The 55,344-nt window shown below is 71.7% G+C and carries 55 protein-coding genes (1 of these 55 cut by a window edge); 24 read left to right on the top strand and 31 right to left on the bottom strand.

The window, feature by feature from the left end; genetic code table 11:
• Window positions 1–82 precede the first annotated feature (82 nt).
• The 6 genes from ABGB17_RS12995 to ABGB17_RS12970 all read left to right on the top strand — a co-directional run bounded on the left by ABGB17_RS12995 (window position 83) and on the right by ABGB17_RS12970 (window position 3,677).
• A complete protein-coding gene (locus ABGB17_RS12995) occupies window positions 83–544 on the top strand; it encodes a hypothetical protein (protein ID WP_347628899.1) in 462 nt (153 codons plus the stop codon).
• 11 nt (window positions 545–555) lie between these two features.
• Window positions 556–840, top strand: coding sequence for a hypothetical protein (locus tag ABGB17_RS12990; protein WP_347628897.1), 285 nt, complete (start codon window positions 556–558; stop codon window positions 838–840).
• A 103-nt stretch (window positions 841–943) separates the two neighbouring features.
• Entirely contained in the window at window positions 944–1,321 is a 378-nt protein-coding gene (locus tag ABGB17_RS12985) for a VOC family protein (RefSeq protein WP_347628895.1), read from the top strand.
• Between the two features lie 160 nt (window positions 1,322–1,481).
• On the top strand, window positions 1,482–2,303 hold the full coding sequence (locus tag ABGB17_RS12980) for a metalloregulator ArsR/SmtB family transcription factor (protein WP_347628894.1): 822 nt from the start codon (window positions 1,482–1,484) through the stop codon (window positions 2,301–2,303).
• Window positions 2,304–2,365: 62 nt separating this feature from the next.
• Entirely contained in the window at window positions 2,366–2,815 is a 450-nt protein-coding gene (locus tag ABGB17_RS12975; protein WP_347628892.1) for a VOC family protein, read from the top strand.
• A 100-nt stretch (window positions 2,816–2,915) separates the two neighbouring features.
• Complete coding sequence (locus ABGB17_RS12970) at window positions 2,916–3,677, top strand: GNAT family N-acetyltransferase (RefSeq protein WP_347628890.1); 762 nt, start codon at window positions 2,916–2,918, stop codon at window positions 3,675–3,677.
• Window positions 3,678–3,758: 81 nt separating this feature from the next.
• Here the strand turns inward: ABGB17_RS12970 and ABGB17_RS12965 are convergent, their stop codons facing one another.
• On the bottom strand, window positions 3,759–3,971 hold the full coding sequence (locus ABGB17_RS12965; RefSeq protein WP_347628888.1) for a DUF397 domain-containing protein: 213 nt from the start codon (window positions 3,969–3,971) through the stop codon (window positions 3,759–3,761).
• Window positions 3,962–4,753, bottom strand: coding sequence for a helix-turn-helix transcriptional regulator (locus ABGB17_RS12960; RefSeq protein WP_347628886.1), 792 nt, complete (start codon window positions 4,751–4,753; stop codon window positions 3,962–3,964). Before ABGB17_RS12960 ends, ABGB17_RS12965 begins: the two co-directional genes overlap by 10 nt.
• A gap of 773 nt (window positions 4,754–5,526) precedes the next feature.
• On the opposite strand from ABGB17_RS12960, the gene ABGB17_RS12955 reads away from it, so the two are divergent.
• From ABGB17_RS12955 to ABGB17_RS12945, 3 genes are read left to right on the top strand one after another with little or no spacing between them, the layout of a single operon-like run.
• Complete coding sequence (locus ABGB17_RS12955) at window positions 5,527–5,985, top strand: ATP-binding protein (RefSeq protein ID WP_347629054.1); 459 nt, start codon at window positions 5,527–5,529, stop codon at window positions 5,983–5,985.
• Window positions 5,930–6,520 (top strand): hypothetical protein, encoded by a 591-nt coding sequence (locus ABGB17_RS12950; RefSeq protein ID WP_347628884.1) that lies wholly within the window; start codon window positions 5,930–5,932, stop codon window positions 6,518–6,520. Before ABGB17_RS12955 ends, ABGB17_RS12950 begins: the two co-directional genes overlap by 56 nt.
• Before the next feature lies 1 nt (window position 6,521).
• On the top strand, window positions 6,522–6,989 hold the full coding sequence (locus tag ABGB17_RS12945; RefSeq protein ID WP_347628882.1) for a hypothetical protein: 468 nt from the start codon (window positions 6,522–6,524) through the stop codon (window positions 6,987–6,989).
• Window positions 6,990–7,237: 248 nt separating this feature from the next.
• Here the strand turns inward: ABGB17_RS12945 and ABGB17_RS12940 are convergent, their stop codons facing one another.
• Window positions 7,238–8,059, bottom strand: coding sequence for a DUF4386 domain-containing protein (locus tag ABGB17_RS12940; protein WP_347628880.1), 822 nt, complete (start codon window positions 8,057–8,059; stop codon window positions 7,238–7,240).
• A gap of 131 nt (window positions 8,060–8,190) precedes the next feature.
• Entirely contained in the window at window positions 8,191–8,565 is a 375-nt protein-coding gene (locus ABGB17_RS12935; RefSeq protein WP_347628878.1) for a nitroreductase family deazaflavin-dependent oxidoreductase, read from the bottom strand.
• A gap of 165 nt (window positions 8,566–8,730) precedes the next feature.
• Here ABGB17_RS12935 and ABGB17_RS12930 point away from each other — a divergent pair, with 165 nt between their 5' ends.
• A complete protein-coding gene (locus tag ABGB17_RS12930; protein ID WP_347628876.1) occupies window positions 8,731–9,378 on the top strand; it encodes a TetR/AcrR family transcriptional regulator in 648 nt (215 codons plus the stop codon).
• A 60-nt stretch (window positions 9,379–9,438) separates the two neighbouring features.
• On the opposite strand, the gene ABGB17_RS12925 is transcribed toward ABGB17_RS12930, so the two are convergent.
• From ABGB17_RS12925 to ABGB17_RS12885, 9 genes are all read right to left on the bottom strand, one after another.
• Window positions 9,439–10,644: an FAD-dependent oxidoreductase gene (locus ABGB17_RS12925; protein ID WP_347628874.1), complete on the bottom strand. Its 1,206-nt coding sequence runs from the start codon at window positions 10,642–10,644 to the stop codon at window positions 9,439–9,441.
• 39 nt (window positions 10,645–10,683) lie between these two features.
• Window positions 10,684–13,032, bottom strand: a complete 2,349-nt coding sequence (locus tag ABGB17_RS12920) for an ATP-dependent Clp protease ATP-binding subunit (protein WP_347628873.1) — start codon at window positions 13,030–13,032, stop codon at window positions 10,684–10,686.
• A 22-nt stretch (window positions 13,033–13,054) separates the two neighbouring features.
• The gene (locus tag ABGB17_RS12915) at window positions 13,055–14,113 is read right to left on the bottom strand and encodes an SRPBCC domain-containing protein (protein WP_347628871.1); all 1,059 of its coding nucleotides are present in this window, start codon (window positions 14,111–14,113) and stop codon (window positions 13,055–13,057) included.
• A gap of 284 nt (window positions 14,114–14,397) precedes the next feature.
• Entirely contained in the window at window positions 14,398–15,042 is a 645-nt protein-coding gene (locus ABGB17_RS12910) for a DUF6073 family protein (protein WP_347628870.1), read from the bottom strand.
• Window positions 15,043–15,075: 33 nt separating this feature from the next.
• Window positions 15,076–16,413 carry a HEAT repeat domain-containing protein gene (locus ABGB17_RS12905; RefSeq protein WP_347628868.1) on the bottom strand — a complete coding sequence of 446 codons (1,338 nt, stop codon included), beginning with the start codon at window positions 16,411–16,413 and terminating at the stop codon, window positions 15,076–15,078.
• Between the two features lie 242 nt (window positions 16,414–16,655).
• The gene (locus tag ABGB17_RS12900; RefSeq protein WP_347628866.1) at window positions 16,656–17,519 is read right to left on the bottom strand and encodes an AraC family transcriptional regulator; all 864 of its coding nucleotides are present in this window, start codon (window positions 17,517–17,519) and stop codon (window positions 16,656–16,658) included.
• Entirely contained in the window at window positions 17,516–18,346 is an 831-nt protein-coding gene (locus ABGB17_RS12895) for an SRPBCC domain-containing protein (RefSeq protein WP_347628864.1), read from the bottom strand. Before ABGB17_RS12895 ends, ABGB17_RS12900 begins: the two co-directional genes overlap by 4 nt.
• Window positions 18,333–19,652 carry an SDR family NAD(P)-dependent oxidoreductase gene (locus tag ABGB17_RS12890; protein WP_347628862.1) on the bottom strand — a complete coding sequence of 440 codons (1,320 nt, stop codon included), beginning with the start codon at window positions 19,650–19,652 and terminating at the stop codon, window positions 18,333–18,335. Before ABGB17_RS12890 ends, ABGB17_RS12895 begins: the two co-directional genes overlap by 14 nt.
• 47 nt (window positions 19,653–19,699) lie before the next feature.
• Complete coding sequence (locus ABGB17_RS12885; RefSeq protein WP_347629052.1) at window positions 19,700–20,461, bottom strand: AfsR/SARP family transcriptional regulator; 762 nt, start codon at window positions 20,459–20,461, stop codon at window positions 19,700–19,702.
• A gap of 307 nt (window positions 20,462–20,768) precedes the next feature.
• Between ABGB17_RS12885 and ABGB17_RS12880 the strand changes: the two genes are divergently transcribed.
• Window positions 20,769–22,112, top strand: a complete 1,344-nt coding sequence (locus ABGB17_RS12880; protein ID WP_347628860.1) for an MFS transporter — start codon at window positions 20,769–20,771, stop codon at window positions 22,110–22,112.
• Window positions 22,113–22,118: 6 nt separating this feature from the next.
• Here the strand turns inward: ABGB17_RS12880 and ABGB17_RS12875 are convergent, their stop codons facing one another.
• The 4 genes from ABGB17_RS12875 to ABGB17_RS12860 are packed head-to-tail and all read right to left on the bottom strand — an operon-like array spanning window position 22,119 to window position 25,553.
• Window positions 22,119–22,967, bottom strand: a complete 849-nt coding sequence (locus ABGB17_RS12875) for an SAM-dependent methyltransferase (RefSeq protein WP_347628858.1) — start codon at window positions 22,965–22,967, stop codon at window positions 22,119–22,121.
• On the bottom strand, window positions 22,964–23,596 hold the full coding sequence (locus ABGB17_RS12870) for a hypothetical protein (protein WP_347628856.1): 633 nt from the start codon (window positions 23,594–23,596) through the stop codon (window positions 22,964–22,966). Before ABGB17_RS12870 ends, ABGB17_RS12875 begins: the two co-directional genes overlap by 4 nt.
• A complete protein-coding gene (locus ABGB17_RS12865) occupies window positions 23,593–24,357 on the bottom strand; it encodes a DUF6182 family protein (RefSeq protein WP_347628854.1) in 765 nt (254 codons plus the stop codon). Before ABGB17_RS12865 ends, ABGB17_RS12870 begins: the two co-directional genes overlap by 4 nt.
• Window positions 24,354–25,553, bottom strand: a complete 1,200-nt coding sequence (locus ABGB17_RS12860; protein ID WP_347628852.1) for a hypothetical protein — start codon at window positions 25,551–25,553, stop codon at window positions 24,354–24,356. Before ABGB17_RS12860 ends, ABGB17_RS12865 begins: the two co-directional genes overlap by 4 nt.
• A 536-nt stretch (window positions 25,554–26,089) precedes the next feature.
• Between ABGB17_RS12860 and ABGB17_RS12855 the strand changes: the two genes are divergently transcribed.
• Window positions 26,090–27,181: a sensor histidine kinase gene (locus ABGB17_RS12855; protein WP_347628850.1), complete on the top strand. Its 1,092-nt coding sequence runs from the start codon at window positions 26,090–26,092 to the stop codon at window positions 27,179–27,181.
• Window positions 27,182–27,246: 65 nt separating this feature from the next.
• Window positions 27,247–27,933, top strand: a complete 687-nt coding sequence (locus tag ABGB17_RS12850; protein WP_347628848.1) for a response regulator transcription factor — start codon at window positions 27,247–27,249, stop codon at window positions 27,931–27,933.
• A 5-nt stretch (window positions 27,934–27,938) separates the two neighbouring features.
• Here ABGB17_RS12850 and ABGB17_RS12845 read toward each other — a convergent pair whose 3' ends face one another.
• The 6 genes from ABGB17_RS12845 to ABGB17_RS12820 form a co-directional block, all read right to left on the bottom strand.
• Complete coding sequence (locus ABGB17_RS12845) at window positions 27,939–29,129, bottom strand: alpha/beta hydrolase (RefSeq protein ID WP_347628846.1); 1,191 nt, start codon at window positions 29,127–29,129, stop codon at window positions 27,939–27,941.
• A gap of 79 nt (window positions 29,130–29,208) precedes the next feature.
• On the bottom strand, window positions 29,209–30,639 hold the full coding sequence (locus tag ABGB17_RS12840) for a S41 family peptidase (protein WP_347628844.1): 1,431 nt from the start codon (window positions 30,637–30,639) through the stop codon (window positions 29,209–29,211).
• A complete protein-coding gene (locus ABGB17_RS12835) occupies window positions 30,636–31,688 on the bottom strand; it encodes an ABC transporter permease (RefSeq protein WP_347628842.1) in 1,053 nt (350 codons plus the stop codon). The genes ABGB17_RS12840 and ABGB17_RS12835 overlap by 4 nt, the downstream gene beginning before the upstream one ends.
• A complete protein-coding gene (locus ABGB17_RS12830) occupies window positions 31,688–32,569 on the bottom strand; it encodes an ABC transporter ATP-binding protein (RefSeq protein WP_347628840.1) in 882 nt (293 codons plus the stop codon). The genes ABGB17_RS12835 and ABGB17_RS12830 overlap by 1 nt, the downstream gene beginning before the upstream one ends.
• Before the next feature lie 218 nt (window positions 32,570–32,787).
• Window positions 32,788–33,681 (bottom strand): pyridoxal-phosphate dependent enzyme, encoded by an 894-nt coding sequence (locus ABGB17_RS12825; RefSeq protein WP_347628838.1) that lies wholly within the window; start codon window positions 33,679–33,681, stop codon window positions 32,788–32,790.
• 57 nt (window positions 33,682–33,738) lie between these two features.
• A complete protein-coding gene (locus tag ABGB17_RS12820; protein WP_347628836.1) occupies window positions 33,739–34,647 on the bottom strand; it encodes an aldo/keto reductase in 909 nt (302 codons plus the stop codon).
• A 311-nt stretch (window positions 34,648–34,958) separates the two neighbouring features.
• On the opposite strand from ABGB17_RS12820, the gene ABGB17_RS12815 reads away from it, so the two are divergent.
• The 3 genes from ABGB17_RS12815 to ABGB17_RS12805 all read left to right on the top strand — a co-directional run bounded on the left by ABGB17_RS12815 (window position 34,959) and on the right by ABGB17_RS12805 (window position 37,250).
• Complete coding sequence (locus ABGB17_RS12815; protein WP_347628835.1) at window positions 34,959–35,684, top strand: Sir2 family NAD-dependent protein deacetylase; 726 nt, start codon at window positions 34,959–34,961, stop codon at window positions 35,682–35,684.
• A 129-nt stretch (window positions 35,685–35,813) separates the two neighbouring features.
• Window positions 35,814–36,155, top strand: a complete 342-nt coding sequence (locus ABGB17_RS12810; RefSeq protein ID WP_347629050.1) for a WhiB family transcriptional regulator — start codon at window positions 35,814–35,816, stop codon at window positions 36,153–36,155.
• 48 nt (window positions 36,156–36,203) lie between these two features.
• The gene (locus tag ABGB17_RS12805; RefSeq protein ID WP_347628833.1) at window positions 36,204–37,250 is read left to right on the top strand and encodes an NAD-dependent epimerase/dehydratase family protein; all 1,047 of its coding nucleotides are present in this window, start codon (window positions 36,204–36,206) and stop codon (window positions 37,248–37,250) included.
• Between the two features lie 112 nt (window positions 37,251–37,362).
• On the opposite strand, the gene ABGB17_RS12800 is transcribed toward ABGB17_RS12805, so the two are convergent.
• On the bottom strand, window positions 37,363–37,668 hold the full coding sequence (locus tag ABGB17_RS12800) for a ubiquitin-like small modifier protein 1 (protein WP_347628831.1): 306 nt from the start codon (window positions 37,666–37,668) through the stop codon (window positions 37,363–37,365).
• A gap of 14 nt (window positions 37,669–37,682) precedes the next feature.
• Complete coding sequence (locus ABGB17_RS12795; protein ID WP_347628829.1) at window positions 37,683–38,771, bottom strand: exo-alpha-sialidase; 1,089 nt, start codon at window positions 38,769–38,771, stop codon at window positions 37,683–37,685.
• 244 nt (window positions 38,772–39,015) lie between these two features.
• Here ABGB17_RS12795 and ABGB17_RS12790 point away from each other — a divergent pair, with 244 nt between their 5' ends.
• Genes ABGB17_RS12790 through ABGB17_RS12775 form a run of 4 tightly spaced genes read left to right on the top strand, consistent with a single transcriptional unit; the run spans window position 39,016 to window position 43,392 of the window.
• Complete coding sequence (locus ABGB17_RS12790; RefSeq protein ID WP_347628826.1) at window positions 39,016–40,068, top strand: polyprenyl synthetase family protein; 1,053 nt, start codon at window positions 39,016–39,018, stop codon at window positions 40,066–40,068.
• The gene (crtI, locus tag ABGB17_RS12785; protein WP_347628824.1) at window positions 40,068–41,528 is read left to right on the top strand and encodes a phytoene desaturase family protein; all 1,461 of its coding nucleotides are present in this window, start codon (window positions 40,068–40,070) and stop codon (window positions 41,526–41,528) included. The genes ABGB17_RS12790 and crtI (ABGB17_RS12785) overlap by 1 nt, the downstream gene beginning before the upstream one ends.
• The gene (locus tag ABGB17_RS12780) at window positions 41,525–42,436 is read left to right on the top strand and encodes a phytoene/squalene synthase family protein (RefSeq protein ID WP_347628822.1); all 912 of its coding nucleotides are present in this window, start codon (window positions 41,525–41,527) and stop codon (window positions 42,434–42,436) included. The genes crtI (ABGB17_RS12785) and ABGB17_RS12780 overlap by 4 nt, the downstream gene beginning before the upstream one ends.
• Window positions 42,436–43,392 (top strand): phosphate acyltransferase PlsX, encoded by a 957-nt coding sequence (locus ABGB17_RS12775; RefSeq protein ID WP_347628820.1) that lies wholly within the window; start codon window positions 42,436–42,438, stop codon window positions 43,390–43,392. The genes ABGB17_RS12780 and ABGB17_RS12775 overlap by 1 nt, the downstream gene beginning before the upstream one ends.
• A gap of 132 nt (window positions 43,393–43,524) precedes the next feature.
• Here ABGB17_RS12775 and ABGB17_RS12770 read toward each other — a convergent pair whose 3' ends face one another.
• Window positions 43,525–44,460 (bottom strand): spheroidene monooxygenase, encoded by a 936-nt coding sequence (locus ABGB17_RS12770; protein WP_347628818.1) that lies wholly within the window; start codon window positions 44,458–44,460, stop codon window positions 43,525–43,527.
• On the opposite strand from ABGB17_RS12770, the gene ABGB17_RS12765 reads away from it, so the two are divergent.
• A complete protein-coding gene (locus tag ABGB17_RS12765) occupies window positions 44,435–45,019 on the top strand; it encodes a glycerol-3-phosphate acyltransferase (protein ID WP_347628816.1) in 585 nt (194 codons plus the stop codon). The genes ABGB17_RS12770 and ABGB17_RS12765 overlap by 26 nt on opposite strands.
• A 7-nt stretch (window positions 45,020–45,026) precedes the next feature.
• On the opposite strand, the gene ABGB17_RS12760 is transcribed toward ABGB17_RS12765, so the two are convergent.
• From ABGB17_RS12760 to ABGB17_RS12750, 3 genes are read right to left on the bottom strand one after another with little or no spacing between them, the layout of a single operon-like run.
• The gene (locus ABGB17_RS12760; protein ID WP_347628814.1) at window positions 45,027–46,112 is read right to left on the bottom strand and encodes a glycosyltransferase family 2 protein; all 1,086 of its coding nucleotides are present in this window, start codon (window positions 46,110–46,112) and stop codon (window positions 45,027–45,029) included.
• The gene (gene crtI, locus ABGB17_RS12755; protein WP_347628812.1) at window positions 46,109–47,536 is read right to left on the bottom strand and encodes a phytoene desaturase family protein; all 1,428 of its coding nucleotides are present in this window, start codon (window positions 47,534–47,536) and stop codon (window positions 46,109–46,111) included. The genes ABGB17_RS12760 and crtI (ABGB17_RS12755) overlap by 4 nt, the downstream gene beginning before the upstream one ends.
• Window positions 47,524–49,338: a carotenoid biosynthesis protein gene (locus ABGB17_RS12750; protein ID WP_347628810.1), complete on the bottom strand. Its 1,815-nt coding sequence runs from the start codon at window positions 49,336–49,338 to the stop codon at window positions 47,524–47,526. The genes crtI (ABGB17_RS12755) and ABGB17_RS12750 overlap by 13 nt, the downstream gene beginning before the upstream one ends.
• A gap of 379 nt (window positions 49,339–49,717) precedes the next feature.
• Between ABGB17_RS12750 and ABGB17_RS12745 the strand changes: the two genes are divergently transcribed.
• Both ABGB17_RS12745 and ABGB17_RS12740 read left to right on the top strand, forming a co-directional pair.
• Window positions 49,718–51,700 (top strand): cellulase family glycosylhydrolase, encoded by a 1,983-nt coding sequence (locus tag ABGB17_RS12745; protein ID WP_347628808.1) that lies wholly within the window; start codon window positions 49,718–49,720, stop codon window positions 51,698–51,700.
• A 340-nt stretch (window positions 51,701–52,040) separates the two neighbouring features.
• Entirely contained in the window at window positions 52,041–53,213 is a 1,173-nt protein-coding gene (locus tag ABGB17_RS12740) for a low temperature requirement protein A (RefSeq protein ID WP_347628806.1), read from the top strand.
• Here ABGB17_RS12740 and ABGB17_RS12735 read toward each other — a convergent pair.
• On the bottom strand, window positions 53,179–54,513 hold the full coding sequence (locus tag ABGB17_RS12735) for a HAMP domain-containing sensor histidine kinase (protein ID WP_347628804.1): 1,335 nt from the start codon (window positions 54,511–54,513) through the stop codon (window positions 53,179–53,181). The genes ABGB17_RS12740 and ABGB17_RS12735 overlap by 35 nt on opposite strands.
• On the bottom strand, window positions 54,510–55,172 hold the full coding sequence (locus ABGB17_RS12730; protein ID WP_347628802.1) for a response regulator transcription factor: 663 nt from the start codon (window positions 55,170–55,172) through the stop codon (window positions 54,510–54,512). The genes ABGB17_RS12735 and ABGB17_RS12730 overlap by 4 nt, the downstream gene beginning before the upstream one ends.
• A 105-nt stretch (window positions 55,173–55,277) precedes the next feature.
• On the opposite strand from ABGB17_RS12730, the gene ABGB17_RS12725 reads away from it, so the two are divergent.
• A protein-coding gene (locus ABGB17_RS12725) for a hypothetical protein (protein ID WP_347628800.1) crosses the window boundary here: on the top strand, window positions 55,278–55,344 show its beginning. Its footprint extends 257 nt past the window's final position; the window shows 67 of its 324 coding nt (coding positions 1–67); its start codon is at window positions 55,278–55,280; its stop codon lies beyond the right edge, outside the window.

The following is a 55,344-nucleotide window of genomic DNA, read 5'->3' as shown; positions in this document are numbered from 1 at the left end:
CTTGGGGTGCCGCAGGCGGCGCATCTATTTCGACACGTCCGATATGTTGGTGCTGGCTTGTGGGGACCACGCGGGGAAAGTCATGGACGACATCGCGGACCGGATGGCGGCGGCGTACTACGACGACTTCGAGTTCCTCTGCCGAGTAATTCCGAAGGGCTGGTACGCCGAGCGGGGCACCGCACGCGCGGCGATGACCGGCGCCCGCTACGCGATACTCAACGCGGTCTACGACAGGGCACAGGAGCCGGATATCGGGTTGCTGGACGAGCTGGCGGGTGAGGCCGGCAGGCAGGGCGTGCCGTGGTCGATCATGGTCCCGGGTGAGGCGAGCGATGAGGTCGGCGATCTTGCGGCCCGGCACGGACTGCTCGAACGCGGCGATCTGCCGTTCCTGGCCTGCGCGGCGGACGACCTCGTGTTCCTGACCGGCGCCCCGCGGCGGAACGCGGTGCGCAAAAGGTCGGCGCCGCTGAGAGCGATCTCTACACCCGGGCTCTCACCGAGGGTTTCGAAGTCGCCGAGGACGTCCTCGACTCGTTGATGGGTGGCGGTGTGCTCGACGCCGGCCTCATCACCGGCTACCTGGCCGAGGAAGCCGGACGGCCCGCCGGCACGGGCCTCGGGATACGGATCTCCGGCGCGGTCGGCGTGTTCAACATCGCCGTCGTCGGGGTCATGCTCGGCGCCCCCGAGGAGCTCATCGACGCCGTCCAGTCGGTCCTCGCCGATACCAGCGGCCGCTGGGCCAAGGTCTACCCGACCGTGGAGGAACTCACCGGCAAGCCGTCCCGCTCCTTCGACGACTGGCTCGCCGACAACCTCCCCGCCTTCCGGTGACGCACGGCGCGCCCGCGTCTAGCGAGATGCGACCCGGGCGCGCCACGCCACTGATAAAACCGCGGTGCACACCGTACGTATCCAGCCACTCACAGGAGTCCCGATGATCACCCATATCGGCACCGTCGACGTCTTCGTCCGCGACCAGGACGCCGCCGTGGAGTTCTACGTCGGCAAACTGGGCTTCGACCTCCGCCGTGACGAGTCGATGGGCCCCATGCGCTGGATCGAGGTGGCACCCCCCGGCGCCCAGACCACCATCGTCATCGCCACCGCCGACTGGCCGGTGGGCAGCGAAGACAAGATCGGCATCTTCACCGACATCCAGCTCATCACCGACGACATCAAGGCCGACTACGACCGCCTGAAGGCCGCCGGCGTGACCTTCACCACCGAACCAGAAGACCAGTCCTGGGCCTGGCACTCCGCCTTCGTCGACCCCGACGGCAACGAGTTCTTCCTCATCCAGCCCAAGAACTGACCTCCTCCATCCCGAAGACGCACCCCCCACCCGGGGTGCGTCTTCGCTGCGTTTCCCCCGACGAGGGGACCATCTTCCGCGTTCGCCCGTCGTGCCGGCGCGCCTTGACATGCAGCCACCCGGCTGCCTAAGTCAAAGGCAGCCGAAAGGCTGCATATCGATGGGTGGCAACCCGGACACGAGGGCGGTCATGGACGAGGTGTTCAAGGCGCTGGCCGATCCGAGCCGGCGCGCGTTGCTCGACTCGCTCAACGCCCGCAACGGGCAGACGCTGCGCGAGCTGTGCGCCGGGCTCGACATGGCCCGGCAGTCCGTCAGCAAGCATCTCGCGGTGCTGGAGGAGGCCGGGCTCGTCGCCACCGTGTGGCGGGGCCGGGAGAAGCTGCACTACCTCAACGCCGCGCCCGTGCACGAGATCGCCCATCGGTGGATCAGCCGCTACGACAGGGCCAGGGTCCAAGCCCTGGCGGACCTGAAACTCGCCTTGGAGGAGCCTCCGATGGACGCGCCGACCTTCGTCTACACCACCTACATCCGCACCACCCCGCAGAAGCTCTGGCAGGCGCTGACCGAGCCCGCCTTCACCCGCCGCTACTGGGCCACGGAGTTCACCACGGACTGGTCCGCCGGCTCGCCGATGACCTGGGACAACCACGGCGTGCTGATCAGCGACCCCGAGCAGGTCGTGCTGGAGGCCGACCCCTACAGCCGGCTCTCCTACACCTGGCACGCCATGACCCCGGAGCTCGCCAAGCGCTTCGACTGGGACGACGAAACGCTCGCCCGGCTGTCCGGCGAGGCCCGCTCGAAGGTCACCTTCACGATCGAGGAGACCGCGCAGGTCGTGAAGCTCACCGTCGTGCACGACGGCTTCGAGCCCGCATCGAGCCTCGCCGAGATGGTCAGCCACGGCTGGCCGAGCGTGCTGTCGAGCCTGAAGTCGCTGCTGGAGACCGGCGAACCTCTGCCCGGCGATGCCTAACTTCCCCGATCGGCCGTGACCCGGGGTCTGTCGGACCTGTCTGGCAGGCTCCTGTCATGGACATGACCCTGCAGCTGACGATCGACTGCGCTGACCCGCGGAGATTGGTGGCGTTCTGGAGCGAGGCCCTGGGGTACGTGCCTGAACCCCCGCCGGGCGGACACGCCACGTGGCGGGATCACTGGGTGGACATGGGGGTGCCCGAAGAGGAGCTGGGGCCCGGTGCCGGTGACACCCCGGAGTCGATCGTCGATCCCACCGGGCGGGGGCCGCGGGTGTGGTTCCAGCAGGTCCCAGAACCCAAGGTCGTCAAGAACCGGGTGCACCTCGATCTGAAGGTGGGTGGCGGGCGCGACGTCCCGCTGGCGGTGCGCACACAGCGGGTCACCACCATGGTGGATCGGCTGACCGAGGCCGGCGCCACCGTGCTGCGGGTCATGGACGAGCCGGGCATGGAGTACTACGCCGTGGTGCTGCACGATCCAGAGGGCAACGAGTTCTGTGTCGTCTAGGACTCGTGGCGGCCCTCCCCGATTAAAGCTGTGTCCCTAAGCCGGGTAAAGACGTGTCCTATAGTGGGTGCCCGGCTGAGGGAGAGCGCGGGGGAGAGCCATGGACACCTTCGCTGACCGCATGGCGGCGGCGTACTACGACGACTTCGAGTTTCTCTGCAAAGTGACACCGAAGGGCTGGTACGCCGAGCAGGGCACCGCGCGGGCGGCGATGACCCACGCCGGCTACGCGATACTCAACGCGGTCTACGACAGGGCGCGGGAACCGGATCTCACGTCACTCGACGTGCTGGCGGCCGAGGCCGCCAGGCAGGCCGTGCCGTGGTCCATCATGGTCCGCGGCGAGGCGAGCGACGCTGTCGCCGATCTCGCGGCCCGGCACGGACTGCTCGAACGCGGCGACCTGCCGTTCCTGGCCTGCACCGCGGACGCCCTCGTGTTCCGCACCGGCACCACACAGCGGAACGCGGTGCGCCGGGTCGGCGCCGCCGAGAGCGATCTCTACACCCAGGCTCTCACCCAGGGCTTCGAAGTCCCCGAGGACGTCCTCGACACGCTGATGGGCGGCGGCGTGCTCGACGCCGACCCCATCACCGGCCACCTGGCCGAGGAAGCCGGACAACCCGCCGGCACCGGCCTAGGGATACGAACCACCGACGCGGTAGGCGTCTTCAACATCGCCGTCATCCCATCCGCCCGCAGCCACGGCCTGGGCCGAGCGATCACCGAGTCCGTACTCCTGGACGCCGTAGCCACCGGAGCGAACGCGGCCTACCTGCACGCCTCCACAATGGGTCGGCCCCTCTACGAGTCGATGGGCTTCCACGTCATGGAAACCTGGACCGTGTTCAGAGCCCAGTGACCGACCTGGTTGAGACCCTGAGGCACCAGCGTCACCTCAGCGTGCCAGTCTTCGCCCGATGCCTCTCCACGGCCAGGACTGTCAGAAGTCGAACTCCCCTTTCTTGGCACCGTCGATGAAGGCGTCCCAGACGCTCGCACTCACCACGAACGGCGCCTTCTCGGGCGCCTCGGTGTCCCGCAGCCCCACGCGCCCCCCGGACAACGGGGCCACCTCAAGACAGTTCCCTTGGTCCGATCCGCTCTTGGCGGCCTTACGCCAGGTGGCCGTCTGTAGTTCGTCGTTCAGATCCACCGCTTATCCGCTTCCCTGATCAAACCAATGGACTCCTGCTGAGGCAGGGCCTCGGCACGCAGTCTGTCGTATCGGCCATGAACAGCTTCGACGTCTTCCGGACGACATGACACATGTCCATTGATAGCGGATTGGATGTATACCGTATCTGGGCTTCCGGGGAGCTGCCCGATCACGAAACCGCCGAGGATCCCCGTGGTCATTCCCGCCGACATGGGGATGATCTGGATTGCGATCCGCGGGGATTCCAGTACCTCCAAGAGACGTGCGAGCTGATGACGCATGGTCTCCTTACTGCCGATCAGACGATACAAGACCCCTTCGTCTAGTACGGCACGAAGCATGGGCGGCGTGGCGCGCCCGAAGATCTCCTGCCTTTCCATGCGTGCGGTGACAGCCTTTTCGACCTGTGCGTCCGTGATGCCAGGTTCTCCGCGAATAACGGCCCGTGCATACTCCTCGGTCTGCAAAAGCCCAGGGATGACGAGTGGTTCCCAAGTGTGGAGTGTGTGGGCTTCTTCCTCGACCTCCAGCCAGCCGCGAAACCACCGAGGACTCGCGTCGCGGGTCAGTTGCGTCCACAGGCGGACCAACTCTCCTCGCGCTCCCAGTGCGTCGTCGCAGCGTTGGGCCAGGTTGCGGCTCGGGGTGCGCTCCCCGCGCTCGATGAAGGCCAGCAGGCTTCTGCTGAATTGAGTCATCTCCGCCAATTGGTGCTGGGTTACTTTGGCCCGCATGCGGCGTTCGCGGAGTTCGTCACCGAAAACGGTGAGTGCCTTCACGGATGGATCGTTGGATCGACGTACGGACATTCCGGCTCCGCCTGGCGAGGGGATGGGTGATGGGCACGGGAATGGCACAGATCAAGCCACTAATGTGTCACGGCAGTGTGCCCGACTTCTTGATGCAGAAGGTAGCCGAACGGCGGCATTCTGTGAAGGCGATTGGGAAACGCGCGGCCGACGCTCCTCTATACACGGTCACGGAGAGAAGGCAGTTCAAAGAATTCACCGGACATGTCCGGATAAAGGGGTGCGAACTGCATGTCGATCAAGGGCGATCGCCTATCTCGGACGAGTATCTGGCCTTCTTGAGAGGCACGACTTTGTTACTCCCAGGTGAGGGACACCGGCGGCGTGTGCGAGTGCCGGCATGAACGGGAGTCCGTTCTGCGAGACACGCCCGCGAGGTCGGCACCGCCCCGGGGTGGCGCCGGCGCGGGCCACTTCCCGTTCCTGGGACGTGGCGCAGAGGGCCGCGGCGCAAGGGCTGAACATGATGGAGCCGGCGTGGGCCGTCTGGTACGGCGTGGGCTCCCGCCGGTTCTACGCCATCGCCACCTGGCTGTCACCCGTGCCCCTACTCCTGCACGCGGGCACCCCGCACGAACTGCGCGACCTGATGCGTGAGGCGGAACCCGCAGCCCTCGACCACCCCGCCGGTGACCGTCCCGGCCCTCACCCTCCCGTTCCGCCGCCGCACGCTCGCCCGAGCTGCGATCCACCCCCTTCCGCCCTCACAAGCCACTCGACGGCTCCTGGAGCACCGATGACCGATACGCGGGACGGCGGTCGTCGTACCCGTCTGCTGGGACCTGTCCGACGACCCGTCGGCAATCGGGAAGACCCGCGCCATGGTGAAGGAAGTCCTCACCGCCTGGTCGCTCCTCACCCTCACCGACGACGTGATCCTCCCCGTAGGAGAACTTCTCGCCAACGCCGTCACCCACGGCCACCCGCCGATCAGCCTGTCCCTGTGGCTCACCCCGAGCGACCTGTACCTCCACGTCACCGACCGCGCCCCCGACCCGCTCCGCCACCTGAACCTCGGCCCAGAAGCCGTCCACGGCCGCGGCCTCACCATCATCTACGAAAGCGTCGGGTCGCCTCGCCGGCGTTCGTCCGCGCGGTCGGGTGCAGAGGTTTCATTCCCATGTTGCGCAAGTTATCGTCAGCAACATGGGAACTACGGCGCCGGACCTGCTGCCCATCTTCCGATCTCGGTTCCAGGCTGACCTGCTGACCCGGATGTATCTCTCCGATCGCGAGTTCTCCATCACCGAGCTGGCCACACTACTCGGCCACCCGGTCAGCACGGCGCAACGTGAGGTGGACCGGCTGGTGGTCGCCGGCCTCGTCCGCGAGCGCCGTGTCGGCCGCACGCGCCTGGTCCGCGCGAACACCGACACGGTCGTCTACCGCCCGCTCGCACAGTTGCTCACCGCGTCCTTCGGTCCCCCCGCGATCATCGCGGAGGAGTTCAAACCGGTGGCGGGGATTCATGAACTCAAGATCTTCGGCTCCTGGGCCGCCCGCTACCACGGGCACCCCGGCCCCCAGCCCGCAGACATCGACCTCTTGGTCATCGGTTCCCCTCAGCGAGGTGACGTCTACGACGCCGCCGAACGCGCCGAGCAGCGCTTGGGACTTTCCGTGAACACCGTGATACGGACGGTGTCCGCATGGCAGTCTTCTGCCGACGGCTTGATTCAGCAGATCAAGGGCTCCCCCGTCCTCGACGTAGCGACTTCCCCTGCCCTGGAGAACTGACGTGCGCTGGACCCTCGGTGAGGACACCATCGAACGGCTTCTCGCTGAACGCGAACTCCAACGCGTCCCGCTGGCTCGCGACATGGCGAAAACCATGCTGGCATCCGCGGAGAGCCACCTGAGCTCCGTGGTGAAGATCAGGGACGATGACCCCGAGGGTGCCTACGCGCTGTGTTACGACGCCGCCAGGAAAGCCTGCGCGGCTCTGCTCCAGGTTCAAGGACTCCGTGCCACCTCGAGCGGAGGTCACGTCGCGCTCAAGGAAGCGGTGGTCGCTCAATTCGCGTCCACTCCCGAAGGGCGTCCACTGCGTCGCCTGGACCAGATGCGCCGGCGAAGGAACGTGGTCGAGTACGGTTCCCAGCCCGGCGAGTCCGTCACCGCCACCGAACTGGACGAGACCATGTCCTGGACTGCGGAGATACTCGAATTCTGCAGTCAGGTGATGGCGCGACTGGACATGTTCTGAGCGTCGCCGCAGCTCTAGGGTCCAGTCATGCCTGATATCGGTTACTTCGAGGCGTGGCGAATGTGGTCGGAGGGCAGGTCGACGCCGGGGCACGATCTGCTGGGGATGCCGATGCTCTGGTGGGGGCGTCTGGGCAAGATCACAGCTTTCGCCAGTGGGGCGACGATCGTGCTTGACATCCTCGGGCCCGGGCGGCTGCGGGCGGCGCAGGTCCAGATAGATCGGCCCACGGAGACGAACCTCATTGTTCACTTCGTCACACTGGTAACCGCGATGATCCTGGGTGCGTCGGCGGCCGTCTTCGTCTCGTTGCGGAACTCGCCGGCTTCCACTTCGATCTGCTCGCCTCCTGAGCGGCCGCCGACACCCTGACGGATGCTGTCCTTCATCCGCAGGTACTCGTCGCTGTTCGTGTCGAAGCCTCTGGTGATCAACCATATGGCGAGGACAAAACTTTGCAGGGCCAGTGGTGCGTTCATGGCCAGGTAGAGCGGCGTGACCACATCGGTCAGGCGGGACAACACCAAGAAGCTCGCCGACACGGCTGATCCGATTCCGATGAATCCCCACGCGGACAACCAGCGGGGGACAAGTCTCGACCGGTACAGAATGCGGAACAACAGGAGATCGCCGAGGCCCAGCGAGATGATCAACGCGACATGATTGACCAGGTCGCGCGCCGTCCGCAGCAACTCGCCCACGGCCGCAAGGTGGGATGCGCCCGGAGCGCCTGCCTGAGCGTACTCGTGGCCCAGCACGAGAAACAACGGCAAGAGAATCACGCCGGTGAGATGGAACGTCGCCGCGATCAGCCTGAATCCGAGGAAACCCAGGCTGAGTGCTTCGTTCTCCTTCCTCAATGTCGGGTACAGGTACAGTGCGAACCCGACATAGGCGGGGATCATGACGACCTGCGAAACCGCGCCGGCGATGACCTGGCTCTCGTGTGCGGGAATGAGATCGAGGTAGCGTGGCTCCTCGAGAACGGGAACGATGCTCAGCGCGCCGGCGATCATGCCCATGATGGCCAGTGCGCCGGCAATCGCGGTTGCTCGCCTGTTCGTATGCATAACGCGTTTCCTGTCCATGTCGGGCCGTTGATCATGTCGATGACGAGCAGCGGCGTCCGCCGGTCAGCAGGACGGCGCCCGAGACGGTTCCTGGACCCGCGGGACGAGGACCGCCGGGGCGATGGACGGGGTCAGCCTGTGACCAGGTCCATGCGGAGGAACTCGGTGATGCGCAGCAGCTTCGGCGGCCGTGCCACCTCATCGGGGAGGGCCTGGAACGCCTCGGCCTCCCCGACGAGGCGTGGGGCCGCGAGTCCCACCTCCCTGCCGTCGGCCCGGAGTCGCGCGCTGCCGGCTGCCAGGACGTTCCGCACCCAGTCCGAGCGTGATCCGTACACCAGAACGAACAGGTAGCCGCCGTCGACAGGATGCGCGTCGAGCGGCGTGTGGTACGTCGCGCCGGTGACGCGGCCGACGTGAATCAGCACCGGCCACTTCCCGCTCGCGATCGCGCGGCGGTTGAACACCCTCTTGTTCACGTGCCCCCACCACGTCGGCATCGGCATCGGGGATCTCCATCTCTCGCCCGGCGGGGCGTGTCGCAGGTCAGAAAGTCGCGTGGCCCTCGGCCGGCTGCCAACCCCCGGGGACTTACACCAGTAAGGTGACTTACGACTGTAAGGTTGGCTTACGCTCGTAAGGCTGTCAACCCGCTCATCCCCGGAGCCGACGTGCCACCACCGCAACCGCTCAGCAGAGGTCTCGTCCTGGAAGCCGCGATCCGGGTCGCGGACCGCGGCGGCGTCGAGGCGATCACGATGCGACGCGTGGCGCAGGAGCTGGGCGTGGAGGCGATGTCGCTGTACCACCATGTACCGAGCAAGGAGGCCATGCTCGACGGCGTGGTGGACATGGTGTTCGCGGCGATCAAGCTACCCGGCGCCGGGGGCGGCGACTGGCGCGACGCGATCCGTGCGCGCGCTTCCTCCGCGCGTGCCGTCCTGTCGCGGCACAGCTGGGCCCTCGGCCTCATGGACTCCCGTCGCGACCCGGGGCCGGCGACGCTACGCCACCACGACGCCGTCCTCGGGGTCCTCCGGGAGGCGGGGTTCACCCTGCCGATGGCCGCGCACGCTGTCTCGCTCATCGACAGCTACGTCGCCGGGTTCGTGCTCCAGGAGGCGAACCTGCCGGTGACGACGCCGGGCGATGTCGAGGAAGTGGCCGGCGGCATCCTCGAACACCTGCCGGCGGACGAGTTGCCGTACCTCACCGAGATGATCGTCGACCACGCCCTGCGGCCGGGCTACGACCACACCAGCGAGTTCGGCTACGGCCTGGACCTGATCCTGGACGCGCTCGAAGCTCGCCGGAGGTAGCGCCCCCGGCACTGTGCTTCCCCCGAAGCGCTCGCCGCGGGACCGGCGCGACCCCGGCCGTCAGGTCTCGTAGCCGTAGAGCCAGGTGTCCGGGCCTTCGCCGCCGTACTTGAAGGCGAGTCTCATCATCGCGTCGCGGACGGCTATGGCGGTGCGGTTCTCCCATTGGCCGGCCATGCCGATGCGGCGGGACATCTTGCTGAGGCGGGTGGTGCGGGGGACTCGGGCGGTTTCGTAGGCGCGCAGGACCTGGGGGGTGGTGGCCACGGCGTTCTGGATGGTGGGGGCGGGGAGGGACCGGGCGGTGACGGCGGGGGAGAGGTCGGGGAGGAGGGCGCAGAAGACGGCGGCGTCTTCTATGGCGGCGTTGGCGCCCTGGCCGAGGAAGGGGGCCATGGGATGGGCGGCGTCGCCCAGTAGCGCTATGCGGGGGGTGGTCCACGTGGGGAGGGTGGTCATGTCGTGGATGTCGGTGACCACCAACTGGTCGGCGGGGGTTTCGGCCACCAGGTCGGGGATGGGGGCGTGCCAGTTCTCCACCATGCGGGACAGGCGTTCGCGGGCGTAGTCGAGGTGGAGCTGGGGCCATTCGTGTTCGGCGGCGTTGAGGGTGGCGGCCCAGTAGAGGTCGCCGTTCCTCAGGGGGTTGGCGAAGATCTGGAGGCCGGGGCCCTGGCTGAAGAAGCCGCCGGGGTAGCTGTGCTCGGGGGCGGGGGTGATGCCGCGGACGGAGCTGATGCCGAGGTAGCGGGGCTTGCGCTTCGTGGTGAGGTGGCGGCGGGCCATGGACCAGACGCCGTCGGCGCCTACCAGGAGGTCGCCTCGGGCGGTGGAGCCGTCGGCGAAGCGGGCCGTCACCTCGTCGCCGGTCTCCTTGGCCTGGACGAAGCGGCTGCCCAGCGTGAGTGCGCCCTCGGGGAGGCAGTCCAACAGGATGCGGTGCAGGAGGCGGCGGCGCATGGCGACCAGGGGGGCCTTCCACTTGGCCACGAGGTCGGTGGGTTCGATGCGGACCTTGACGCGGCCGGTGTGGGAGACGTAGTTGAAGCGGTGCGGGCCGGGGACGGCCTCGGCGCGGACCTTCTGGCCGGCTTCGGGGGAGAGGCGGTCCAGGGCCCTGATGCCGTTGGGCGACAGGACCAGGCCGGAGCCGGCGTGTTCGGCCGGGTCGCTCTGGTCGAACACACGCACGCGGTAGCCTCGGCGCGCCAGGCCGAGCGCGGTGCAGAGGCCGCCGATGCCGCCCCCGATGACGAGCACGTTCATGCGTCAGCTCCGCGTGTCTTGCTTCTCACGGTCACCCATTCATGTCGGCGTCGGTTCGAGCTCGGCGGGGGCCGAAGAGGCCGGGGGCTCGGGGAACAGGGTGCGGTCCACGCCGGCGAACGTGAGGGCGCCGTCCACGACCTCGATCCGGACGGTGTGGCCGGGGCGCAGGTCGCCGTACAGGATCTTCTCCGACAGCGTGTCCTCCAGCTCGCGCTGGATGGTGCGCCGCAGCGGCCGGGCGCCGAGCACCGGGTCGTAGCCGCGTTCGGCGAGCAGGACCTTGGCCTCGGCGGAGACCTCCAGGTCCATGTCGCGGTCGCGCAGGCGCACGGCGAGGCCGGCGAGCATCAGGTCGACGATCTGGATGATCTCGTCCTGGCCGAGCTGGTGGAAGACCACGATGTCGTCGATGCGGTTGAGGAACTCGGGGCGGAAGTGCTTGTTGAGCTCCTCCTGGACCTGCGACTTCATGCGGTTGTGCAGGGATTCGCTGTCGTCCATCGTGGAGAAGCCGAGGCTCACGCTCTTGGAGATGACGCGGCTGCCGAGGTTGGTCGTCATGATGATGACGGTGTTCTTGAAGTCCACCACCCGGCCCTGGGCGTCGGTCAGCCGGCCGTCCTCCAGCACCTGCAGCAGCGAGTTGAAGATGTCGCCGTGCGCCTTCTCGATCTCGTCGAACAGCACGACGGAGAACGGCTTGCGCCGGACCTTCTCGGTGAGCTGGCCGCCCTCCTCGTACCCGACGTAGCCGGGCGGGGAGCCGAACAGCCGCGAGACGGTGTGCTTCTCCATGAACTCGGACATGTCCAGCATGATCAGCGCGTCCTCGTCCCCGAACAGGAACTCGGCCAGCGCTTTGGACAGCTCGGTCTTGCCCACACCGGACGGCCCGGCGAAGATGAACGACCCGCCGGGACGCCGCGGGTCCTTCAGACCCGCCCGGGTCCGCCGTATGGCCCGCGACAGTCCCTTGATCGCGTCGTCCTGCCCGATGATCCGCTTGTGGAGCTCGTCCTCCATGCGGAGCAGCCGCTGGGACTCCTCCTCGGTGAGCTTGAACACCGGGATGCCGGTCGCGGTCGCCAGCACCTCGGCGACGATCTCCTCGGTGACATTGCCCTCGTCCTCACGCGGGTCGCCATCGGTGTACATGCGGCGGATGCGCATCCGCGAGCCGGCCTCGTCGATCAGGTCGATCGCCTTGTCCGGCAGGAACCGGTCGCTGATGTACCGGTCGGCGAGCGTCGCGGCGGCCACGAGCGCCCCGTCGGTGATGGTCACCCGGTGGTGCGCCTCGTACCGTTCCCGCAGCCCCTTGAGGATCTCGATGGTGTGGCTCAGGCTCGGCTCTGCCACCTGGATCGGCTGGAACCGCCGCTCCAGCGCGGCGTCCTTCTCCAGGTGCTTGCGGTACTCGTCGAGCGTGGTCGCGCCGATGGTCTGCAGCTCGCCGCGCGCCAGCATGGGCTTGAGGATGTTCGCCGCGTCGATCGCGCCCTCGGCCGCCCCGGCGCCGACCAGCGTGTGCAGCTCGTCGATGAACAGGATGATGTCGCCCCGGGTGCGGATCTCTTTGAGCACCTTGCGCAGCCGCTCCTCGAAGTCCCCCCGGTACCGCGACCCGGCCACGAGCGCCCCGAGGTCGAGCGTGTACACCTGCTTGTCCCGCAGCGTCTCCGGCACCTCGCCCGCCACGATCTTCTGGGACAGCCCCTCCACCACCGCGGTCTTGCCGACCCCCGGCTCGCCCACCAGCACCGGGTTGTTCTTGGTGCGGCGGGACAGCACCTGCATGACCCGCTCGATCTCCTTGTCCCGCCCGATCACCGGGTCCAGCTTGCCGTCCCGCGCCGCCTGGGTGAGGTTGCGGCCGAACTGGTCGAGCACCAGCGAGCCGGCCGGCACGGTCTCGGGCGACCCGCCCGCGGTGGCCGGTTCCTTGCCCTGGTAGCCGTGCAGCAACTGGATCACCTGCTGGCGCACCCGGTTGAGGTCGGCGCCGAGCTTCACCAGCACCTGAGCCGCCACGCCCTCGCCCTCCCGGATCAGCCCCAGGAGGATGTGCTCGGTGCCGATGTAGTTGTGGCCGAGTTGCAAAGCCTCGCGAAGCGACAGTTCGAGCACCTTCTTGGCCCGCGGCGTGAACGGGATGTGCCCCGACGGCGCCGACTGCCCGTGCCCGATGATCTCCTGGACCTGCTGTCGCACACCCTCAAGACTGATCCCGAGGCTCAGCATGGCCTTGGCGGCCACACCCTCCCCCTCGTGGATCAACCCGAGAAGGATGTGCTCGGTCCCGATGTAGTTGTGGTTGAGCATCCTGGCCTCCTCCTGGGCCAGGACGACGACCCGCCGCGCACGGTCGGTGAACCTCTCGAACATGTCGTCGCTCCGCCGCGTGCCCTCAGGTGGACCAGCCGTGCGGCCCCATGGGGGCGCCGGCCGGGGGACCGAACATCGACTGGGCCCGGCGGAACGCCAGCACCCAGAAGTTGGTGAGCAGCCGCCGTTCCGGCAGCGGCTCGGTGATGCGCAGGCCCTCCCAGGAGTGGTGGAACACCTGCAGCAGGCTGCGTCCGAGCCCCGCAGGCTCCACCCACAGCCGCCCGCCGAGCTCCTGTTCCCAGGACGGCCGGGCCAGGGTGAACTCGACGTACGGCAGGTAGGACGGGAACTCCTGCGCGGCCTCCACCGACTTGGTGACGGTGATGCGCACCGTGCCGCTGGCGTCGCCCATGACCACCGTCATGGGGTCGCCGACGGCGAGCGAGCCGGACGAGCGCTGCAGCCAGTGCTTGATCGCCCCGGCGCCGGTGAGCGCCTCCCACGCCTCGAACGCGGGCAGCGGCAGCTCCACCTGGAGGTAGGGCCCCATGCGCCGCCACGTCCACCGGTTGTCGGTGCCGCTGCGCAGGTACGCCGCGAGCTGCTCCAGGATGCCGGGCCACCCCATGCCGTTCCAGGAGCGCCAGTCGGACGGCGGGTTGACCGCCTCCTCGGTCACCATCACCGTGGTGGCGCCGGGGCCGCGGTCGCGCACCTCCCAGGTGACCGACGTCGCGGGCCCGACGCCGACCCAGCGCCACAGGTACCGCAGGGTGCCGGCGCGGCCGCCGGACGGCGAGGTGACCGTCTCGGTGCCGCACAGGAAGAACTCGCCGTCCTCGAAGTCGAGGATCGACTCCTTGCCCGCCTTGGCCCACTTCCCGTTGGGCTTGGCCAGCCACTTGCCGACGGCCTTGGGGTCGGTGAGGGCGGTCCACACGTCGTCCACCGGGTACGGCACCGTCACCTCGCTGACCAGTCGCTCCCAGCGGTCCTGGGCGACCGGCCTGGCCACCACGCTGTGCAGCGGCGGCAGGGCGGCCCCGCTGATGTCGGGCATGGCGAACCACACGGCTTGGGGTGGGGCGGCGGGCGCGTGTCCGTTCGGACCGTGCTGCGTGGCGGGTGGGGCGGGCATCGCATCGTCCAATCGTCAGGGCGCGGCGGCGCGCCGGGGGCGGCGGGCGGTTGAGGTGGCGGTCGGCGGGCGCGTGAACCTCGGTGGCCGGCCCCGGCACGTGCCGGTTTCCGGTACGGCTCCCGGTCACGGTCGCGGCGGTGCGCCGGTCGCGTTTCCGGTACGGGTGCGGCTCGGGGTGACGGTCATGGACACCGGCCCCGGTGGGGGCCGGCGCGCGGTCGTGCTCCGCGGGCGGGCCGGGCGTACGCTGGCGTCGCCCGGCCCTCCTGCGATGGCGGGTGTTACATGTTCTCCTTGTCCAGGTATCCGCCCATGTTGAAGCGGAGACTGGTCAAGTACGCCACCGGCTCCCGCTCGGGGTGCGCCATGTCGGACAGCGGCAGCATCCGGTAGATCTGCCCCTTGCCGGGGGCGCCCGCCGGCGGGATGGACCGCACGTCGTCGATGGTCAGGATGATCGGCTCCTTGTTGAACAGCTTCATCCCGAGCTTCGGCACGTCGAAGATGCATCCCACCGCCATACGGCACGCCTTGGCCGAAGGCCCCTCACCCGCGTAGGGGTCGAACGGCGTCCGGATCTGCCCGGCCGACAAGCAGGTCGGGTTGAGGGTCACGGTGATGGTGCCGAGCTCCTCGGAGTGGCCCACCATCTTCATCTCGATCAGGTTGGTGTAGACCTCGGCGCCCGCCCACTCGGAGTCGGTCGGCTCGGACCGCACGACGCGGACCCAGCCGTCGAAGGCGACGGTGAACTCACCCACACCCGGCACCGCGAAGGTGTCGATGGAGTTGATGCCGAGGTTGTCGATGCCGGGCTCCGGGGGCGTCCAGGGGACGACCGGCGTGCCGGCGTACTTGTTGGGGACGCCGTCCAGGTTGACCTTCGGGCCGTAGACGATCGTGGGTTCGCTGGTCGCGGAAGACATGGTGATTCCTTCGCTGTCAGAGCTCTGGGTGACTCACGGAAGCTGGTGCTGGGTGTGGTCGCAGCAGGTGAGCCCTGCGACGTCCGGCACGCCGTCCATGTCGGTGTCGATCTCGCCCTCGGTGGTCGAGAAGACGTTACGGGAGTTCATGTCGATCTTGCCGTCGCCGTCCCAGTCGTTCAGCTTGCCCTTGAAGGTGCCGAGGATGAACGCGTTCGTCATCGGCCCGACCTCGGGGTCGTGCAGGGTCGACAGGACGCCGTTGCCGGGGAGCAGGATCTCCTCCAGCGACTTGCCGGCCACGCGGGCGAGGTTGACGTAACCCCAGCCCTGGAACCGGCCGCGCACGTAGCGGATCGCCGGCGAGTCCCGGATCTGGAAGGTCGGCTCCAGGTACCACGTGCCGTGGCGGGCGAAGCCGATGTTCGCCTGGCGGGTGCCCTGCGAGGGGTCGTCCGCGTGACCGGACTTGAAGAACGTCCGGGGCACCAGCGACTCGAAGAAGAAGTTGCCGCGGTCGCGGCGGGTGCGGTCGGTGAAGCCGCGGAACAGGTAGTTGTCCACGTGCGGCGAGCCGTCGGCGTGCAGGCCCTCGATCGTCTTGGCGATGACGAGCTTGCGCTCGCGGGTCTCGACGTTCGGGCAGGCGTGCGCCTGGCCGTAGATCCGCGCCAGGCCCTGGGGGGCGAGGGAGATCTTGCCCCAGTGCTGGTTGGAGTCGTCCAGCCGGACGTACAGGTCGCAGTGGATCAGCAGGAAGATGGTCTCGTCGAACGTGCGGCCCGGGGTGAACACGGCCGAGCGGCCGTCGAACGCCGGGTCGCCGGTCTGCAGCTCGCTGATGAACAGCTTGGACCACTCGGCGATCTCGGGGTCGCTGTCCTTCAGGAAGCCGGCCAGAGCCGACACGGCCTGCGGGCCGCCGAGCTTCTCGATCGCCCACAGCGCGTCCCAGCGCACCTGGCGGTCGGTGTCGTTCTTCACGGCCTCGACGAGCAGCTCGATCGCGTCCGGGTGGTCGCGGTCGGCGTACTCGAACAGGGCCTGCTCGCGCAGCGCGGGGTCGGGGTGCTTCAGTGCCTGCTCGCGCAGCACCGCGTTGGTGCGGTTGTCCAGGCGTACGGCGACGCGGTCGAGCGCGTACCCGAAGTCGCTGGACCACGCCGCCGGGTCGCCGGCCACGAACCGCGGGTCGACGTTGCTCAGCGTCGCGCGGTAGGCGAAGTTGAGCGCCTTGCTCTGCTCGCTCTCGAGGTCGTCGAGCAGGATCGGCGGGGTGTTGGTGCTGGACGACGTGAGGGCATCACTCCACGTTCCCGGCGCATTCTCCGCCAGCGTGGCAGGCGATTTGTTGCACAGGTCGATCGCCATCGCACGTCCTTCCCTTCTAATTGCTGACCATGTGCCCTTCACACTAAAAGTCGGGGGCCCACACGACTTCTCACGATTTGCGGCTTATCCGGACCGTGATCAGCAATCTGGAAGAAGAACCGCCAGAACCCTATTGCTAGAAGTGGTAATCGGTGGAGTACGCTGCCGTGAATTCCGCCCGGAAATGGCGTGCGTGAATACAGGTTCGCGCGCATTCCCGGGCGGCCGGCGTTTCCGGGAAATCAGGAGATACGTCGCTGCGACGACCGCGGCGCCCCGCCGGCCCCGGCGAGCAACGGGAAGGCGGTGAGCACCGACGGGTCGGTGATGCGTTTCTCGCGCAGCGCGATGAAGAACTCGTCGGGCGGCGGCACCGGCCCGCGGATCTGGATCGGCTCGGGGGCGGCCCCCACGTAGAGCCCGGCCGACGGGGCCTCGGTGAGCACCTCGAACACGGTGGCCTCGGCCTCCACGCTCACCGCGAGCGCCACGTAGGACCCCCTGCGGGTCACCGGCGGCAGCACGATGCGCCCCGGCGGCGCGATGACCGCGCACGACTTCGGTATCTCCTGGGCGATGGCCGAGGTGAACAGCCCGACCACGGCGATGCCCGCGGAGTGGTCGGGGCGGCTGCTCAGCCACCCGCACACCCCCCGGCCGTCCTGCTCGGGCCGTGGGAGCTGGTCGAGCAGGACCCGCACCGGCACGTCCGCCAGCGGCGCCGCGCACGTGCGGAACCGGCCGGGGGGCATGCCGACGAGCCGGTTGAACTGGCTGGTGAACGTGCCGAAGCTGGAGTACCCGACGGTGATGCTGATCTCTGTGGCGCTGAGGTCCGTCTCCAGGAGCAGCCGTTTGGCCTCGGACATGCGCATGGCGGTGAGGAAACGCCCCGGCGTGGCTGCGGTCATCATTCGGAACACCCGGTGGAAGTGGAACGGACTCATGAGCGCGGCGCGGGCGGCGTCGTGCAGCTCCTGCGGCTCGCCGAGATGTTCGCGCATGGCGACGATGGCCGAGTTGATGGACTTGGCCCTGATCTGCGCCGTCGTCTCCGGCGGCGCTGCTGCGGCAGCGGTGGTGGACGTCACCTGCGACTGGGTCATCGGGCCCTTTCCGACTCCTTGAGGTTGCCCATGGTGGCGGCCCAGGTCGCGGCGAACCGGGCGCGCAGGCCGCGGGCCCGCTCGTCCGGCAGGCCGAGCCCGCGCCAGCCGGTGTGGCTGAAGCCGAGACGTTGCACGTCACCGGCCCGGCGCACCCGTACCGCGCAGTCGGTGCGGCCGGCGGTGCCGGGGACCATGATCTGGAAGGTCAGTTCCTCCCGCTCGTCGTTGTGCCAGTCGGCGATCTCGAACCGCCGCGGGCCCTCGTCGTCCACGATGAAGAACCACCGCGGGCCGAAGCCGTCGGTGGCGATCGGCAGCCATCGCTGCACGGCGCGCGGGGCGAGCAGCTCACGCCCGAGCGGCACGTCCACCGATCCGTCGATGTCGCTGCGCCAGTCGTACCGGCTCTCCGCCCCGGTGGTGAGGTGGACGCGCAGCCGGCTGAGGAAGTCGCACCAGCCCTCCACCAGCTCGCGGACGCCCTCGTCGTCACGCCGCGGCTCGTGGTCGGTCACGGTGACCTCGCACCCGGCGCCGGTGCCGCGCACCTCCCACCGCACCAGGCTCTCCGGCCCGGTGCCGAGGAAGCGCCACCGGAACTCCACCAGGCAGTTCGGCACCACGCGGTCGGTGCGAATGACGAAGTAGTCGCCGTCCCCGAACTCCACCCGGGTCACCTCGCCCGCCCGCAGCGGGCCGTCGGCGGCGCCGAACCATTTGCCGAGGCCCGACGGCTCGGTGAGCGCGGCCCACGCCGCCTCCACCGGGCGGTCCACCCGGACGCTGACCACCGCCGTCCCGCGGCCCTGCTCATGCTCGCCCATGACGGCTCTCCTTCTTCGAGTTGATGGCGTCCGGAGACTCCTCGCTGATCAGTACGGTGGTGCCGGGGCCACGCCAGGCCAGCAGGCGCTCGACCGCGGCGAGGCCCTCGCCGAGGCGGATCGGCGTGTACCCCGTCTGCCGCGCGACGGCGACCGCGCCGCTCTCGGCGGCCACGCCCGCGCCGTCCCAGATCGACCACTCCGCGGTGAGGTACCGCGGGCCCGGCATGGTGGACGCCAGGCGGTCGACCTCGCGGCGCAGCAGCTCGTTGGCCAGGGCGTACGCCCCGGCGTTGCCGTGCGGCACGCGGGCCAGGATCGACCCGAAGGCCAGCACGACCTTCAGCCGCCGCGGGTCGGCGGCGGCCAGCACGGCGCGCAGGCCGTCCACCTTGGGGGCCGCGACGCGCAGCAGGTCGGGAAGCTCGATGCCGCGCACCTGGCCGCCCTCGATGGTGCCGGCGCAGTGCACGATCGCGGAGATCGGCTTGCTGCGGGTCACGCCGCGCAGCACCGCGCGCACGGCCTCGGGGTCGGTCACGTCCACCGGCAGGTGCACGAACGGCAGGCCGCTGGTGCGCAGGTCCGCGAGCTGCCCCTGGGCCCGCGGCGTCGTGGGGTCCACGTGGTCCAGCAGCACGGGCTGCACGCCGAGCCGTTCGGCGAGGTGCCGCGCGACGGTGCGGCCGAGCCCGCCGAGACCCCCGGTGACCACCACCAGGTCGCCCTCGGCGAGCGGCGGTTTCTCCTTGGGGAACGGCTTCTCGTGCCACGAGGTGCTCCAGGCCAGGCCGTCGGCGTCGACGCGGACCTCGTGGACGCCGGCCCGCACGGCCGCGCCGGCGGCCATGGCCAGGTCACGGGCGGCCGCGGCGGCGGCGCCCGGCGCACCGGGCGGCATCTCGACGCTGAGCAGGTCCAGGCCCCGCGACTCGCGGCGCAGCGTGCGCAGCAGGCTGTCGCCGCCCGCGCCGCGGTGCAGCAGCACCAGCGGGCCGCCACCGGGGAAGACCTGCCGGGTGGCGGCGAGCAGCACGGCCGCGCCGTGCCTGGTGAGCGTGTGGGGCAGCACCACGGCGGTGCCGCCGGCGGGGGACCCCCAGCCGTTCAGCGCCGCCGCGAGCGGGTCGTCCAGGGGCAGGTCGCCCGGCACGAGGCGGGTCCACGGCCGCCACCGGCCGAGGACCGGCACGTGGGCGGGCAGGTGGACGGGAACCGGAGCGGGCGCCCACATGCGGAGCCTGCGTACCCCGTTCCGGTCACCGGCCGCCCCCGGCGGGCGGAGTGGCGAGGCGAGCAGCCGCATCGCGCCTCCAGCGTCGACCTTGTCTTGTCAGAGGATGACCTACACGCTTAGCGGATACTTAGCGGCAGGTCGGCACGGTCGCCGTGGCCGTTCGCGCTGAGCACCTCGGCTTGCAGCCGCTCTGCCTCCGCGGAAGGTTCCAGGCCGAGCTCGCGTTTCAGGATCGCCCGCAGGTTCTGGTACGCCTGCAGCGCCTCGCTGCGCCGCCCGGCCCGGCCGAGCGCGGTGATCAGTTGGTTGTGCAGCCATTCGTTGAGGGGGTGCGCGGCCACCAGGGACCGCAGCTCGCCGATCATCTCCCGGTGCAGCCCGAGGGAGAGGTCGGCGGAGATGCGCAGCTCAAGGGCCCGAAGGCGGTCCTCTTCGAGCAGCGCGACGTGGGCCTGCAGCATGGAGCCGTGCCGCACGTTGGCGAGCGGCGGACCGGTCCACAACTCCAGGCCGCAGCGCAGCAGCCGCGCGGCCTCGGCGAACCGGCCGTGCTCCAGGTGGGCCCGGCCCTGCATGACCAGCCGCTGGAACACGTCGGCGTCCAGCGCGCCCGGCTCGACCCGCAGGACGTAGCCGTGCGCCACGGTGGGCAGCGTGGCCTGGCCTGAGGCGCCGAGGGACTTCTGCAGGACGTTCGTGCGCAGCCGGTATATGTAGGTCTGGACGGTGGTGACCGCGGTTTTCGGCGGGGCGTCGTTCCACAGCTCTTCGAGGAGCAGATCGAGAGGCACCACTTGGTTGGCCCGCATGAGAAGGAGAGCGAGAATTTGCCGCACCCGTGGCGCCGTAGGAGTGCAGACTCGATTACCGGTCTTCATCTCCAAGGCCCCGAGCGCCCTGAATTCGATCATTTTGATTCTCCGTTGAAGGCGAATCTCAAGGGGCGTTTGCTCCATCGGGCTCGCAGGTGATTTCGAGGCTAGTCAGCCGCGAAGTAGCGGACAAGGCAACATACGATAAATGACTCCAAAGTCCGGGCCGGATGATCGAATGTTCCGCCGGAGGTATCGAAGGGTGGATCGGGGTATCGAAAGTTGTATTTCTCCCCGCTCCGCGAGGTGAGTGACTGTTGAGGTCCGACCAGCCAGACCCGGCGTCCGCCGGGGTACCGCCGAGGAGCCCTCGATGCTGCTGAGGGGAAACCGTGCCGGAGACCTAGACAACACAGACAACCCTGAGGACCACCTCGCCGTGCCCTCCCGCGGGCGGGTGACCGCCGCGGGGGTGGTGGGCACCGTCGTGGAGTCCTATGACTTCGCGTTGTTCGGGCTCGGCGCCGCCCTGCTGTTCGGCGACCTGTTCTTCCCCGCCGTGAGCCCCGGCGCCGGCATGCTGGCGTCGCTGGCGACGTTCGCGGTCGGCTTCTTCGTGCGGCCGCTCGGCGCGTTCGTGCTCGGCAACCTCGGCGACCGGGTGGGCCGCGCGCCGATGATGGTGCTCACCCTCGTGCTGATGGGCCTCGCCACCATCTGCATCGGTCTGCTGCCCACGTACGAGTCGGCGGGCATGCTCGCGCCCGCGATGCTGGTGTTCCTGCGGCTGGTGCAGGGCTTCGGCGCGGGCGCCGAGTACGTCGGCGCGATCCTCGTGGTCACCGAGTCCGGCGGCCCCCGGTCACGCGGGCTGCGGGCCAGCCTGCCGGGCACCGGCTTCTTCGCCGGTGTGCTGCTCGCCACGCTCGCCTTCACCGCGGTGTCGGCGATGCCCGCCGAGCAGTTCGCGGCCTGGGGGTGGCGGGTGCCGTTCCTCGCCAGCGTGGTCACGGTGCTCGTGGGGCTGTACTTCCGGCTGTCCGTCGGCGAGACCGAGGCCTACCGGAAGTTCCGCGCGCAGGACCGGCCGCCGCGGTTCCCCCTCGTGGAGGTGCTGCGCCGCCGGCCGCGCAGCGTGCTCATCGCGACCCTCGCCAACGGGCCCATGGTGGCGCTGTACTACCTGGTGCAGGTCTTCGTGTTGTCGTACCTGACGCAGGTGCTGAAGCTGCCGTCCTCGGTGGGGCTCACCGCCAACGTCGTCGCGACCCTGGTGGCCATCGTGACGGTGCCGCTGTTCGGCGCCCTGTCGGACCGGGTGGGGCGGCGGCCGGTGTGGTTCGGCGGGTCGGCGCTGCTGGCGGTGTTCGCGTTCCCGCTGTTCGGGCTGGTGCAGACCCGCGAGCCGGCCCTGGTGGTGGGGGCGCTGGCGGTGGTGGCGGCCGGGATCGGGGCCATGGTGGCCGCGCAGTCGGCGTTGTTCGCGGAGTTGTTCGAGACGCGGTACCGCTTCAGCGGGTTCGCGCTGGCCCGTGAGGCGAGCGCCGCGCTGATCGCGGGGCCCGCGCCGTTCGTGGCGGCGGCGCTGCTCCAGAACTCCGGCGGCGCGACCTGGCCCATCGCGGTCCTCGTGACGGGGCTCGGCGCGGTCGGGTTCTGCGCCGTCCTGTTCGCCCCGGAGACCCGTCAGGTCAGCCTGACCGGCCCGGTGCCCTGACGCACTTCAGACGCGGGTGCCGTCCACGAACAGCAGGCGGACCGTGCGGGACGCCGCCTCGTCGGCGTCGCTCCAGCGGCCGAAGTGCGCCCCGGCCTGCCCGGGGAGCACCACGTCGGCGCGGAAGCCGTACTCGGCCCACAACGCGGCCGGGTCGTCCACGCCGAACACCCACGGCGCGCCCCAGCCGCGGAACACGCCGAGCAGCGGCTGGAGCGAGGGGGCGCGCAGCGTGGAGGCCGCGGCGACGTTGGCCGTCATGGTGGCGCCGGGCGCGGTCAGCGCGCGGACGCGCCGCAGCAGCGCCCGCACGTCCACCTCGTCCAGGTAGTACAGCAGGCCCTCCAGGATCCACGCGGACGGCCCGCCGGGGTCGTACCCGGCCGCGAGCAGCCGGTCTCCCCAGCCGGGCTCGGCCAGGTCGGCCCCCACCAGGTGGTGCCCGGCGCACCGCGGCGCGGCGCCGAGCCGGGCCAGCACGTGCTCCTTGGCCGCGAGCACCTCGGGGTAGTCCACCTCGAACACCCGCACGCCGGGCGGCCACCCGAGCCGGTACGCCCGGGTGTCCATGCCGGCGGCGCAGATCACCACCTGGCCGGCCCCGGCCCGGGTGCGGGCCAGCAGCCGGTCGTCGAAGAAGCGCGTGCGGATCGCGTTGAACGCGGTGATGCGCGGCACGCCGGAGCTGTGCCGGTAGAAGGCGCTCACCTCGGCGGCGAGCGCCGGGCCGTCCTCCCCGGCCAGGTGCTCGGCGTACGGGTCGTCGTACAGCCGGTCGGGCCTGCGGGTCTCCGCGGCCCGCAGCGCGGCGGTCACCAGGGACGTCCGTGAGACGTCCCGCAGCGGGTCCCTCATACCGGCTGCTCCGCGCGGGCACCCGCCGCCAGGGCCCTCTCCACCTCGTCCACGACCGACGCGAGGTCCGCGGTGGCGTCCACCATCGTCATCGGCACACCGGCCGCCGCGGTGAGCAGATGCCGGCGCAGGTCCCGCTGGTAGCGCACGAACGACGCCCGCGTCGGCCGCCTGCCGTAGTGCTCCAGCGGGTTGAGGTCCGCGCCGCCCCTGGTGCGCTCCCAGGTGTGCTCGGGGCGGGCGTCCAGGAACACCACCCGTGCCGGGCGGGGCAGCTCCAGCCACGAGGACAGGATGTCCAGCGTCAGCAGGTCCGCCATCTGCAGCTTCGCCATGAGCTTGTAGTAGTAGGAGTCGACGACCACAGGGCCGCCGCTCTCCGCCAGCAGCTCCACCTGGTCGCGCAGGTGCACGATCAGGGGGTTCAGCACGGCCATGGCCATGGTGCGCGAGTAGCGGCAGCCGAGCTCGGGCAGCACCTCGCCGAGCCACAGCAGGCGCAGCGCACGCAGCACGGGGAACCTCTCGTCGTCGCTCGCCACGACGTTCCAGCCGCGCGCCGACAACGCGCCGAGCACGGTGGTCTTCCCGGCGTAGTCCGGGCCGAGGAGAACGCTGAACTCCGTCATGCCGCCCTGCCTTTCCGAGCGTGTGCGGGGGCCGGCTGGTGCGGGGCGCCGGCCGCCAGGTGGTGGGGGGAACGCACGGGTGGGGACGGTGTGGACGCGGGGTCCTCGCGGGTGAGCCAGGTCGCCGGCCGCAGGCGGCCGTCCGCGTCAGGAACGGCGATCACCCGCGCGTACTCCGGCGGGCCGGCGAGGTTCTCCATGTCCGGCACGTGCCGGACGCGCAGCCGGTCCCCGGGCCGCAGGATGTCCCGCAGCACGGCTTCGGCGATGGTGTGGTGGACGTCCACCAGGTACCGGTCGGCGGTGCCGGCCGGTACGTACAGGCAGTGCGCCGTGCCGGTCGGCGGGGCGCCGGGGACGTCCAGGTCGATGCGCGGCGGCAGGTCGAGCGGGGTGGTGCCGTGGAAGGCCCGCAGCAGGCGCCGCAGGCCGGTGTGCGCGGCGGGGTCGCCGGGAGCGGTCCACGCCATGCGGCCGTCGGGGCTGACGTGCCGGAACGGGAACCGGTGGCGCAGGTTCTCGGGGTTGCCCGCGAGGAAGACCGCGCGGGTGTACGTGCGCATCCAGGTGTCCGCCTGCCTGCGGTCAAGCCCGAGGGTGAACCGCAGGGCGCCGGTGACGAACGCGGCCGGGTCCAGGGCGGACAGCACGACGATGACCGACAGGTCCGGCAGGGCGGGCATGCCGCCCGCGCACGCCGTCAGGCGCTCGTCGTGCAGGCGGCGCAGCAGATCCTGGCACTCGTTGTGAAGGACGGTCATGTGTACACCGTGCCGAGCAGGTCCCGCAGCGGTACGGGACGGTGGCGGGACAGCAGCGAGCTGGTCAGGCGGTACGGGTCCACGTACCCGTCGGCGCCGGCGAGGCCGCGCAGGAACACACGCAGCTCCGGGCTCGGGCCGGCGGGGCCGGGCTGCCCGGGCTGCCCGGCCTGGTCGAGCATGCGGGCGGCGCGGTTGATCTGCCGCCGCAGGTGCTCGGGGTCGAACGACTGGCCGGCGCCCTTGCCGAGCCCCGCGACCAGGTACAGCCGCAGGCCGAGACGGAAGGCGGGCACGCCGTGCTCGGGGACGAACCGGTCGATCAGCGCGCCGAGCGTGCATCCCTCCCAGCCGCCGTGGCGGGTGGAGCGGGACACCCCGCCGATCGGCACCCGGGTGACCGCGAGGCGGCTGGCCCGCATGCCGAAGCATTCGAGGGTGCGCGCCAGCAGCCGGTAGTCGGGCGCCAGCTCGGCGTCGGACGCCAGGACGACGTGGTCGTAGCGGCCGGCGACGAGCAGCAGCTCGCGCAGCGCGCACATCAGGAAGTTCGGCCGGCCCTGGGCGTCCACGACCTGCCGCAGCGGCAGGCCGTACGCCGACAGGTCCAGGTAGAACGGGCCGCCCCACGGGCGCAGGTCCAGCCCGATGCCGGCGTCGAGCAGGCGTGCCACGACGTCCTCCTGCGCCAGCCGGCCGGCCTGGTGGCGGCCGAGCTCGGGGTCGAGCAGCCCGATGACGCGGTACTGCTCCTCCCACAGGTCGAGCAGGCGCCGGGTGGCGGGGTGGAACCAGCCGTCTCGCTCCACCCGCTCGGCGTACGGCCGCAGTGTCTCGGCGGTCGCCGTCGAGGGGGAGGCATGGGAGCGGACGTACAGTGCTCCGATCTCCTCTTCGGTCATGCCGTGGTAGGCGGTGCCGGGCATGACCCGGTCCAGGTACTCCCAGAAGCCGAGCACCTGCTGCGTCAGCGCGAACGTCCGGTGGCTGTACAGGCACGTGACCTCACCGAGGCAGGCGGTGGCGCGCTGGAGGACGTCCATCCAGAGAAGGAACTTCACATGGCTCGGCGTCAGCGGCTTCGTCGGCGTGACGGTGACGGGTGCGAGGAGAGTGGAGGAGCTCTTGGCCGGGGAGGGAGAGGAGCGGTCCGGGGCAGGGCACCGCTGGACACCCTCGGCCAGGGCAGGTCGCATGATGACCTCCCGGTTGACGATGTGTCGATTCCGTCGGTCGAGGAATCGGCGCAGGAGCTCCCCGATGTCCTGCCCGTTCCTCGGCCGTTCGGCGGTTCGGCGATGCCGGCGAGGTCGGATTGTGGGACGTCCTAGTTTCCCTCGCCGGACGCCGCGATATTGGGTTCTATCGGAAGACCGAAAATCGTATCCGGCACCCTCTGAGCTATGGTGTCAGAGCACGGAAGCGCAGGTCGTGGGGCAGCCTGGCCAGGGCGTACACCGGGCGATATTCAATCTATTTGGGGCTAAACACACGTTATTGATCGACTAGGGCCGTTTCAAGGCGGGTCATCCGAAGGTGTGTGCTGGGATATCGAAAGATGTACTGATGTATCTTGATCGTGCCAACTGTCTGGATCGTAGGCATCTGTTGTATTGTGTCGCAGGGAGCGTCGGCAAGCAGCCTGCGGCAGTGTGGTACGTAGCCCTTTCTGGCGTGACATGCCCGGATTACTGTGGGGAGTAAGTGTCACGCGCTTCGCGGAGGGGACCCGGTGGGCGAAGGATCTCAACGAGGGGCGGACGCCGCGGCGCACGCACTCGCCGCACGCCTGGAGGCACAGCGGGCGGAGATCCTGGCCGATTACGAGCGTGACCTCCCCACCATGAGCAGCATCATCGCCGGTGACCCCGTCGCCGCCCAGCAGGTGATGACGCACGCCGGCCAGATCCTCACCGACGTCGTCGAGAGCCTGCGCTGCGGCGAGGTCCGGCTCGACGACAGCCACAAGCGCATGTCCTACGAGAGCGGCGTCACCCGGGCCGCGAGCGGCATGCACCCCCGCGAGTCCCTCCGCACCGCCGCCGGGTTCTTCACCGCCGTCGTCACCGCCGTCAACCGCAACATCGACGACGACGAGCACGCCGCGGCGCTGTTCACCCTGGCGTCCCTGGCCCTCAACGAGAGCACCCTCATGCGGCTCGGCGGGGGCCTCACCACCTACTCGGGGTACCTCCTCAACAAGATCCACGAGTCGCACATCGAGGAACGGCGCCGGATCGCCCGCGAACTCCACGACCGGGTGGGGCTCGGGCTCAGCGTCGCGCAGCGCCAGCTCGAAGCGTACGAGTTCTACGAGGACAAGGAGTCCGCGCAGGCGCTGAACCGCATCACCACCGCCCAGCAGGGGGTGCGCGAGGCCATGCAGAGCCTGCGCGCCGTCACCTCGGACCTGCGGCTCCAGGAACCGTTGAAAAGCCTGGAGAAGGCCCTGCTCAACTACCTGGAGACGCTGCCGCAGGGCATCGGGTACCGGCTGTACGTCAACGGGGACGAGACGTGGGCGCCGGCGTCGGTCCGGGACGAGTCGTTCCTCGTCATCAGGGAGGCCATCCGCAACGCGGTCGCGCACGGCGAGGCCGAGATGATCCTGGTCAGCATGGAGATCGCGCCGCACGAGCTCCGCGCCGCCGTCGACGACAACGGCACCGGCTTCGACGTCGACCAGGTGCCCGCCGGCTCCGGCGGCATGGGCCTGTCCACCATGAGGGAACGCGCGGAACTGATGGGAGGCACTGTCACGATCATGTCCCGGCCCGGCCGGGGCACCCACGCGGAACTCGTCATACCTCTTCCAGGACGCTGAACATGAACGAATCGGATGGCCCCACCCCCACCGTCCTCGGCATGACTGTCCCGGGACGCTGACCCATGAACGAACTGGATGGCCGCACGACCGTGCTCGTGGTCGACGACCACGCTCTCGTCCGCGAGGGACTGAAGGAGATCCTCGACGCGCAGAGCGACATGGTCGTCGTCGGCGAGGCCGGCACCAGCCACACCGCCGTCGCCCTCGCCGTGGAGCGGCAGCCCCACGTCGTCCTGCTCGACATCGAGATCCCCGGTGACGAGGTCACCACCACCGTCACCCGGATCCGCCAGCTCTGCCCCGGCAGCCAGGTGATCATCCTCAGCATGTACGACGGCCCTCACCTGCTCAAGAGCCTCCTCACCGTGGGAATCCGCGGCTACCTGCTGAAAAGCGTCTCCCGGGAGGAGTTGCTGTCCGCCATCCGCAGCGTCCGCTGCGACGACGGCCGGGTGGTCCTGGCCGTCTCCAGGGAAAGCCTCGCCCAGGTGGAGGGCCAGGCGACGACGGTCCTGTCCGACCGGGAACGCCAGGTCCTTGAGCTGACCGCCCAGGCCCTGAGCAACACCCAGATCGCCGCGCGCCTGTCCCTGACCGAAGCCACCGTGAAGCGCCACCTGCGCAACATCTTCGTCAAACTCGGCGCCGTCTCCCGGATCGACGCCGTCAACAAGGCCGTGAGCGCGTCCTTGATCAAGCCTCAGGACCGGATCCCCACCCCCAACCGCCACCGTCACCCCGACCGCTGACCGAACTAGCCACACGCCTTCCTGCCGGGGGTGCAGAACTCGACCTCGGGGTACCGCGGCGACGGGCCGTCGAGCAGGGGTTGCGGTGTGCGGCGCAGGTGAAGGTCGAGGAAGGCGCGGACGTACGTGCGGGTGAGTTCCGTGGAGCGGGACGCGGACAGGTCGCTCGGGTTCTTGATGCCGAGGACGTCCGCGAGGAGGGGGACGTCGGTGAAGGCCTGATGGTCCCCCTTGGGGAGGAGGAGCCAGCGTTTCCAGCCGGTGAGGAGTTTCCAGTCGCGGTCCCAGGAGTTGTCCCGGCCGCCAGGGGGATGGCCCGACGAGCCCAGGAACAGGAACGGCCGGGACAGGCCGCTCTTCGGGATGCGGGCGTACGTCGTGCCGTCCATGTTGACGCCGGCGCGGACACGGGGGTCCTCCAGCATCGTGGCCACCGCGGCGGCCCCGCCCAGTGATTGACCGACCATGGCGATCTTCGCGGGGTCGATCAGGGACGACCCCTCCCACTTCGCGTCGCTCCCGGTGAGCCGGTCGAGGACGAAGGACACGTCGGCCGCGCGGATGCCCACCACCCTCGTGCCGAAGCCGAAGTCCGTGTCGCTGTCGCAGGCGACGCACTCGGCGATCCGGCCGCCGGGGAAGGTCGTCGCGTAGTTCTCGTAGGTGTGGTGGACGGCGGCCACCACGTATCCGCCGGCGGCCAGGTCCTCGGCCAGGGCGGTGAGCGTGGTGGGGGGCATGGTGAAACCGGGGGAGAGGACCACCAGGGGGAGGCCGCCCTCGGCGCCGGACGGCTTCGCGCCGGTGAAGGCGTTGGTGCGGGTCCTGCTCAGGATGTCGTAGGGGGCGCTGGTCACCCGCTTGCCCTTCAGGATGAGCTCCGACTCCTTCGGGGTCATGTACGCGGCGCGCGTCCCCTCCCGCTCCCGCGCCGGGTACCACAGGGTGACCTTGAGCTCCCTGGCCTTCACCTCGGGGACCCACGGGTCGGGCCGGGAGGTGTCCTTCAGGTACAGGGAGGTGGTGCCCACCGGACGGGTGCCGGTGGGGGCGGGCAGCGTGGCCGGGCCGGTGGGCCTGGACGCGGTGGGCGTGACGTCGGACCTCGGGGTGGCGGGCGGGGCGCAGGCGGTGGCGGTGAGGGCGGCCAGACCGGCGGCGGCGAGGCCGCCGCGCAGGGCCAGGGCATGACGCATGGAAGCGGTCCGTCCTTTTCGGCGGGAGGGCGTGGTGGTCGGTGGGTCGCGCGGCGGGGCCGGGGCGACGTGGTGGCCGTCAGTGGCGCAGCAGGGCCAGGGCCTTGGCCAGGGCGGGGTCGTGGCCGGCGGCGGCGTCCTTCGGGGTCAGGGGGACGTGGTGGTCGGGGGCCACGCCGACACGGTCCACGACCTCGCGGTTCGGGGCACGGTGGTGCCGGGAAGGGAAACTGAGAAGGGTGTTGTTGGCGAGGAGGTACGGCTGCGCGGGGCCCGAGACGGCGCCGGCCGTGCGTGTGCCGACGAGCAGGCCGAGACGCAGGTCCCTGACGGCGGAGCTGAAGTGCTCGCAGGCCGAGGCGCAGCCGCGGTCGGTGAGGACCACCAGCGGCAGGTTGAGCAGCGGCACGCTGTCGTCGGTCCGCATGGTCTCGCACACACCGTCCACGGCGCACTGGTACGCGGTCACCTTGCCATGGCCGAACGCGCCGAGCAGACGGCTCGCCTCGGCGGGGCTGCCGCCGCCGTTCCCGCGCAGGTCCAGCACGACGCCGGTGAGCGTCCTGCCGCCGCGCATCCGGGAGATCGCCCTGAGCACCCGGTCCGCGGCGTCGGGGGCGAAACCGGCCAGCCGCACGTAGGCGATCCCGTCCTCGAACAGCTTGGAGGTCACCGTCTGCATGACGGCCGGGTCGGGCTGGTACAGGCCGGGCTTCAGCGTCGCGGTCCAGCGGCGGCCGGTGTCCTGCCGCAGAAGCCGGAGCCTGACCGGATCGGCTTGCGGGTACTGCGGGTACAGCGCGGCGACCGCGGCGGGGGTGACCTGCCCGTCGATGAAGGGCGCCGACCCGTCGACCGATTCGACGATGTCGCCGGGGCGCAGCCCGGCCGCTTCCGCCGCTCCCCCGAGGACGGCGGTCACGAACAGCGGAGGCAGCGCGGCCCCGGGGTTGACGGCGACCTGAGGGCCGGCGCTGGCCCTGAGCCCGAGGCCGTACTGGTCGTTGTCGTAGTAGCCCGGCGGCCGCACGCCGCCGGACATCCACCGGGCGTGGTTGTCGCCGAGTGCCGCGACGATGGCCCGCAGGGTGGCCGTGGCCAGCCTCTCCCTGAGGGCGGCGTCGTCCGGCAACCGGCCGGTGACGCGCAGGTACACGGCCTCGAACGCGGCCCAGTCGGCTCTTTTGTCACCGGTCAGCGCGGGCATGGTGGCCTCGGGCATGTCACGCCCGACGCGGTTGAGCTCCTGGGTGAAGGCGACGAATCCCGCGTGCAGCAGGGCACGGGCGTCCAGCGTGGCTCCGCTGTAGTAGTTGCCGAGGATGCAGAAGAAAGCCTGCTCGATCACGTCGATCGTGGTGGGGGTCTCCGGCCCGGGATTCCCCTGCGGACGCGCGCACACCGAAGGGCCACCGGCGCTCGCCCGGCCCGCGCTGCGCGGTGGCGTCTGCCCCACGCACCCGGTCACCAGGAAGAGGACGAGCACGGCCGTCACGGTCCTCGCGATCATGACAGGCGCCTTCTGACCCACCGGAAGCACAGGCCGGTGAGGCCGAGCGTGAGGAGCGCGTAGACGCCGGTCTCGATCCACTGGAACGGCCAGAAACGCTCGAACGGCTGGTAGATCGCCGCCTGCCGGTAGCCCAGCCGGTTGACCTCGGCGAGGCACCCCTCCATGATCGACCCCGGCTCTGACTGCGCGGCCCGTGAGCAGGGTCCCGACGACGTGGGGACCGGGACGTTGACGGCGGCGCCGTGGGCGCCGAGCGGACGCCCGGACGGGTCGACGAGACGGCTGGACAGCACCCAGGCGCCCGGGTGGCCGGGTATCGCCGAGTCCAGGATCACCAACGGCGGGCCCTGCTCGCTCAGGCCGAACAGGTCGATGTTCCCGCGGCCGAGCTCGAAGGTCCCGCTGACCGGCGGCATCAGATGGGGCCGGACCGTCAGCGGCACGACGAGCTGCACCGCGGCGAAGAGGGCAAGGGTGAGCGCCATGGCGGGCAGGGTGCGGCGGACGAGCATCCCCACGGTCACGCCGAGCACGAAGGCGAAGGCCGCGTACACCATGGGCACGATGCCGCGCGCCCCGAACACCAGGGGGTCCATCAGCGTGAAGCCCGCGGCGGCGGACCTGTCCAGGGGCGCCGCCCACCAGGTCGCCGCGAGGCCGCACAGCCCGGCGGCGGCCACGGCGGCCACGCCGGGGAGCGTGAGCTTGACGGCCAGCCAGCGGGTGCGGGTGATGCTCTGGTTCCACACCAGCAGGTGCGTGCCGGCCTCCAGCTCACGGGTGATCAGCGGCGCGCCCCAGAACAGGCCGATCAGGGCCGGCAGGACCAGCACGACGAGGGTCACGGCGAGGAAGGGGAGCTGGTACTCGTCGAAGAACCGGTCGAAGAAGCGCGTGCAGTCGCTCTGCGCGCAGTCGGCGATGCCGTCGGCGTAGTCGGAGGCCAGGCGCGGCCCCGTCAGCACCAGCACGGCGGCGAGCACGACGAGCACCGCGGACATCGTCGCGGCGGCGCCGCGGAACTGGCGCCAGGTGAGCCAGATCATCAGCGCACCTCCAGGGCGGCCGGCTGGGGGACGGGGGTGTCCATGTACGCGAGGACGAGGTCCTCCAGGCTGAGCTGACCGACCGCCCAGCGGGGATCGGGGGCCGGTGCCACGGCGCGGACGACGACGGTGCTCTGCCGGTCGGTGTGACGCGCCGAGACGACGTCCATGCCGGGAGGCAGGCGGTCGTCGTCGAGGCGCGGGCCGCTGAGCCGGTGATGGGTGGCCAGGAGCCCCTCGACCTCGCCCGCCACCTGGACGCGCGAGCCGACGAGCACCACCAGGTAGTCACACACCCGTTCCAGGTCGGACACCAGGTGGGAGGAGAGCACCACGCTGAGCTCGTGCTCGGCGACGGCCTCCATCAGGCCCTGCAGGAACTCGCGGCGGGCCAGCGGGTCGAGGGAGGCGACGGGCTCGTCCAGGATCAGCAGCCTGGGCCGCTTGGCGAGGCCCAGCGTGAGGGCGAGCTGGGCGCGCTGCCCGCCCGACAACTTCCCCGCCCGGTGCCCGAGGTCGAGGCCGAGCCGCCCGACGCGTTCCCGCGCGAGGGCGTCGTCCCAGCCGGGGTTGAGCCGTGCCCCGAGGCGCAGGTGTTCGGCGACGCTCAGCCCCGCGTAGACGGGGGTGTCCTGGGCGACGAACCCGACCTTGGCGAGCTGCACGGTCCCGCTCGCGGGCCGGCCGCCGAGCACGGTGACGCCGCCCGAGGACGGCGCGAGCTGCCCGGCGGCCAGCTTCAGCAGCGTGGTCTTCCCGGCGCCGTTGGGGCCCACCAGCCCGACGACGTGCCCGGCGGGGATCTCGATGGTGCAGTCCCGCAGGGCCCACCGTTTGCCGTACTTCCTGCCCAGTCCCTGGGCGTGCAGGACGGCGGTCATGCCGGCGCCGGCATGTCGTGGCGTCGCCCGGTACCGCGATGGAACTCGATCACGCTTACCTCCATTTATCTATGGTCCTATCACTTTAGATCCCTAGATATTAAGGGAGCGTTAGGGCCGCCGCATCCGCCGCCGGGATCTCGGGCCGCATGCCATGCCGGCGGTGGCGCCGACGGCGTCCAGGCCGGTGAAGGTTCCGGGGTGAACTCGCAGGGGCCTCAGGGGCCGGTGACCACGGCCACGATCCGGGTGCCGCGCTCGAACGCGCCCCGTTCCGCGAGGGCGAAGATGCCGTACATCATCTTCGCGACGTAGATCCGTTCGAGTGCGATGCCGTGACGCCGGTGGAAGTCGGAGACGAACGCCTCGAGTTCCGGCGGCTTCCTGGCGTAGCCGCCGAAGTGGAAGCCGTGTTCGATGCTCCAGTTCGCGCGGACGTGGCCGAAGGCCCGCTGCTGGAGGTCCCGCACGGTGCCGTCGAGGAACTCCCCGCCCCTGAGTACGGAGAACCCGAGGGCACGCCGCCCCGGTTCCAGGCCCGCCGCGATCCCGGCCAGGGTGCCGCCCGTGCCGCACGGGCAGCAGATCACGTCGAAACCGGTGTCCATCTCCTGGGGGAGCTCGGCGCAGCCGCGGACGGCCGGCTCGTTGCTGCCGCCCTCGGGGATCAGGTAGAAGTCACCCCACTCATGGCGGAGGCGGGCGACGACCTCGTCGTCGGACTTGCGGCGGTAGGTCCCCCGGTCCAGGTAGGTCAACCGCATCCCCCGGCTGACCGCCCGGTCCAGCACCGGGTTCAGCGGCAGGTGCTCCTCGCCGCGGATCACCCCGATGGTGGAGAAGCCGAAGCGATGCCCCGCCGCGGCCGTGGCGCCTATGTGGTTCGAGTAGGCCCCGCCGAAGGTGAGCAGGGTCCGGTGGCCCTGGTCGCGGGCCGCTTCGAGGTTGTACTTCAGCTTCCGCCACTTGTTGCCGGGGATCTCCGGGTTGATGAGATCGTCGCGCTTCAGCCAGAGGGTGACGTCCCGGCCGGTCAGGCGGTCGTCCCGCAGTTCGGCCAGGGGGGACGGCAGCAGGAGGCCGAACCCCGGCGGGGTGGTGACGTCGGCCAATCGAGGTCCCCGATCGGAGAGGTCGCGGTGCGATCGACGCTACAACAGGGGCGGGGATCAGTGGGTGACCGCCTGGGTGGGGAAGGCGGCCGCCAGGGCGTCGCCTATCTCCGGGGGGAGGCGGACCTTGGCGGCGGCGGCGTTCATCTCCAGGTGGATGCGGGAGCGGGTGCTCGGCATGGCCACCACGTCGTCGCCGCGGCTGAGGAGCCAGGCGAGGGCCAGGCGGCTCAGGCCCACGTTGAGCTGGGCGGCGAAGTTCTCCGCGGTGGGCAGGAGGCGCAGGTTGCGCATCAGGTTCTCGGAGTGGAAGCGGGGGTCGGTCAGGCGGTGGTCGCCCGCCTCGAACTGGGCGGGGGAGAGGATGCGGCCGCTGAGGAAGCCGCGGCCGAGGGGGCGGCAGGCGGTGAGGCCCACGCCGAGTTCACGGGCGGCGGGGAGCAGGCGTTCCTCGACACGGCGGTTCCACAGGGAGTACTCGGAGGAGACCAGGGAGATCGGGTGGACGGCGTGGGCCCGGCGGAGCTGGCTGGGGGACGGGGCGCACAGGCCGACGCGGCGGACCTTGCCGTCGGCGACCATGGCGGCCAGGCGGCCGATCGCCTCCTCCACGCGGGCCTGGCCCGCCAGGTGCACCGAGTACACGTCGATGCGGTCGGTGCGCAGGCGGCGCAGGGACGCCTCCACCGAGCGTTCCGGGCGTTCGGGCCGGCCGCAGGAGACGAGCAGGACCTCGTCGCGGCGGCCGTTCACGGCCTTGCCGACCATGCGCTCGACCGCGTTGCGCCTGCTCTCCAGGCCGGGCAGCGAGACATCGATCAAGGTCACGCCGAGCTCCACCGCGTGCCTGATCGTGCGGAACGACTCCGCCGGATCCGCCTTGCCGTACGCGCCCGCCAGTGCCAAAGAGCCAAGGCCGATGGCGGGCGAGACCAGCCCGCTGCCTCCGACCCTTTTGACCAGCATGTCCCAACGCCACATCACATCGCGCGGGGACGACGGCCCACAGCGGCCGCCGGCTCGGCGTGGCCGGCGAGCGTGCCCTCCGCGAAGCGGACACGCGCGGCGCCTGGTCCCGATCGAACCATGTGACGTCCACCCGCGACGGAAGATGTGCGGTGCTCCCGCCCCGTCGCCGCTTAAATTATTGGCCCCCTGCCTCGCCGCCCGCTCGCGAACGGCTAGCGTCCCCGGCCGCCCCGCCCGCCACCCGCACGGGCACCGCCGCCACGGGGTGAGACGCCGCGAAACGGCGATCCGGCACTAAACTCGGCGGGGTGAACGTGACGGCGCTGACCGGGGCGGGGATCTCCACTGACTCCGGCATCCCGGACTACCGCGGGCCGAACGGCCTGTGGCGCAGGAACCCGGAGAACGAGAAGCTCGTCACCTACGACACCTACATGTCCGACCCGGCGATCCGCCGCCGGTCGTGGTCGCACCGCCGGGACAACCCGGCGTGGCGCGCCGAGCCCAACGGCGCCCACCTGGCCCTGGCCGCGCTGCCGCAGGCGTGGATCGTCACCCAGAACATCGACGGCCTGCACCAGCGGGCGGGCTCGCCGTCCGAGCGGGTCGTGGAGCTGCACGGCAACATGTTCGGGGTGGTGTGCACCGAATGCGACGCGCGGTCCACCACCAAGGAGGCGATCGAGCGGGTCGAGGCCGGCGAGGACGACCCCCGCTGCCGGGTGTGCGGGGGTGTCCTGAAGACCACGACGGTGATGTTCGGCCAGTCGCTCGACTCAGACGTCCTGCGGCGCGCGATCTCGGCCGCCGAGTGGTGCGAGGTCTTCCTGGCGATCGGCACGTCGTTGCAGGTGCAGCCGGCGGCGTCGCTGACCCGGGTCGCGGCGCGGAACGGCGCCCGGTTGATCATCGTGAACGCCGATCCGACGCCGTACGACGACCTGGCCGACGAGGTGATCCGGACACCCATCGGGGAGGCCGTACCCGCCCTGTGTGCGGCCCTCGCGGACGGAACGTACAGGTCAGGAGATTGACTGGCTTGTCGCTAAAAAGTCAGATATGCGGTAAATAACCGTCACGGTTCATCAAATGTGGTGTTTAAACCTGCGGCAGAGGGCACGCGACTCTACCAAACCGGTATCCCCGACCCACATGGGATGATCATGGCCTTCCAGAGCTCTGTGCTTCCGGCGGTCTCATGGCTGCGCCGCGCCGCGTGCCGTACCGAGGACCCGGAGTTGTTCTTCCCCATCTCCGCCACCGGCCCCGGCCAGGTGCAACAAGACCAGGCCAAGGCGGTCTGCGGCCGGTGCCCCGTGCGCCTCGCGTGCCTGGACTACGCCCTGGCCACCGGCCAGGAACACGGCATCTGGGGCGGCACCGACCCCGACGAACGCCGCGCCGCCACCCCCGCCGCACGCCATCCCAAGCGGGCCGGCAAACGCCCGGCGGCCTCGTTCCCGCTGGCCAACCGGCACGGCCAGGAACACCGCCACGCCGGCTGATCCTCACGCCGGACGTTTGGCGCGGGACCCGCCGGGGAGCGGACAAGTATGCGCGTCATCGTGGTGGGAGCGACGGGGAACGTCGGGACGAGCGTGGTGTCGGCCCTGGCGGCCGACCCCAGGATCGAGTCGATCATCGGGGTGGCACGGCGGCTCCCCGGATGGACGGCCCCCAAGACCGAGTGGCGGGCGGCCGACATCGCGACCGCGGACCTCACCGAGATGTTCGCCGGGGCCGGGGCGGTGGTCCACCTGGCGTGGCTGTTCCAGCCCACCCGCGACCCGGTGACGACGTGGCGGTCCAACGTGCTCGGCACCACCCGGGTCCTGCGCGCCGTGGCCGAGGCGCGGGTGCCGGCCCTGGTCTACGCCTCGTCGGTGGGGGCGTACTCGCCGGGCCCGGACGACCGCCCCGTGGACGAGAGCTGGCCCACCCACGGCTGGCCGGGGGCCGCGTACGGGCGGGAGAAGGCGTACAACGAACGGCTGCTGGACGTCTTCGAGCGGGACCACCCCGATGTGCGGGTGGTGCGCATGCGTCCCGGCTTCATCTTCAAACGCGAGTCCGCCACCGGCCAGCGCCGCCTGTTCGCCGGCCCGTTCCTGCCGCGGCGCCTGGTGCGCCCCGGGGCGGTGCCGATCATGCCGGACGTGCCCGGCCTGCGGCTGCAGGCCCTGCACACCGACGACGCCGGGGAGGCGTACCGGCTCGCGGTGACCGGCGACGTGTCCGGCCCGATCAACCTCGCCGCCGACCCCGTGATCGACCCTCCCGCCCTGGCCGAGCTGTTCGGGGCCCGCCTGGTCCGCGTCCCCCGCTGGGCCGTCCGCGAGGCCGCCGCCCTGGCCTGGCACCTGCACCTGGTCCCCGCGTCCCCCGGCCTGGTCGAGATGGCCCTCACCATCCCCGTGATGGACACCACCCGCGCCCGCGACGAACTCGGCTGGACCCCCCGCCACACCGCCCTGGACGCCCTCCGCGAACTCGTCACCGGCCTCCACGACGGCTCCGGCATGGACAGCCCACCCCTGCGCCCGGACACCGTCCGCGGCCGCCTCCACGAACTAACCACCGGCGTCGGCCGCCGCCCCTGACCGGCGCCCCGTGCCCCGGAAGGCCCCGCCGTGCGGTCAGCAGCCTCCACGGGGCTCACCGCCGGCGTCGGCCGCCGTCCCTGACCTCCCCTCCCTGGCCGCCGCCGGGTGGTCAGCCGCCGGCCACCGAGGGGATGATGTGGATCTCGGTGCCGGGGGTGACCGGGGTGGCGGCGCCGTCGAGGCGGCGGCATTCCTCGCCGGAGACGTAGAAGTTGACGTGGCGCCGGAGCTGGTGGCGCTCGTCGCGTAACCGGCGGCCGAGCAGGGGGTAGCGCGCGGCGAGCACGTCCAGCACCGCCCCGAGGGTCGTGCCCTCGCCGGCCTCCACGTCCACCCGGGAGCGCCCGCCGGCGACTTCGCGAAGCGCCCCGGGAAGCAGCACCGTCACCGGCGTCGTGTTCTCTTTCGTCGTCACGGCTCGTGGTCCGGTCAGCCGACGGCGGCGGCGCGCAGGCAGAGGATGTCGGGGAGGTGGGTGGCCAGTTGCCGCCAGGTGTCGCCGTCGTCCTCGCTGGTGTAGACGGTGCCGGAGCGGGAGCCGAAGTAGAGGCCGGCGGGGGTGGCGTCGTCGGCGCACATGGCGTCGCGGAGTACGGCGGACCAGAAGCCGGCCTGGGGGAGGCCGGTGGTCAGCGCGGTCCAGGACTCGCCGGCGTCCTCGCTGCGGTAGACGCGGCAGCGGCCGTCAGGCGGGAAGCGGGTGTGGTCGGCGGTCAGGGGGAAGGTGTAGACGACCCCGGGGCGGGTGGGGTGGACGAGGATGGGGAAGCCGAAGTCGCTGGGCAGGCCCTCGGCGATGGAATGCCACGTCGCCCCCAGGTCGTCGGTGCGGTAGACGCCGTGGTGGTTCTGCAGGAAGAGCTGACCGGGGCGGGCGGGGTGGTGGGCGATCTTGTGCACGCACTGGCCGAACTCGGGGTACGGGTCGGGCAGGAAATAAGCCTGGACGCCGGTGTTGACGGCCTCCCAGGTTTCGCCGCCGTCGGTGGTGCGGTAGACGCCGCCGGTGGACATGGCCACCGTGACCTGCTTCTCGTCCTCGGGGTGGGGGATGATCGAGTGGATGGCCATGCCTCCGCCGCCGGGGGTCCAGTGTTCGCGGTGGGGGTGGTCCCACAGGCCGCGCACCAGGTCGTAGGTGACGCCGCCGTCGGTGGAACGGAACAGGGCGGACGGCTCGGTGCCGGCGTAGACGACGCCGGGGCCGGCCGCGGGCGCCGGGGTGAGTTGCCAGACGCGGGACAGCGCGGCGCCGGTGTCGGCGGGGAAGGCGATGGGGGCGTGGCCGGGCTCCTGCCAGGTGACGCCGAGGTCGTCGCTGGTGACGACGCTCGGGCCGAAGTGTTCGCTGTGCACGCCCGCCAGTAGCCGGGGGCGCCCGCGCCGCGTGTCGATGGCGACGGCGTGGACGTCGGTCATGGTGTGGAACGGCCCGGACAGGTCCCACTCCGACCCGTCGCGGATCGCGAGCCACATGCCTTTGCGCGTGCCGATGGCGAGGAGCACCTTCCGCGTCACTTCACTGCCTCCTGACGTGCGACGACTTCCCCACCCTCGCGGCCGGCGGGGCCTGAGGTCTGGAACTATCGCAGACCCCACCGACAGTTCCCGGCGTCCGCGTCACCGATCCCCGGCACGTCGTGTCCAAGATTCGGTCAACCCGGTGTGGCCTCTCCCACCGGATGGCGATCACTGACGTATCGGTGCATCCGAGGCGTCGTCGGGCCCGAAGGTGTCTACAGCGATCAAAGGAGCTGCGCCGATGGTGATGGCGACACAGGAAGCGATCGACCTGAGAGGCCTCGTCGACCGCCGCCTGGACGAGCTGCTCGAAAGCGAGATGGGCCGCCTGGCCTTCCTCGCCGAGGAGGAGGACCGCGAGACGCTGCGCCACCACCTGGTGGAGTTCGTCCGCACGGGCGGCAAACGCCTGCGTCCCGCCTTCGTGTACTGGGGGCACCGCGCCGCCGGCGGGTCACCCGCCGACCGCGACGCCGTGCTCGCCGCCGGGTGCGCCGTCGAGCTCCTGCACGCCAGCGCCATGATCCTCGACGACGTGATGGACGAGTCCGCCACCCGCCGCGGCCGCACCACCGCCCACGTGGCGCTCGCCGACCGGCACCGCCGGTCCGGCTGGTGGGGGGACCCGGCGCGGTACGGCGAGTCGGTGGCGACCCTGCTCGGCATGCTGGCGTTCACCTGGGCGGACGCGGCCCTGCTGTCGAGCGGGGGAGCGGTGGAGGCGCTGAAGGTGTTCACCCAGCTCCGCGTGGAGATCATCGCGGGCCAGTACCTCGACCTCGCGTACGCCGCCCGGGGCGTGGACGGCGTTGAGGCGGCGACCCGCGTGTCGATCTACAAGTCCGGCAAGTACACCGTGGAACGCCCCCTGCACCTCGGCCACGCCATCGCCGCGGGCGACCCCGCGCTCAAGGACGTGCTGAGCGCCTACGCCCTGCCGCTCGGCGAGGCGTTCCAGCTCAGGGACGACGTGCTCGGCGTGTTCGGCGACCCCGCCCGCACCGGCAAACCCGCCGGGACCGACCTGCGGCAGGGCAAACGCACCTACCTGACCGCCGAGACCCGCGAGCGCGCCGGTAAACGCCTCCCCCTGCTCGACGGGATCCACGACGAGGCGGACGTCGCCAGGGCCCGCGAGCTGATCGTCACCACGGGCGCGCTCGACGCCGTGGAGCGCCGCATCGCCGCCCTGGTCGCCGTGGCCGTCGAGGCCCTGGACGACGACCGCGTGCCCGAGGACGCCAGGCAGGCCCTGCGGGAGCTGGCCGGCACGGCGACGAGCAGGACGTCCTGATGGCCAGGGACGATCAGGTGGTGGTCGTCGGCGCGGGCCTCGGCGGCCTCGCCGCCGCGATCAGGCTGGCCGCCGCGGGACGGGACGTCACCGTGGTGGAGGCCGCGGACGGCCCCGGCGGCTGCTGCGGCACCGCCACCCTCGGCGCCTACCGCTTCGACACGGGCCCGTCCGTGCTCACCATGCCGGACGTGCTCGCCGACACCTTCGGCGCCGCCGGCGAGGAACTGGACCGCTGGCTGCCCCTGCGGCGGCTGGACCCGTACTACCGCTTCCGCTACCACGACGGCTCCGTGCTCGACGTGGTCGCGGGCGAGGAGGCCATGGCCGAGCGGGTGCGCGACCTGTCCGGCCCCGCCGAGGCCGCCCGCTACCTGCGGTTCCGCCGCCGCCTCCAGCAGATCTTCGAGCTGGAGTGGCCGCTGTTCATCGACCGCGACATGACGCGGCTGCGCGCCCTGGCCCGGCCGTACGCCCTCACCCGCCTCGCCACCCTCGGCGGCTTCCGCCGGCTGGACCGGTTGGTGCGCGCCCACCTCACCGACGAGCGGCTGATCAGGGCGCACACCTTCCAGGCCCTCTACCTCGGCCTGTCCCCCCGCAAGGCCCTCGGGATCTACGCGTCGGTGGCGCACATGGACACCGTCGGCGGCGTCTTCTTCCCGCGCGACGGCGGCATGCACGCCATCCCGCAGGCCATGGCCGCCGTCGCCGAGAAGACCGGCGCCGTGATCAGGTACGGCGTGCGCGCCACCGAGGTGGAGGCGGACGGCTCCGGCGTGACCGCCGTCCGGCTCGACACCGGCGAACGCACCCGGGCCCGCCACGTGGTGGTCGCCTGCGACCTGCCCGCCGCGCACGCCGGCCTGCTGCCCGGCGCCGCCGCGGACTGGCGACTGTGGCGGCCCCGCTTCTCGCCGTCCTGCCTGGTGCTGCACTTCGGCCTGGACCGGCGGCTGCCCGGCCAGGCCCACCACACCCTGCACCTCGGCGAGCAGTGGGCGTCGACCTTCGCCGCCCTGGAGGCCGGCCGCCCGCAGCCCGACCCGAGCCTGCTGGTCACCTACCCCACACCCGGCGCCGCGCCCGCCGGGCACGCCACCCTCACCGTCCTCGAACCCACCGCCAACCTGCGCGGCGGCCTCGACTGGGAGCGCCTCACCCCCCGCCTGGAAGCCCGCCTGCTGCGCCGCCTGGAGCGCCTCGGGTACGGCGACCTCGGCATGGCGCCGCGCCTCACCATCGACCCGCCCGGGTGGCACCGCAGGGGCCACAGCGCGGGCACGCCGTTCGCCCTGGACCACCGCTTCACACAGACGGCGTGGCTGCGTCCCTCGGGCCGCGCCCGCCGCGTGCCCGGCCTGCACTTCGCCGGCATGTACACCGCCCCGGGGGTCGGGGTGCCGCCGGTCCTCATCTCCGGCCGGCTGGCCGCCGAACGCGTCCTGGAGGGCCGATGACGCCGCCGATGACACTGTCCGCCAGCTACGAGCACTGCCGCCTGCTCAACGCGCGGCACGGCCGTTCCTACTACCTGGCCACCCTGCTGCTGCCCGCGTGGAAACGCCGCCACGTGCACGCCCTGTACGGTTTCGCCAGGTACGCCGACGAGATCGTTGACGCGTTCGACATGGACGGCGACCGTGACAAGGCCCTGGACGCGCTGACGCAGCGGCTCGGTTCGGCGCTCGCCGGTGACCCGGTGGACGATCCCGTGCTGCCCGCCTTCACGCACACCGTGCGGTCCTTCGGCGTCGACCACGGCGACATCGAGGCGTTCCTGCGCTCCATGCGCGCCGACCTGACGGTGGACCGGTACGCCACCTACGACGACCTGCTCGGCTACATGGAGGGCTCGGCCGCCGTCATCGGGACCATGATGCTGCCGGTGCTGGAGCCGCTGCCGGGGGCACACGGCACGGCGCGGGAACCGGCCCGGCAGCTCGGGCTGGCCTTCCAGCTCACCAACTTCCTGCGGGACGTGGCCGAGGACCTCGCCCGCGGGCGGGTGTACCTGCCGCTGGCGGACCTGGACAGGTTCGGGGTCACCGTGGCCGACCTGCGTGCGCCCCGGGCCGCGCCCGCCGTGCGGGAACTGGTCGCGTTCGAGGCCCGGCGGGCCGAGGACCACTACCGGCGGGCGCTGGAGGGCATCGGCATGCTCGTGCCGTCCTCGCGGCCGTGCATCCGGGCCGCGCACGAGCTGTACGGCGGCATCCTCACCGAGATAAAGACCGCCGGGTACGACGTGCTGGCCGGCCGGGCCCGCGTGCCGTACCGGCGCCGCCTCGCCGTCTTCGCCCGCCACCTCACCGCCGCGTCCGCCGCCGCCCGCGCCGAGCGCCGCGTCCCGGCCGTGACGCCGTGATGCGGGACGGCACGGGGGTGCCCGTGGTGCTGGACGCGATGGGCGGGGACCACGGCCCGGCCGAGACGGTGGCGGGGGCGGTGCTGGCGTCGCGGGAGCACGGTGTCCCTGTCGTCCTCGTCGGCCGCGCCGGGGAGCTGCGCGCGGAGCTCGCCCGGCACGGGGCCGCGGGTGAGATCGGCGTGACGCACGCCCCCGAAGCCGTGCCGATGACCGAGCGCGGGCCGGACGCGCTCGGCGGGGGGACGAGCCTGGCGGTGGGGTGCGAGCTGGTGCGACGGGGCACGGGCGGCGCGTTCGTGTCGGCGGGGTCCACCGGGGCGGTGGTCGCCTGCGCGGTGCGTGTGCTCGGGCGGGCACCCGGGGTGCTGCGGCCCGCGCTGGCGGTGGCGCTGCCCACGGTGGGCGGGGGCGCCACCGTGCTGATCGACGCCGGGGCCACCTCCGACCCCACTCCCGAGATGGTCGCCCAGTTCGCGGTGCTCGGGGTGGCGTACGCGCGGGAGGTGCTGGGGGTGGCCGAGCCGGTGGTGGGGCTGCTGTCCATCGGTTCCGAGCCCGGCAAGGGCAACCGGCTGGCCCGGCGGGCCGCCGAGCTGCTGCCCGGCCTGCCGTACCGGTTCCACGGGAACATCGAGGGCCACGACGTGCTGGCGGGCACGGTCGACGTGGTGGTCACCGACGGCTTCACCGGGAACGTCGTGCTCAAGAACGTCGAGGGCACCGTACGCGCCGCCCTCGCTCAGGTGGCCGCCGAAGGCATCGCGTCCCCGGACCGCCTCGCCGAGGTCGCCCGCCGCTACGACCCCGGCACCCACGGCGGCGCCGCCCTGCTCGGCCTGAACGGCACCGTGGTGGTGGCCCACGGCTCGTCCCGCGCCGCCACCGTCGCCCGCGCCTGCGCCGTCGCCCACGACCTGGCCCGGGGCCGCGTCCGGCTCGGCCTGGCCCCATGACCCGTCCGGCTCGGTCTGGCCCTGTGATCTGTCCGGCTGGGCCTGGCCCTGTGGCCTGTCCGGCTCCGTCTCGGCCTGTGACCGGTGGCCCGTCGTCCGGTGGCGGTGGCCGGCTCGGGGACGGCGGCCCGGTCAGGCGAGGGGGTCGGCGCCGTCCCAGGTGCCTGTGCTGTCGTAGGGGACGAAACGGGCGAACAGCTCTTCGCTGTACCAGCTCTCGGTGCGCACCTTGGCGATCACCCGACGGTGGGGTCCTGGCTCGTACGCGAAGGCTCGTATCGCCGCGGCGTCCCGCCACAGGGAGAACGTCGCCTGCCGGGCCAGCGGCCACTCGCCTATGCCTATCGACGCCAGGCAGCCCTCACATCGCGCCAGCTCGCGGTCCACACGGGGAACCGCCCGGTAGAACGCGGCCAGCCGGCTCGGCCGGATCGCCGCCCGCGTCAGGACGGCGACGGGGCTGGCCGACATTTCGGATATGTCGGTGGAAGGTCCCTGCGGCGCCGGTCCCGGGACGGCGTGGTGGCCCGGGACGGCGTGGTGGCCCGGGACGGCGTGGTGGCCCGGGACGGCGTGGTGGTCCGGGACGGCGTGGTGGTCCGGTGCGGGGTGGTGGTCCATGGCGTGGTGGTCCCGTGTGGCGTGGTGGTCCCGTGTGGCGTGGTGGTCCGGGACTGCATGGTGGTCGGGTGTGGGGTGGTGGCGGGGGAGGCGGGGTGCCGGGGCGAAGGGGTCGGTGCCCGACCAGTGGCCGTGCCAGGAGACGGGGCGGAGGCGGACGTGCCACGATTCGGCGGCTGTGGTGTGCCAGCGGTGGGCGATGGGCGAGTGCAGCAGGAAATCCGACAGGGACGCCTCGTCGGGCCACACCGCGAACAGGGCCCAGCGGCGCAGGTCGGCGCCCAGGGTCATGGACCTGCCCCGGCCGGTGCCGAGGAGACGGTGGAAGGCCAGCCCGGGGGTGCGGCGCAGGACGGGGCGGTCGAAGGCCATGTACTTCGTGGCGCGGCGATCCGGGTATCTGATCAGATGGAAGGAAGCGATGGTTCCCCTGCTCGTCTCGGTCATCGGTGGCTACCTGCTGGGCTCGGTGCCGGTGGCGGTGCTGGTGGCCCGGGTGTACGGCATCGACCCCCGGCACGCGGGAGACCGCAACCCCGGGTACTGGAACGTCAAGGAGCTGCTCGGACGGCGGGCGGCGGTGCCGGTGTTCGCGGGGGACACGCTCAAGGGGTCGCTCGCCGGGCTGCTCGGGCTGCTGGTGAGCGGGGCGCACACCACGGGGTTCGCCGTGGTGGCCGGGCCCAGTGTGCTGCCGGCGTACGCGGGGGTGGCGGCGGCGATGGCGGGGCACGCCTGGCCGGTGTTCGCGGGGCTGCGCGGGGGACGGTCGGTGCTGGCGTTCGCGGGCGGCGTCGCCGTCCTGTGCCCGCCGGCGTTCCTCGCCGCCGTCGCGCTGCTGGTCGTCACCGCGCTCGCCACCCGGTCGTTCGCCGTCGGGGCACGGGTGGGGGTGTTCGCCGTCCCGTTGACGCAACTGCCGTTCACCCCACTCGCCCAGGTCGCCGCCACGGGGGCGCTGATGTGCCTCATCGGGCTGCGGTTCGCCCAGGCCGCGCGGCGCTGAACGGCGGTCACCGCGCGGCCCGCGGGTACGTCCGGCCCCGCCAGGTGCGCGACGGCCGCAGCACCCCTTGGGTGAGCCGCAGCGCCGCCAGCGGGTCGAGCAGAGGGGACAGCAGCAGGCCGGGCCCGGGACGGGTGTAACCGCGCCACAGGGCCCCGGCCAGCAGGAACCGCACGCCGAGCAGGGCGAGGTCCAGCCGGGTGGGCCGGCCGGCCAGCAGCCGCGCGGCGGGCAGCGCGGCGGTGAGCCACACCACGGCCAGGTCGCCCGCCAGTCGCGGCCCGTCGGTGACGTCGGCCAGCGGCAGGGAACGGCCCCACTCGCGCCACACCTCGGCCACCGAGGAATGCATGTCCACTTCGAGCAGCGCGCGGCCGTCCAGGAACCGCACGTCCCACCCGTCACCGGCCAGCGTGCGGGCCAGCGCCACGTCGTCGGTCATGTTCCCTCGTACCCGCACGAAGCCGCTCGCCGACCGCATCGCCTTGCGGCGGAACGCCATGCACTGCCCGTTGGCGAGCACCCGGTACGGCGGCGGCGGCACCCGCGGGCCGACCGGCCCGTACCGGTACACGAGCGTCGCGAGGAACGCCGCGTGCAGCGCCTGCTCGGCGGCCCCGTCGCAGACGAACCGGGGTGCCACGGTGACCAGGTCGCAGTCGTCGAGCGCGCCGGCCAGCGCGGCGAACAACCCGGGTTCCGGCCGCGCGTCCGCGTCCAGGGTGACCACGACGTCCCCGGTCGCCTCGGCCAGCCCCTGGTGCAGGGCCCACTGCTTGCCGACCCACCCGTCCGGCAGCGGCCGTCCCGCCACGACCCGCGCGCCCAGCCCCGCGGCGACACCCGCCGTGCCGTCCGCCGACTCGTCGTCCACCACGATCACCTCGCGGACCAGCGGGTCGGCGAGCGCGGCCGTGAGGCACGGCCCGATCCGTCCCTCCTCGTCCCGCGCGGGCACGACCACCGAGATCGTGCCTCGATCCGGCGCGGCGGCCGGTGGGCGCAGTGCCGGCAGCCGGTCACGTCCCTTGGCCAGGCGGGCCGCCACCACCAGGCCCGCGGCGAACTGCGCCGCCGTGAGCACCCCCCTCACCGGAAGTCCTCGCCGACCAGCCCGGCGACCAGGCGCCCGCTCATCGCCACCAGCGGCAGCCCGCCGCCCGGGTGGGTGGCGCCGCCCACCAGGTACAGGCCGCGCCGCGGTCCCCGGTTGGCCGGGCGGCGGAACGGCGCGAGCACCCCGTGGGACGGGGTGCCGTAGATCGCGCCGCCCCACGCGCCGTAGCGGTCACGCAGGTCGGCGGGGGTGAACAGGTCGACGAACCGCAGCCGCCCCGCCAGGTCGTGCCCCCGCGCGGCGAGCCGCTCCAGCACCAGGTCCCGGTACGCCTCGGGGGGCATCGGCCAGCGCGCGGGGTCGCGGGCGGGCACGTTGACGAGCATCACCCAGTTCTCCGTCCCGGCCGGCGCCTGCGTGGGGTCGTCCACCGCCGAGCACCCGATGTACACGGTCGGGTCCTCGGGCGGGCGGTCCCGGTGGAAGATGTCGGCGAACTCCTGGGGGTAGTCGCCGGAGAACACGATCGAATGGTGCGGCAGCCCCTCGGTGCGGCCCTCAACGCCGGCGAGCATGAGGAACGCCGACGACGACCGTCCGAGCCCTGCGACGCGCCGCAGCCGCCGCCGGTCGGGCAGCAGCCGCCCGTAGAGCTGCGCGGCGTCGGCGTTCACCACGACCGCGTCGGCCCGCACCTGCTCACCGGACGCCAGCCGCACCCCGTCCACCCGGCCGTGGCCGTCCAGCACCCGGGTCACCTCGCTGCCGAGCCGCACCTCCACCCCGGCGCCGGCCAGCAGCCCGGCCAGGGCGTCGGCGATGCGGGGCAGCCCGCCGGTGACGTACCAGCCGCCGTCGTCGTGCTCGATGGCCGGGATGCAGCCGAGCGCGGCGGGCGCCCGGTACGGGCTCGACCCGGCATAGGTGGCGTACCGGCCGACGTACCGCCGCAGACGCGGGTCGCGGAAGAAGCGCCGCGCGAGGCCGTCGAGGGTGCGGCCCGGCGAGACCGCCAGCAGGTCGGCGGGCCGGGCGTCGCGCGGCGGCCGGACCGGCGGGCTGGTGAAGAACGTCCGCCGCGCCGCCGCCAGGCACTCCCGCGCCCAGGCGTGGAACGCCAGCCAGTGCCGCCCCTCTCCCGGCGCGAGCCGCTCCACCTCGGCGGCCATCCGGGCGGGGTCGCGCGGCGCCGTCAGCGTGGACCCGTCGGGGAACCGGTACCGGCAGATCTCCGCCGGCTCCACGAGGTCCACCCGCACCCCGAGGTCGTGGAACAACCCCGGCAAGGTCAGCAGCGACGGCCCCACCGAGAACGCGAACCCGTCACGCCGATGCTCGGCCAGCTTTCCCCCGAGCCGCCCAAGCCGCTCGTGCAACACCACATGATGCCCGTCCCTGGCCAGCAACAACGCACACACCATGCCCCCGACCCCACCCCCGACCACGATCACGTCGGCCATCGGCCCGCCCGGCTCGGGAATGGACGCGCCCGATTCGGCCTGCCAGGCGGATTGCCCGGCGTGGCGCCGGGCGGGTTGCCGGACGCGGTGCCGGGCGGATTGCCCGGCGTGCTGCCCGACGTGGTGCCGGATGGATTGCCCGGCGTGGCGCCCGACGTGGTGCCGGGCGTGGTGCCCGGTGCGGTGCCGGACGCGGTGCCGGACGCGGTGCCGGACGCGGTGCCGGACGCGGGGGCGTCGTCCGCGTCGGCCGTCACCCCCCGGCGTACCCAGGCCAGTACCGCGAAGAGCCCCATCGTCGCGCCGCCCACGACGGCGACCAAGCGGTCCGGCGGGCGGAACACGAAGGCGAAGCCGATCGTCTCCATGACCGCCATGGCCGTGTAGAGGGCGACGAGACCGGTGCCCCTCCCCGTGGGCCGTTGGCGGAACACCCAGCCGATCAACGCCATGACCAGGAAGGATACGACCAGCCACCCGGCGAGGTTGCTGATCGGCACGCCGCGGTACGGCCCGGGCTCCGCCCACACCCAAAGCCCGAGTCGCAGCATCTGCGGATCGAGGAACAGGTCCCACGCGGTCAGCGCGAACGCCCCCACGAGGGCGGTACTCAGGAACCGGCCGGATCCGGCCACCGGGGCGGAGGAGCGCGGGCCACCCCCCGCCACCCGGCCGGGGAGACGGTAACCGGCCCCCGCCACCACCTCTGAGGTGCGATGACCGGCTCCCGCCTCGCGGCCGGAACGGCAGGGACAGGTTCCTGCTTCCGGGCCGGAGGTGTGGTGACCGGCTTCTGCTTCCGGGCCGGAGGTGCAGGAACAGGCTCCTACCGCCAGGCCGGAGGTGTTGTAACGGGCACTTGCCGCCGGGCCGGGGGGACGGGAACCGGCTCCCATCACTGGGGCGGAGGAGTGGAAGGCGGCGGTCGTCGGGTCGGAGGAGTGGAAGGCGGCGGTCGTCGGGTCGGAGGAGTGGAAGGCGGCGGTCGTCGGGTCGGAGGGGTGGGAACCGGTACCCGTCGCTGGGCCGGAGGGGTGGGGGCCGGCTTGTGGAGCCGAATCGGAGGGGTGAGGGCCGGCTTGTGAGGGCGGCTCGAAGGAGTGGGAACCGGCACCCGTCGCTGGGCCGGAGGAGCCGGGGCCGGCCTGTGAGGTCGGGCCGGAGGCGTGGGAACCGGCACCCGTCGCTGGGCCGGAGGAGCCGGGGCCGGCCTGTGAGGTCGGGCCGGAGGCGTGGGAACCGGCATCCATCGCTGGGCCGGAGGAGTGGGGGCCCGCTTGCGTGGCCGGGTCGGAGGGGCGGGGACCGGCCCCCACCGCGGGGGTGGGAGGACACGGACCGGCCCCCGCCGTGCGGGCGGTTCCGGGGGAGGTGCCGGGGTCTGCTGCCGGGGTGGCCCTCACGGGGATCCCCGCCACGCGGGACGCGATCGCGTGGGCGGCGAGGCCCATGCCGCCCCAGGCGAGGGCGACGATCAGCGGGACGCCGCCGGGGGCGGGCCACAGGACGCCGGTGTATTGGTACTCGCCGAACGGGATGCCCGTCCGTATCCCCACCCACTCGGCCGCGTAGCCCGCGCAGGCCGCGGCGCAGAACGCGGTGAGCGACCGTCTGACGCCGTGGTCCGCGGCGGCGAAGGCGACCGCGCAGGCGGCGAGCAGCAGGACCACCACGCTCGTCAGGCGCACCGGAGAAGGCTGCGGGCCCGAGGCCACCTGGGCGGCCAGCATCGCGGCCATCAGCAGTGTGCCCACCGTCGCGTACACCGTACGCCGGGCAGGCCGCTCGATCACGACGTCCACACGTACCCCTTCGCGTGTTCGCGGACGGCGGATGCACCGTCCTCGACGCACTTGCCCACGAGGCGGCGCGCCGACGCCTGCGAGATCCCGGTAACAGGGCGCGGGTGTTTTCGGCGACACGGCGTTGACACCGTTGTCAGGGCGGCCGTACGGTCACCGTACTTAAGCGGTTCATAAACATGCACCCTCCCACCCCCTGACAGGAGGAGGAAGCTAGTGAACAAGCGTATGGCGGCCGCGTTCCGGCCACGGCATGTGTGACCGCGAAGACCTGGGACGAGTTCACCGTCGCCTCGACAAGCTCAGGGCCGACGGCGTGAAGGTCGCCATGCACCGGGCGACGCCGACTGGGCCGATCCACCCCCTCAAGGAGCACACCGTGCACGTCAAGCCCGGAAGATCGGGGATAACGCTGATCACCGTGGTGATCGCACTACTGGCCGGGCTGCTCGCCGCTCCCGGCGCGGCGGGAGCCCACACCGGCGGCGACGGCTTCGTCACCCGTCACGGCGCCGGCCTCATGCTGGACGGCAAGCCGTTCCGGTTCGCCGGCACCAACAACTACTACCTCGGGTACCGCTCCGCGGCGATGGTGGACGACGTGTTCGCCCGGGCCAGGGCCGCCGACCTGCGCGTCCTGCGGATCTGGGGCTTCCTGGACATCGGCAACCAGGACGGCAGCAACTCGGTGCACCACATCGAGAACGGCGTCTACTTCCAGTACTGGGACGGCACGCGGCCCGCGTACAACGACGGCGCCACCGGCCTTGAGCACCTGGACTACGTGCTGAAGAAGGCCAAGGAGTCCGGCGTCAAGCTCGTGGTGCCGTTCGTCAACAACTGGGCGGACTTCGGGGGCATCGACCAGTACGTGCGCTGGGCCGGGGGCGCGTACCACGACGAGTTCTACACCGACGCCCGCATCCGCGGCTGGTACAAGGACTGGATCAGCCACCTGCTCAACCGCCGCAACACCCTGACCGGCGTGCTCTACAAGGACGACCCCACCGTCATGGCGTGGGAGCTCGGCAACGAGCCGCGCTGCAAGGGCTCCGGCGTCTACCCGACCTCCTCCACCTGCACCCCGGCCGTGCTCACCGCGTGGGCCGACGAGATGTCCCGGCACGTCAAGTCCGTGGACCGCAGGCACCTGGTCGCGGTGGGCGACGAGGGGTTCTACTGCGTCCCGGGGGCCGCCGACTGGACCGAGAACTGCAACGAGGGTGTGGACACCGTGGCGTTCGCCCGGCTCCCCACGATCGACTACATGTCGATGCACCTCTACCCGGACGGCTGGGGCAAGGACGCCGCGTGGGGCACCGAGTGGATCCGGCGGCACAACGCCGACGCCCGGCGCGTCGGCAAGCCCGTGGTGCTCGGCGAGTTCGGCTTCCGCGACAAGACCATCCGGAACCCCGTGTACCAGCAGTGGCTGGACGCCGTGGTGCGCGGCACCGACGGCTTCATGTACTGGATGCTCGCCGGCACCCAGGACGACGGCACCCTGTACCCCGACTACGACGGGTTCACGGTGTACTGCCCGAGCCCGGTCTGCCGGACCATGACCAACGCCGCGTCGATCCTGCGCGGACGGCCCGCGTCGTTCCCGCCCGTCGCCGACCACGACCAGGTCACCACCGCGTTCGGCGTGCCCGTCACCGTCACCGTCACCGCCAACGACATCGCCTACGGCGCCACGGTCCGCCCCGCCACGGTGGACCTGGACCCGGCGGCGGCCGGGCGGCAGGCCGAGCTGACCGTCACGGGCGGGCGGCTCACCGCGGCGGCGAGCGGCGCGGTGACGTTCACGCCCGCCGAGGGGTACAGCGGCCGCACCGTCGTGCCGTACACCGTGCGCGACAGCCGCGACCGCGTGTCCGGCCCCGCGCAGCTCACCGTCATCGTGCAGCCGGACCCCGGGGCGGCGATCAAGCTGTTCTCCTTCGAGGACGGCGTGCAGGGCTGGGCGCCGGGCAACTGGCAGACCGACCCCGGCACCGTCGCGCAGTCCGATCAGAACGCCACCGACGGCACGCACAGCCTGCTCGTCGACTCCACCGCCGGTGCGTGGTTCGGCGCGAGCTTCCCCGAGCCGGTGAACCTGTCGGCCAAGAGCACCCTGAAGTACGACCTGCGCACCGGCGCCGCGGGCACCTCCACCAGCGTCGCCTTCCAGGTGGGCTCGGGCTGGACCTGGTGCCAGTCCACGTGGGGCTGGCAGAACCCCGGCACCGCGGGCACCGTCGAGATCGACCTCACCACGGCCCTGTCCTGCACGATCGAGGACCTGTCGGACGTGCGCGGGTTCCTCATCTGGTTCAGCACCGGGGACTTCCACCTGGACAACGTGCGGGCGGAATGACATCGGGCCGATGAATCGCAGCAAGAAAGCTGATTTCTGAACGTTTCTGAAATCCCGTGCACGAAAGTCCACCCGTGTGGTGGCGGTCGGCGCCGCCACCACACGTTCCTGTGCACCAGGCCATGAAATGGCGACGCCATCCGACGGTAGGGCCTGGTGACTTAACTGATTAAGCGCTTGACTCGGCGGCGAGGGCCCGCGGCCCCTCCTCGGCCAGGCGCGCCATGCCCACCCCTCCGCATGGCGCGCCACCGGCCGTCCCCTCCGGCCTCCCACGCGGCTCCCCAGCAGGACGAACGGTGCTTTACTCGACTGTCACGTTGTCTGCCGGGAGAAGCCGATGAGTGAGACGTCCACGGTGGGACGCCGGCCGGTCTGGCGCGTCGCCATGGTGGGACGCGACCCGGGGGAGGGGCACCGCGCCGCCACGCCCCTTGAGCTGCTGTTCGACCTGTGTTTCGTGGTCGCGGTGGCCCAGGCGGCGGCGAGCCTGCACCACGCCCTCGCCGAGAACCACATCGGGGCGGGGATCGCCGGGTACGCCATGGTGTTCTTCGCCGTGTGGTGGGCCTGGATGAACTTCACCTGGTTCGCCTCGGCGTACGACACCGACGACGTCCTGTACCGCCTGCTCGCCCTGGTGCAGATCGGCGGCGTGCTGGTGCTCGCGGCGGGCGTGCCGCGGGCGTTCGAGACGCAGGACTTCGGGCTGGTGACCCTCGGTTACGTGGTGATGCGCCTCGCCATGGTGGCCCTGTGGCTGCGGGCCGCGCGCGAGGACCCGGCACGCGGGCGGATCGCGTACCGCTACGCCGCCGGCATCACCGTCGTGCAGGCCGGGTGGGTCGCCCGGCAGGCGCTCGGCGAGTCCGTGGGGCCGGTCGCGTTCGTGGTGCTGGTGGCCGCCGAGCTGGCCGTCCCGCTGTGGGCCGAGCGGTCGCTGGCCACCACCTGGCACTCCAGCCACATCGCCGAGCGTTACGGCCTGCTGACCATCATCGTGCTCGGCGAGTCCATCCTGTCGGCGACCATCGCCGTGCAGGCCGGGCTGGACGGCGACGCCACCACCGGTGCGATGCTCACCGTCGCGCTCAGCGGTCTCGTGATCGTCTTCTCCATGTGGTGGCTGTACTTCGCCCACCCCGCCGAGGGCATCCTCACCTCGAACCGCGTCTCCTTCCCCTGGGGCTACGGCCACTACCTGATCTTCGCCTCGGCCGCCGCCGTCGGGGCCGGTCTCGCGGTGTCCGTGGACCACGTCTCCGGGAAGGCCCACCTCGGGGGCACCGCCGCCGCCGCGTCCCTGAGCGTCCCCGTGGCGGTGTTCGTGCTCAGCCTGTGGCTGGTGCACGTCCGCCCGCACCGCCCGGGGCCGCTGGTCACCACGACTTTCGCCGCCGCGCCCCTGCTGGTCCTCGCGGCCCCGTTCACGCCGTTCCCCCTGCCGGCGACGGCACTGGTCATGGCCGTGCTCACCGTCATGTGCGGCAGGGGAACCGCACGGACACCGTGAGGCCGCCCCCGGGGTTGGCGGCGGCGGTGAGTTCGGCGTCGTGGGCCTGCGCGACCGCCTGGATGATCGCCATGCCGAGCCCCTGGCCGTCCTGGTGGGTGCGCGGGCGGGCGCGGACGAACGGCTCGAACAGGTGGTGGACGGTGCCGGGGTCCACCGGCGTGCCGGTGTTGCGTACGGTGAGCGTGGCGCCGGTCAGGGACACCTCGGCCTGGCCCCCGGTGTGGTTGTGCCGGACGGCGTTCACCAGCAGGTTGTCCGCCAGCCTCCCGAGCAGCTCGGGGTCGCCGGTGACCTTGGCCGGGTCCAGCCGCGCCCGCACCGCGACGCCGCGCCGCTCGGCCTCCGCGCCGGCCCGCTCCACGGCTTCCCGCACCACCCCGGCCAGGTCCACCTCGCGCCGTTCGACGCCCCCGTAGTCGGCGCGGGCCAGCGTCAGCAGCGCCTCCACGATCCGTTCGCCGCGCTCGTTCACGGTGAGCAGCTTGCCTGTCAGCTCGCGCACGTCGCACCGGTCCGGATACGCCGTGGCGACCTCCAAGATGGCCCGGCTCGTGGCGAGCGGGGTGAGCAGCTCGTGCGACGCGTTCGCCGCGAACCGCCGCTGCGCCTCGAACGCCGCCTCCAGCCGGGCCAGCATGCCGTCCACGGTGTCGGCGAGCCTCTTGACGTCGTCGTCCGGCCCGCTCAGCCCCACCCGCTGGTGCAGGTTCCCCGCCGCGATCCGCCCGGCGGTCTCCGTGATCCGGTTGATCGGCGCCAGCGCCCGCCCCGCCATCACCCGCCCCGCGATCAGCGCCGGCACCCCGCACACGACCAGCGCGATCGCCGACACAAGCGCCATGCGGGCCACCGAGGGCGCCGCGGGCACCGCGGGCTCCGTGGGTGCCGTCGGCGTCGGGGGCATCGGGGGCATCGGGGGCATCGGCGGCATCCCCGGGGTCGGCGGCGCCCCCGTCGGAAACTCCACCGGCGGGAGGGGCGCGGTGGGCGGCACGGCGAAGTTCCGCAGCAGCCAGTACACGCAGGCCAGCAGCACGACCCCGACCACGACGAACGACGCCGAGTAGACGAGCGTCAGCCTGACCCGGATCGGCAACGAGGGGAACACCGTGAAGCCACGCCGCCTTCGCCCGGCACCGGCCCCGGAACCGTGCCGTCCGGTGTCCCGGTCGCCGGCCACGGGGCCGGTTCCGGGACCGGGCCGTCCGGCGTCGGCCACGGGGCCGGTCCCGGGATCGCGCCGTCCGGTGTCCCGGTCCCCGTCGCCCGCCGTGGACGGGCCGGTGTGCGGGGTCATCGGGGTGCCATGCGGTAGCCGACCCCGACCTCGGTGTGGATGATCGGCGGGTCGCCCAGTTTGCGGCGCAGGCCGTGCAGGGTGATGCGGACGGCGCCGGTGAACGGGTCGGCGTTCTCGTCCCAGGCCTTCTCCAGCAGCGTCTCGGCGCTCACGACGCCGCCGGCCGCCGTCATCAGGATCTCCAGTACGGCGAACTCCTTGCGGGTGAGCCGGACCTCCCGGCCGTCCCGCGCGACCTCCCGCAGGTGCGGGTCGAGCCGCACGCCCGCGTGCTCCAGGACCGGGGGGCGCGCCGGGCCCGCCCGGCGGTGCAGGGCGCGGACGCGGGCGATCAGCTCGGCCAGGCGGAACGGCTTGGTCACGTAGTCGTCGGCGCCGAGGCCGAAGCCCCGCAGGGTGTCCGTCAGTTCGCGCGCGGCGGTCAGCATCAGGATGCGGCTCGGGCTGCCCGACTCCACCATGGCCCGGCACACCTCGTCCCCGTGCACCACCGGCAGGTCACGGTCGAGCACCACCACGTCGTACGCGTGCACCGTCACCCGCTCGAGCGCCGCCGCCCCGTCGTGCACCACGTCCACGGCCATCGCCTCGTGCCGCAGCCCGGTCGCCACCGCCTCGGCCAGCAACCGCTCGTCCTCCACCACCAGCACCCGCACGGCGTCCCCTTCCGGTCACACCTCCATGGTGGCCGCCGGGGTGTTCGGCCGGTGTTTCCCCGGCACCGAACACCCGCGAAACACCGTGTCCGTCCCAATGGACCCATGAACGAACGAGACCAAGCACTGATCGTCACGGTACTCACCGCCGCCGGCCTGCTCGTCGGCGGCG

It is taken from the genome of Sphaerisporangium sp. B11E5, from assembly GCF_039871875.1.
Taxonomy (GTDB): Bacteria; Actinomycetota; Actinomycetes; order Streptosporangiales; family Streptosporangiaceae; genus Sphaerisporangium.
Note: the sequence above shows the minus strand (reverse complement) of the source record. Positions and strands in the feature narration are given on the sequence as shown.

Excerpts from the sequence above, each read along its gene's own strand:
- ABGB17_RS12905 (WP_347628868.1), bottom strand. The coding sequence starts at position 16,413 with ATGGCGATCGACCTGTGCAACAAATCGCCTGCCACGCTGGCGGAGAAT.
- ABGB17_RS12820 (WP_347628836.1), bottom strand. The coding sequence starts at position 34,647 with ATGCTGGTCAAAAGGGTCGGAGGCAGCGGGCTGGTCTCGCCCGCCATC.
- ABGB17_RS12870 (WP_347628856.1), bottom strand. The coding sequence starts at position 23,596 with ATGACGGAGTTCAGCGTTCTCCTCGGCCCGGACTACGCCGGGAAGACC.
- ABGB17_RS12880 (WP_347628860.1), top strand. The coding sequence starts at position 20,769 with ATGCTGCTGAGGGGAAACCGTGCCGGAGACCTAGACAACACAGACAAC.
- ABGB17_RS12845 (WP_347628846.1), bottom strand. The coding sequence starts at position 29,129 with ATGCGTCATGCCCTGGCCCTGCGCGGCGGCCTCGCCGCCGCCGGTCTG.
- ABGB17_RS12875 (WP_347628858.1), bottom strand. The coding sequence starts at position 22,967 with ATGAGGGACCCGCTGCGGGACGTCTCACGGACGTCCCTGGTGACCGCC.
- ABGB17_RS12970 (WP_347628890.1), top strand. The coding sequence starts at position 2,916 with ATGGACACCTTCGCTGACCGCATGGCGGCGGCGTACTACGACGACTTC.
- ABGB17_RS12920 (WP_347628873.1), bottom strand. The coding sequence starts at position 13,032 with ATGTTCGAGAGGTTCACCGACCGTGCGCGGCGGGTCGTCGTCCTGGCC.
- ABGB17_RS12790 (WP_347628826.1), top strand. The coding sequence starts at position 39,016 with ATGGTGATGGCGACACAGGAAGCGATCGACCTGAGAGGCCTCGTCGAC.
- ABGB17_RS12850 (WP_347628848.1), top strand. The coding sequence starts at position 27,247 with ATGAACGAACTGGATGGCCGCACGACCGTGCTCGTGGTCGACGACCAC.
- ABGB17_RS12935 (WP_347628878.1), bottom strand. The coding sequence starts at position 8,565 with ATGCCGATGCCGACGTGGTGGGGGCACGTGAACAAGAGGGTGTTCAAC.
- ABGB17_RS12910 (WP_347628870.1), bottom strand. The coding sequence starts at position 15,042 with ATGTCTTCCGCGACCAGCGAACCCACGATCGTCTACGGCCCGAAGGTC.
- ABGB17_RS12915 (WP_347628871.1), bottom strand. The coding sequence starts at position 14,113 with ATGCCCGCCCCACCCGCCACGCAGCACGGTCCGAACGGACACGCGCCC.
- ABGB17_RS12980 (WP_347628894.1), top strand. The coding sequence starts at position 1,482 with ATGGGTGGCAACCCGGACACGAGGGCGGTCATGGACGAGGTGTTCAAG.
- ABGB17_RS12890 (WP_347628862.1), bottom strand. The coding sequence starts at position 19,652 with ATGCGGCTGCTCGCCTCGCCACTCCGCCCGCCGGGGGCGGCCGGTGAC.
- ABGB17_RS12895 (WP_347628864.1), bottom strand. The coding sequence starts at position 18,346 with ATGGGCGAGCATGAGCAGGGCCGCGGGACGGCGGTGGTCAGCGTCCGG.
- ABGB17_RS12805 (WP_347628833.1), top strand. The coding sequence starts at position 36,204 with ATGCGCGTCATCGTGGTGGGAGCGACGGGGAACGTCGGGACGAGCGTG.
- ABGB17_RS12735 (WP_347628804.1), bottom strand. The coding sequence starts at position 54,513 with ATGACCCCGCACACCGGCCCGTCCACGGCGGGCGACGGGGACCGGGAC.
- ABGB17_RS12860 (WP_347628852.1), bottom strand. The coding sequence starts at position 25,553 with ATGCGACCTGCCCTGGCCGAGGGTGTCCAGCGGTGCCCTGCCCCGGAC.
- ABGB17_RS12810 (WP_347629050.1), top strand. The coding sequence starts at position 35,814 with ATGGCCTTCCAGAGCTCTGTGCTTCCGGCGGTCTCATGGCTGCGCCGC.
- ABGB17_RS12740 (WP_347628806.1), top strand. The coding sequence starts at position 52,041 with ATGAGTGAGACGTCCACGGTGGGACGCCGGCCGGTCTGGCGCGTCGCC.
- crtI (WP_347628824.1), top strand. The coding sequence starts at position 40,068 with ATGGCCAGGGACGATCAGGTGGTGGTCGTCGGCGCGGGCCTCGGCGGC.
- ABGB17_RS12835 (WP_347628842.1), bottom strand. The coding sequence starts at position 31,688 with ATGATCTGGCTCACCTGGCGCCAGTTCCGCGGCGCCGCCGCGACGATG.
- ABGB17_RS12950 (WP_347628884.1), top strand. The coding sequence starts at position 5,930 with ATGGGAACTACGGCGCCGGACCTGCTGCCCATCTTCCGATCTCGGTTC.
- ABGB17_RS12765 (WP_347628816.1), top strand. The coding sequence starts at position 44,435 with ATGGTTCCCCTGCTCGTCTCGGTCATCGGTGGCTACCTGCTGGGCTCG.
- ABGB17_RS12885 (WP_347629052.1), bottom strand. The coding sequence starts at position 20,461 with ATGAAGACCGGTAATCGAGTCTGCACTCCTACGGCGCCACGGGTGCGG.
- ABGB17_RS12770 (WP_347628818.1), bottom strand. The coding sequence starts at position 44,460 with ATGACCGAGACGAGCAGGGGAACCATCGCTTCCTTCCATCTGATCAGA.
- ABGB17_RS12940 (WP_347628880.1), bottom strand. The coding sequence starts at position 8,059 with ATGCATACGAACAGGCGAGCAACCGCGATTGCCGGCGCACTGGCCATC.
- ABGB17_RS12925 (WP_347628874.1), bottom strand. The coding sequence starts at position 10,644 with ATGAACGTGCTCGTCATCGGGGGCGGCATCGGCGGCCTCTGCACCGCG.
- ABGB17_RS12840 (WP_347628844.1), bottom strand. The coding sequence starts at position 30,639 with ATGATCGCGAGGACCGTGACGGCCGTGCTCGTCCTCTTCCTGGTGACC.
- ABGB17_RS12830 (WP_347628840.1), bottom strand. The coding sequence starts at position 32,569 with ATGACCGCCGTCCTGCACGCCCAGGGACTGGGCAGGAAGTACGGCAAA.
- ABGB17_RS12775 (WP_347628820.1), top strand. The coding sequence starts at position 42,436 with ATGCGGGACGGCACGGGGGTGCCCGTGGTGCTGGACGCGATGGGCGGG.
- ABGB17_RS12975 (WP_347628892.1), top strand. The coding sequence starts at position 2,366 with ATGACCCTGCAGCTGACGATCGACTGCGCTGACCCGCGGAGATTGGTG.
- ABGB17_RS12900 (WP_347628866.1), bottom strand. The coding sequence starts at position 17,519 with ATGACCCAGTCGCAGGTGACGTCCACCACCGCTGCCGCAGCAGCGCCG.
- ABGB17_RS12780 (WP_347628822.1), top strand. The coding sequence starts at position 41,525 with ATGACGCCGCCGATGACACTGTCCGCCAGCTACGAGCACTGCCGCCTG.
- ABGB17_RS12995 (WP_347628899.1), top strand. The coding sequence starts at position 83 with ATGGACGACATCGCGGACCGGATGGCGGCGGCGTACTACGACGACTTC.
- crtI (WP_347628812.1), bottom strand. The coding sequence starts at position 47,536 with ATGGCCGACGTGATCGTGGTCGGGGGTGGGGTCGGGGGCATGGTGTGT.
- ABGB17_RS12985 (WP_347628895.1), top strand. The coding sequence starts at position 944 with ATGATCACCCATATCGGCACCGTCGACGTCTTCGTCCGCGACCAGGAC.
- ABGB17_RS12865 (WP_347628854.1), bottom strand. The coding sequence starts at position 24,357 with ATGACCGTCCTTCACAACGAGTGCCAGGATCTGCTGCGCCGCCTGCAC.